56 protein-coding genes and 1 pseudogene (2 of these 57 only partly in view) are annotated in these 54,643 nt (G+C 63.5%); 25 read left to right on the top strand and 32 right to left on the bottom strand.

What is annotated here, in order from left to right; translation table 11 throughout:
• The 6 genes from ACP16H_RS01860 to ACP16H_RS01835 all read left to right on the top strand — a co-directional run.
• Window positions 1–92, top strand: partial view of a TrgA family protein gene (locus ACP16H_RS01860; protein WP_425070531.1) — the end only. 349 nt of this gene lie to the left of the window's left edge; the window shows 92 of its 441 coding nt (coding positions 350–441); its start codon lies beyond the left edge, outside the window; it ends in the stop codon at window positions 90–92.
• Between the two features lie 4 nt (window positions 93–96).
• Entirely contained in the window at window positions 97–1,209 is a 1,113-nt protein-coding gene (locus ACP16H_RS01855) for a gamma-glutamylcyclotransferase (RefSeq protein ID WP_425070530.1), read from the top strand.
• Window positions 1,210–1,284: 75 nt separating this feature from the next.
• Window positions 1,285–2,313: a cysteine synthase A gene (locus ACP16H_RS01850; RefSeq protein WP_425070529.1), complete on the top strand. Its 1,029-nt coding sequence runs from the start codon at window positions 1,285–1,287 to the stop codon at window positions 2,311–2,313.
• Window positions 2,310–4,757 carry a DUF3772 domain-containing protein gene (locus tag ACP16H_RS01845; protein ID WP_425070528.1) on the top strand — a complete coding sequence of 816 codons (2,448 nt, stop codon included), beginning with the start codon at window positions 2,310–2,312 and terminating at the stop codon, window positions 4,755–4,757. The genes ACP16H_RS01850 and ACP16H_RS01845 overlap by 4 nt, the downstream gene beginning before the upstream one ends.
• Before the next feature lie 12 nt (window positions 4,758–4,769).
• Window positions 4,770–5,489 (top strand): alanyl-tRNA editing protein, encoded by a 720-nt coding sequence (locus ACP16H_RS01840; RefSeq protein ID WP_425070527.1) that lies wholly within the window; start codon window positions 4,770–4,772, stop codon window positions 5,487–5,489.
• An 81-nt stretch (window positions 5,490–5,570) separates the two neighbouring features.
• Window positions 5,571–6,491: a DMT family transporter gene (locus ACP16H_RS01835; RefSeq protein WP_425070784.1), complete on the top strand. Its 921-nt coding sequence runs from the start codon at window positions 5,571–5,573 to the stop codon at window positions 6,489–6,491.
• Between the two features lie 6 nt (window positions 6,492–6,497).
• On the opposite strand, the gene ACP16H_RS01830 is transcribed toward ACP16H_RS01835, so the two are convergent.
• From ACP16H_RS01830 to ACP16H_RS01815, 4 genes are all read right to left on the bottom strand, one after another.
• Window positions 6,498–7,916 carry a protein adenylyltransferase SelO gene (locus ACP16H_RS01830; RefSeq protein WP_425070526.1) on the bottom strand — a complete coding sequence of 473 codons (1,419 nt, stop codon included), beginning with the start codon at window positions 7,914–7,916 and terminating at the stop codon, window positions 6,498–6,500.
• A gap of 90 nt (window positions 7,917–8,006) precedes the next feature.
• Complete coding sequence (locus ACP16H_RS01825; RefSeq protein WP_425070525.1) at window positions 8,007–8,453, bottom strand: GNAT family N-acetyltransferase; 447 nt, start codon at window positions 8,451–8,453, stop codon at window positions 8,007–8,009.
• Window positions 8,450–9,394 (bottom strand): nucleoside hydrolase, encoded by a 945-nt coding sequence (locus ACP16H_RS01820; RefSeq protein ID WP_425070524.1) that lies wholly within the window; start codon window positions 9,392–9,394, stop codon window positions 8,450–8,452. Before ACP16H_RS01820 ends, ACP16H_RS01825 begins: the two co-directional genes overlap by 4 nt.
• Window positions 9,395–9,568: 174 nt before the next feature.
• The gene (locus ACP16H_RS01815; RefSeq protein WP_425070523.1) at window positions 9,569–10,510 is read right to left on the bottom strand and encodes a radical SAM protein; all 942 of its coding nucleotides are present in this window, start codon (window positions 10,508–10,510) and stop codon (window positions 9,569–9,571) included.
• 214 nt (window positions 10,511–10,724) lie between these two features.
• Between ACP16H_RS01815 and zwf the strand changes: the two genes are divergently transcribed.
• The 4 genes from zwf to ACP16H_RS01795 all read left to right on the top strand — a co-directional run bounded on the left by zwf (window position 10,725) and on the right by ACP16H_RS01795 (window position 15,365).
• On the top strand, window positions 10,725–12,179 hold the full coding sequence (zwf, locus tag ACP16H_RS01810) for a glucose-6-phosphate dehydrogenase (protein ID WP_425070522.1): 1,455 nt from the start codon (window positions 10,725–10,727) through the stop codon (window positions 12,177–12,179).
• A 20-nt stretch (window positions 12,180–12,199) separates the two neighbouring features.
• Window positions 12,200–12,877, top strand: coding sequence for a 6-phosphogluconolactonase (gene pgl / locus ACP16H_RS01805; protein ID WP_425070521.1), 678 nt, complete (start codon window positions 12,200–12,202; stop codon window positions 12,875–12,877).
• 55 nt (window positions 12,878–12,932) lie between these two features.
• Window positions 12,933–14,510 (top strand): glucose-6-phosphate isomerase, encoded by a 1,578-nt coding sequence (gene pgi, locus ACP16H_RS01800; protein ID WP_425070520.1) that lies wholly within the window; start codon window positions 12,933–12,935, stop codon window positions 14,508–14,510.
• Window positions 14,511–14,663: 153 nt separating this feature from the next.
• Complete coding sequence (locus ACP16H_RS01795) at window positions 14,664–15,365, top strand: hypothetical protein (RefSeq protein WP_425070519.1); 702 nt, start codon at window positions 14,664–14,666, stop codon at window positions 15,363–15,365.
• A 57-nt stretch (window positions 15,366–15,422) separates the two neighbouring features.
• On the opposite strand, the gene ACP16H_RS01790 is transcribed toward ACP16H_RS01795, so the two are convergent.
• Both ACP16H_RS01790 and ACP16H_RS01785 read right to left on the bottom strand, forming a co-directional pair.
• Entirely contained in the window at window positions 15,423–15,926 is a 504-nt protein-coding gene (locus tag ACP16H_RS01790) for a DUF1097 domain-containing protein (protein ID WP_425070518.1), read from the bottom strand.
• A gap of 174 nt (window positions 15,927–16,100) precedes the next feature.
• Window positions 16,101–16,541 (bottom strand): cupin domain-containing protein, encoded by a 441-nt coding sequence (locus ACP16H_RS01785; protein ID WP_425070517.1) that lies wholly within the window; start codon window positions 16,539–16,541, stop codon window positions 16,101–16,103.
• Between the two features lie 91 nt (window positions 16,542–16,632).
• Here ACP16H_RS01785 and ACP16H_RS01780 point away from each other — a divergent pair, with 91 nt between their 5' ends.
• From ACP16H_RS01780 to ACP16H_RS01760, 5 genes are all read left to right on the top strand, one after another.
• Complete coding sequence (locus ACP16H_RS01780; RefSeq protein WP_425070516.1) at window positions 16,633–17,253, top strand: holin-associated N-acetylmuramidase; 621 nt, start codon at window positions 16,633–16,635, stop codon at window positions 17,251–17,253.
• Window positions 17,244–17,807 (top strand): holin family protein, encoded by a 564-nt coding sequence (locus tag ACP16H_RS01775; RefSeq protein ID WP_425070515.1) that lies wholly within the window; start codon window positions 17,244–17,246, stop codon window positions 17,805–17,807. Before ACP16H_RS01780 ends, ACP16H_RS01775 begins: the two co-directional genes overlap by 10 nt.
• 127 nt (window positions 17,808–17,934) lie before the next feature.
• Complete coding sequence (locus ACP16H_RS01770; RefSeq protein ID WP_425070514.1) at window positions 17,935–19,911, top strand: heme lyase CcmF/NrfE family subunit; 1,977 nt, start codon at window positions 17,935–17,937, stop codon at window positions 19,909–19,911.
• On the top strand, window positions 19,908–20,372 hold the full coding sequence (locus tag ACP16H_RS01765) for a cytochrome c-type biogenesis protein (protein WP_425070513.1): 465 nt from the start codon (window positions 19,908–19,910) through the stop codon (window positions 20,370–20,372). Before ACP16H_RS01770 ends, ACP16H_RS01765 begins: the two co-directional genes overlap by 4 nt.
• Window positions 20,373–20,658: 286 nt before the next feature.
• On the top strand, window positions 20,659–21,435 hold the full coding sequence (locus ACP16H_RS01760) for an enoyl-CoA hydratase-related protein (protein ID WP_425070512.1): 777 nt from the start codon (window positions 20,659–20,661) through the stop codon (window positions 21,433–21,435).
• 68 nt (window positions 21,436–21,503) lie between these two features.
• Here the strand turns inward: ACP16H_RS01760 and ACP16H_RS01755 are convergent, their stop codons facing one another.
• The 3 genes from ACP16H_RS01755 to gltX form a co-directional block, all read right to left on the bottom strand.
• Window positions 21,504–22,190, bottom strand: a complete 687-nt coding sequence (locus ACP16H_RS01755; protein ID WP_425070511.1) for a hypothetical protein — start codon at window positions 22,188–22,190, stop codon at window positions 21,504–21,506.
• Window positions 22,191–22,482: 292 nt separating this feature from the next.
• Complete coding sequence (gene gltA, locus ACP16H_RS01750; protein WP_425070510.1) at window positions 22,483–23,778, bottom strand: citrate synthase; 1,296 nt, start codon at window positions 23,776–23,778, stop codon at window positions 22,483–22,485.
• A gap of 83 nt (window positions 23,779–23,861) precedes the next feature.
• Window positions 23,862–25,268 carry a glutamate--tRNA ligase gene (gene gltX / locus ACP16H_RS01745; RefSeq protein ID WP_425070509.1) on the bottom strand — a complete coding sequence of 469 codons (1,407 nt, stop codon included), beginning with the start codon at window positions 25,266–25,268 and terminating at the stop codon, window positions 23,862–23,864.
• A 94-nt stretch (window positions 25,269–25,362) separates the two neighbouring features.
• Here gltX and ACP16H_RS01740 point away from each other — a divergent pair, with 94 nt between their 5' ends.
• Window positions 25,363–27,393, top strand: coding sequence for a ComEC/Rec2 family competence protein (locus ACP16H_RS01740; protein ID WP_425070508.1), 2,031 nt, complete (start codon window positions 25,363–25,365; stop codon window positions 27,391–27,393).
• 69 nt (window positions 27,394–27,462) lie between these two features.
• Here ACP16H_RS01740 and lexA read toward each other — a convergent pair whose 3' ends face one another.
• From lexA to ACP16H_RS01705, 7 genes are all read right to left on the bottom strand, one after another.
• Window positions 27,463–28,158 (bottom strand): transcriptional repressor LexA, encoded by a 696-nt coding sequence (gene lexA / locus ACP16H_RS01735; protein WP_425070507.1) that lies wholly within the window; start codon window positions 28,156–28,158, stop codon window positions 27,463–27,465.
• Between the two features lie 99 nt (window positions 28,159–28,257).
• Window positions 28,258–29,424 (bottom strand): gephyrin-like molybdotransferase Glp, encoded by a 1,167-nt coding sequence (gene glp / locus ACP16H_RS01730; RefSeq protein WP_425070506.1) that lies wholly within the window; start codon window positions 29,422–29,424, stop codon window positions 28,258–28,260.
• The gene (moaC, locus tag ACP16H_RS01725; protein WP_425070505.1) at window positions 29,421–29,897 is read right to left on the bottom strand and encodes a cyclic pyranopterin monophosphate synthase MoaC; all 477 of its coding nucleotides are present in this window, start codon (window positions 29,895–29,897) and stop codon (window positions 29,421–29,423) included. The genes glp and moaC overlap by 4 nt, the downstream gene beginning before the upstream one ends.
• Window positions 29,894–30,697: an indole-3-glycerol phosphate synthase TrpC gene (gene trpC / locus ACP16H_RS01720; RefSeq protein WP_425070504.1), complete on the bottom strand. Its 804-nt coding sequence runs from the start codon at window positions 30,695–30,697 to the stop codon at window positions 29,894–29,896. The genes moaC and trpC overlap by 4 nt, the downstream gene beginning before the upstream one ends.
• Window positions 30,694–31,341, bottom strand: coding sequence for a uracil-DNA glycosylase (locus ACP16H_RS01715; RefSeq protein WP_425070503.1), 648 nt, complete (start codon window positions 31,339–31,341; stop codon window positions 30,694–30,696). The genes trpC and ACP16H_RS01715 overlap by 4 nt, the downstream gene beginning before the upstream one ends.
• Window positions 31,338–32,357 (bottom strand): anthranilate phosphoribosyltransferase, encoded by a 1,020-nt coding sequence (gene trpD, locus ACP16H_RS01710; RefSeq protein ID WP_425070502.1) that lies wholly within the window; start codon window positions 32,355–32,357, stop codon window positions 31,338–31,340. Before trpD ends, ACP16H_RS01715 begins: the two co-directional genes overlap by 4 nt.
• A complete protein-coding gene (locus tag ACP16H_RS01705; protein WP_425070501.1) occupies window positions 32,354–32,947 on the bottom strand; it encodes an anthranilate synthase component II in 594 nt (197 codons plus the stop codon). The genes trpD and ACP16H_RS01705 overlap by 4 nt, the downstream gene beginning before the upstream one ends.
• A gap of 180 nt (window positions 32,948–33,127) precedes the next feature.
• Between ACP16H_RS01705 and ACP16H_RS01700 the strand changes: the two genes are divergently transcribed.
• On the top strand, window positions 33,128–34,510 hold the full coding sequence (locus ACP16H_RS01700; RefSeq protein ID WP_425070500.1) for a divergent polysaccharide deacetylase family protein: 1,383 nt from the start codon (window positions 33,128–33,130) through the stop codon (window positions 34,508–34,510).
• 12 nt (window positions 34,511–34,522) lie between these two features.
• Here the strand turns inward: ACP16H_RS01700 and ACP16H_RS01695 are convergent, their stop codons facing one another.
• From ACP16H_RS01695 to ACP16H_RS01685, 3 genes are all read right to left on the bottom strand, one after another.
• On the bottom strand, window positions 34,523–35,173 hold the full coding sequence (locus ACP16H_RS01695) for a DUF1638 domain-containing protein (RefSeq protein WP_425070499.1): 651 nt from the start codon (window positions 35,171–35,173) through the stop codon (window positions 34,523–34,525).
• The gene (locus ACP16H_RS01690; RefSeq protein WP_425070498.1) at window positions 35,154–35,327 is read right to left on the bottom strand and encodes a hypothetical protein; all 174 of its coding nucleotides are present in this window, start codon (window positions 35,325–35,327) and stop codon (window positions 35,154–35,156) included. Before ACP16H_RS01690 ends, ACP16H_RS01695 begins: the two co-directional genes overlap by 20 nt.
• A 129-nt stretch (window positions 35,328–35,456) precedes the next feature.
• Complete coding sequence (locus ACP16H_RS01685; RefSeq protein WP_425070497.1) at window positions 35,457–36,161, bottom strand: corrinoid protein; 705 nt, start codon at window positions 36,159–36,161, stop codon at window positions 35,457–35,459.
• A gap of 203 nt (window positions 36,162–36,364) precedes the next feature.
• On the opposite strand from ACP16H_RS01685, the gene ACP16H_RS01680 reads away from it, so the two are divergent.
• A complete protein-coding gene (locus tag ACP16H_RS01680) occupies window positions 36,365–37,429 on the top strand; it encodes a PA0069 family radical SAM protein (RefSeq protein ID WP_425070496.1) in 1,065 nt (354 codons plus the stop codon).
• Window positions 37,430–37,473: 44 nt separating this feature from the next.
• Here the strand turns inward: ACP16H_RS01680 and bmt are convergent, their stop codons facing one another.
• The 7 genes from bmt to ACP16H_RS01645 all read right to left on the bottom strand — a co-directional run bounded on the left by bmt (window position 37,474) and on the right by ACP16H_RS01645 (window position 44,078).
• Complete coding sequence (gene bmt / locus ACP16H_RS01675) at window positions 37,474–38,487, bottom strand: betaine--homocysteine S-methyltransferase (RefSeq protein WP_425070495.1); 1,014 nt, start codon at window positions 38,485–38,487, stop codon at window positions 37,474–37,476.
• A gap of 124 nt (window positions 38,488–38,611) precedes the next feature.
• Window positions 38,612–39,262, bottom strand: a complete 651-nt coding sequence (locus ACP16H_RS01670; RefSeq protein WP_425070494.1) for a YdcF family protein — start codon at window positions 39,260–39,262, stop codon at window positions 38,612–38,614.
• 9 nt (window positions 39,263–39,271) lie between these two features.
• Complete coding sequence (locus ACP16H_RS01665) at window positions 39,272–39,697, bottom strand: hypothetical protein (RefSeq protein WP_425070493.1); 426 nt, start codon at window positions 39,695–39,697, stop codon at window positions 39,272–39,274.
• Between the two features lie 104 nt (window positions 39,698–39,801).
• The gene (gene guaA / locus ACP16H_RS01660) at window positions 39,802–41,367 is read right to left on the bottom strand and encodes a glutamine-hydrolyzing GMP synthase (RefSeq protein WP_425070492.1); all 1,566 of its coding nucleotides are present in this window, start codon (window positions 41,365–41,367) and stop codon (window positions 39,802–39,804) included.
• A 71-nt stretch (window positions 41,368–41,438) separates the two neighbouring features.
• On the bottom strand, window positions 41,439–42,698 hold the full coding sequence (locus tag ACP16H_RS01655) for an OmpP1/FadL family transporter (RefSeq protein WP_425070491.1): 1,260 nt from the start codon (window positions 42,696–42,698) through the stop codon (window positions 41,439–41,441).
• Between the two features lie 213 nt (window positions 42,699–42,911).
• Window positions 42,912–43,700 (bottom strand): delta-class carbonic anhydrase, encoded by a 789-nt coding sequence (locus ACP16H_RS01650; protein WP_425070490.1) that lies wholly within the window; start codon window positions 43,698–43,700, stop codon window positions 42,912–42,914.
• 156 nt (window positions 43,701–43,856) lie between these two features.
• Window positions 43,857–44,078 carry a hypothetical protein gene (locus ACP16H_RS01645; protein ID WP_425070489.1) on the bottom strand — a complete coding sequence of 74 codons (222 nt, stop codon included), beginning with the start codon at window positions 44,076–44,078 and terminating at the stop codon, window positions 43,857–43,859.
• Between the two features lie 181 nt (window positions 44,079–44,259).
• Between ACP16H_RS01645 and ACP16H_RS01640 the strand changes: the two genes are divergently transcribed.
• On the top strand, window positions 44,260–45,804 hold the full coding sequence (locus tag ACP16H_RS01640) for a trimethylamine methyltransferase family protein (protein WP_425070488.1): 1,545 nt from the start codon (window positions 44,260–44,262) through the stop codon (window positions 45,802–45,804).
• Window positions 45,805–45,885: 81 nt separating this feature from the next.
• Here the strand turns inward: ACP16H_RS01640 and ACP16H_RS01635 are convergent, their stop codons facing one another.
• Entirely contained in the window at window positions 45,886–46,173 is a 288-nt protein-coding gene (locus tag ACP16H_RS01635; protein ID WP_425070487.1) for a DUF6477 family protein, read from the bottom strand.
• A gap of 256 nt (window positions 46,174–46,429) precedes the next feature.
• On the opposite strand from ACP16H_RS01635, the gene ACP16H_RS01630 reads away from it, so the two are divergent.
• Window positions 46,430–47,539, top strand: coding sequence for a DUF6456 domain-containing protein (locus tag ACP16H_RS01630; RefSeq protein WP_425070783.1), 1,110 nt, complete (start codon window positions 46,430–46,432; stop codon window positions 47,537–47,539).
• Here ACP16H_RS01630 and ACP16H_RS01625 read toward each other — a convergent pair whose 3' ends face one another.
• Complete coding sequence (locus tag ACP16H_RS01625; protein ID WP_425070486.1) at window positions 47,540–47,695, bottom strand: hypothetical protein; 156 nt, start codon at window positions 47,693–47,695, stop codon at window positions 47,540–47,542. It abuts the gene before it with no gap.
• A gap of 115 nt (window positions 47,696–47,810) precedes the next feature.
• A complete protein-coding gene (locus tag ACP16H_RS01620; protein WP_425070485.1) occupies window positions 47,811–49,325 on the bottom strand; it encodes a catalase in 1,515 nt (504 codons plus the stop codon).
• A gap of 330 nt (window positions 49,326–49,655) precedes the next feature.
• On the opposite strand from ACP16H_RS01620, the gene lipA reads away from it, so the two are divergent.
• The gene (gene lipA, locus ACP16H_RS01615) at window positions 49,656–50,606 is read left to right on the top strand and encodes a lipoyl synthase (protein WP_425070484.1); all 951 of its coding nucleotides are present in this window, start codon (window positions 49,656–49,658) and stop codon (window positions 50,604–50,606) included.
• A gap of 319 nt (window positions 50,607–50,925) precedes the next feature.
• A pseudogene (locus ACP16H_RS01610) lies at window positions 50,926–51,255 on the top strand (YbhB/YbcL family Raf kinase inhibitor-like protein); the annotation flags it as partial.
• A gap of 45 nt (window positions 51,256–51,300) precedes the next feature.
• Here ACP16H_RS01610 and ACP16H_RS01605 read toward each other — a convergent pair.
• From ACP16H_RS01605 to hpt, 3 genes are all read right to left on the bottom strand, one after another.
• Window positions 51,301–52,167 carry a c-type cytochrome gene (locus ACP16H_RS01605; protein ID WP_425070483.1) on the bottom strand — a complete coding sequence of 289 codons (867 nt, stop codon included), beginning with the start codon at window positions 52,165–52,167 and terminating at the stop codon, window positions 51,301–51,303.
• Window positions 52,168–52,617 (bottom strand): c-type cytochrome, encoded by a 450-nt coding sequence (locus ACP16H_RS01600; RefSeq protein WP_425070482.1) that lies wholly within the window; start codon window positions 52,615–52,617, stop codon window positions 52,168–52,170.
• A 131-nt stretch (window positions 52,618–52,748) separates the two neighbouring features.
• Entirely contained in the window at window positions 52,749–53,309 is a 561-nt protein-coding gene (hpt, locus tag ACP16H_RS01595) for a hypoxanthine phosphoribosyltransferase (protein ID WP_425070481.1), read from the bottom strand.
• Window positions 53,310–53,375: 66 nt separating this feature from the next.
• Here hpt and ACP16H_RS01590 point away from each other — a divergent pair, with 66 nt between their 5' ends.
• The 3 genes from ACP16H_RS01590 to ACP16H_RS01580 all read left to right on the top strand — a co-directional run.
• Window positions 53,376–53,819 carry a type II toxin-antitoxin system RatA family toxin gene (locus tag ACP16H_RS01590; RefSeq protein WP_425070480.1) on the top strand — a complete coding sequence of 148 codons (444 nt, stop codon included), beginning with the start codon at window positions 53,376–53,378 and terminating at the stop codon, window positions 53,817–53,819.
• Window positions 53,820–53,955: 136 nt separating this feature from the next.
• On the top strand, window positions 53,956–54,309 hold the full coding sequence (locus ACP16H_RS01585) for a hypothetical protein (protein WP_425070479.1): 354 nt from the start codon (window positions 53,956–53,958) through the stop codon (window positions 54,307–54,309).
• A 141-nt stretch (window positions 54,310–54,450) separates the two neighbouring features.
• Window positions 54,451–54,643, top strand: partial view of a hypothetical protein gene (locus ACP16H_RS01580; protein ID WP_425070478.1) — the start only. 353 nt of this gene lie beyond the right edge of the window; only the first 193 of its 546 coding nucleotides appear in the window; it begins with the start codon at window positions 54,451–54,453; the stop codon falls past the right edge of the window.

Raw genomic sequence — 54,643 nt, 5'->3', positions numbered from 1 at the left:
AGATGCTGGACGGCCCGATCATCATTACGTTGATCACTGGTGCCGTGCTCGCCGGGATCGTGACCGAGATCGCCGGTCAGCGCTGGAAGTAAGATATTGGCGGACTTGTTCTTTTACGGAACTTTGCGCGACGATGGTCTGCGCGAGGTTGTTCTGGGGCGCCCATTGACCGGGCAGGCGGCGGTTTTGCCCGGGTACGAGGTCTGTGCGGCGCCGGGTGCTGCGTTCCCGTTGATCCGGGAGGGGGAGGGGCAGGCGCTTGGTGTGCTGATGCGCGATCTGACCGACGCTGACCTTGCCCGGCTCGATTTTTACGAGGGCGGATTTGGATATACTCTGCGAGATGTTGTCGTTCAGGTCGACGGCGTGGACTGCCCGGCAAAGGTCTACTTTCCCGACGAGCCGGGCGAGGGGGAGCCTTGGGTTCTGGCGGAATGGCAAGTGCCTTGGGGCAAGGTCAGCCGCTTGGCCGCACAAGAGGTCATGGACCGGTTCCAAGGTGAAGGCGCAGAGCCGGTCGGCCGGTTGATGCCCTTCCTGCGCGGGCGGGCTTGGGCGCAGGTCATCGCGCGGGACGCCGCACCGCAGACCGTGCGCACCACGATGGACATTTCGGATGTCGAGGTGCAGGGATTTGCCAAAGGCTACGACGGGTTCTTTCGGATGCGCCCCTTTGCGCTGCGGTATCGTCGGTTTGACGGGTCCTGGGGCGATGTGCTCGAGCGCGAGTGCTTTGTTTCCTATGACGTGGCCTTGGTCCTGCCCTACGATCCCGTGACCGACAAGGTGCTGCTGGTGGAGCAGCTGCGGTTTGGTCCAATCCTGCGGGGCGATCCCGCGCCCTGGGTGCTGGAACCTGTCGCGGGGTTGGTGGACGCCTGCGAAACTCCGGAACAGGCGGCGCGCCGCGAGGCGGAGGAAGAGGCGGGGCTGGCGTTGAAACGGCTGATCCCATTATCCAAGGGCTATGCTTCGCCGGGTTACAGCACTGAATTTTATCACAACTTCATCGGTCTGTGCGATTTGGCCCAGCGGGAGGCGCAGTCGCTGAATGGGCTGGATGTCGAACACGAGGACATCCGCAACCACGTCATGTCCTTCTCTGATGCCCTGGCTCTGGTCGACAGCGGTGAAATCAACGCGGTGCCTTTGCAGATGCTGCTCTACGGTCTGGCGGCCAAGCGCGAAGCGTTGCGGGCCGGAGTCTGACGCCTTCCGGCCCTTGAGTTCCCCCGGTCGCGGTCCTACACCTTCTGGTCAAGAAGGATGCGAAAGGACCGTGAGATGCGTATCGCTGCCGACCTGGCCCAGGCCGTTGGGAACACGCCGCTGATCAAGCTGAAGAAAGCCTCGGAGATGACCGGGTGCGAAATTCTGGGCAAGGCGGAATTCATGAACCCCGGTCAGTCGGTGAAGGACCGCGCGGCGCTGTACATCATCAAGGACGCGATCGAGAAGGGCGAACTGAAGCCCGGTGGCACCATCGTCGAAGGCACGGCGGGCAACACCGGCATCGGTCTGGCCCTGGTGGGCGCGTCCATGGGCTTCAAGACGGTGATCGTCATGCCCGAGACGCAGAGCCAGGAAAAGAAGGACATGCTGCGGCTGGCAGGCGCGGAACTGGTGCTGGTTCCTGCGGCGCCTTATTCCAATCCGAACAACTACGTGCGCTATTCGGGCCGTCTGGCCGAAGAACTGGCGCGCACCACGAACGAGGGCGTGATCTGGGCGAACCAGTTCGACAACGTGGCCAACCGCGAGGCGCATATCGCCACCACTGGCCCGGAAATCTGGGAACAGACCGGCGGCAAGGTGGATGGTTTCGTCTGCGCCGTTGGGTCGGGCGGGACGCTGGCGGGTGTGGGCATGGCGCTTCAGCCGAAGGGTGTGAAGATCGGCCTTGCCGACCCCGAGGGCGCGGGCCTTCTGAAGCTCTACACCGGCGAGGAGAACCCCGGCAACTCGATCACCGAAGGCATCGGGCAGGGCCGCATCACCGCGAACCTTGAGGGATTCACCCCGGATTTCTGCTGGCGGGTGGCCGATGACGAGGCGCTGCCGGTGGTGTTCGACCTGTTGCAGGAAGAAGGGTTGTGCCTTGGCGGGTCGTCCGGCGTGAACGTGGCGGGCGCGATCCGCATGGCCAAGGAAATGGGACCGGGCCATACCATCGTGACCGTGCTTTGTGATTACGGCACACGCTACCAGTCGAAATTGTTCAACCCCGAGTTCCTGCGTGAAAAGGGCCTGCCGACGCCGTCGTGGCTGACGCGGTCGCCGGCCAGCATCCCGGGCGTGTTCGAAGACGCATGACCCGTATCGGCACAGCCCTCAGGGCGCTGCTGCTGGCGGTCGCCCTGATCGCCGGTGGCGCAATTGTGCCCGTTTGGGCGCAGGACATCGCGCAACCCGACTACACTGCATGGGAGCTGCGGGCCCGCGCCGACGAGGTGAAGCTGGACCTTGGCACCGCCTCGGTTGCCGAACTTGAGGCGATCCGCGAACGGATGGTGGACTGGCGTGCGCAGTTTCTTGCGGCCCAGGACACCAACGAAACCCGCATCAACACGGTGCGGGCGCAGATCGACTCTCTGGGACCGGCCCCCGCCGAGGGTGAAGAGGAACCCGAGGACATCGCGGCCCGCCGCGCCGACCTGACCAACCAGCTGACCGAACTGCGTTCGCCGGTGCTGCGTGCGGAAGAAGCCTACACCCGCGCCGATGGTATCATCGGCGAGATTGACACGATCATCCGGGACCGACAGGCCAGCGAGTTGCTGGAACTGGGGCCATCGCCGGTGAACCCGGCGAATTGGCCCGCGGCGCTGAGTGCGCTGATGACCTCGGCGAGACTGAGCGCGCAGGAGATCATCGACAATGTGACCTCGCCTGCCTACCAGTCCGAGGCGCGCCGCAACCTGCCGCTCATCTTGCTGCTGGTCGGCATCGGTGTCGTGCTGATCACGCGCGGCAAGCACTGGGCTCAGCTGGGCGTCCACAAGCTGCGTGGCAATGCGCGGCGTGGCACGGCGGTGTTCCGGTTTCTGGTTTCGATGGGCGAAGTGTTGCTGCCCTATCTCGGGATCTATGCCCTGATCGAGGCGCTCTCGGCCACCGGATTTACCGGGATGCGCTGGGACTTCCTGCTCAACCAGCTTCAGCTTTGGGCCGCGCTGCTGCTGGGTACGCATTGGTTGGCAAACCAGACGTTTCACGAACTTGAAGACCGGTCGACCGTTCAACTGAACGACGCTGCGCGTTCCGAGGGGCGGCGGCTGGCGAATGCGCTGGCGTGGCTGTACGTCGCGCGCGACGTGATCGAGGCCCTGGGCGAGCTGGACGGCTATTCCGAGGCGACGACAGCCGTGGTGGAATTTCCGCTGCTGGTGCTGACCGCCTTGGGACTGTTCCGCCTTGGCCGCGTCATCAGTAACGATGAAAACGCCGAGGTGCCGGAGGACGAAGAGCCAAGCATCTTCCGCGCCCGTCTCATGCGCCTGCTGGGACGGGTCGGGATGCTGACGGCTGTCATCGGTACGGTCATGGCGGCGGTCGGCTACCTGCGGTTCGGCGAATTCTCGGTCTATCCGTTCGTGGCGACGCTGGGGCTGGCGGCCATGGTGATGGTCCTGCAACGCTTCATCTTCGATCTCAACGACCTGATAACCGACAGGCTGCGGACCGAAGGGGACGGGCTGATCCCGGTTCTTGCAGCCTTTGTCCTGAGCGCTGCTGCCCTGCCGTTCCTGGCGCTGATCTGGGGCGCGCGGACAGCCGACCTGAGCGAGGTCTGGACCCGATTCCGCGAAGGCTTTGTCTTTGGGGACACGCGGATTTCGCCGACCGATTTTCTGGTTGTCATCATCGTCTTCGTCATCGGCTACATGCTGACACGCCTGCTGCAGGGGGCGCTGAAAAGCACCGTCCTGCCCAAGACCAAGATCGACAAGGGCGGGCAGACGGCGATCACGTCGGGGATCGGTTACCTCGGGATATTCCTCGCTGCCATCGTGGCGATCACGGCGGGCGGGCTGGACCTGTCGTCGCTGGCCATCGTCGCCGGTGCGCTGTCGGTCGGTATCGGTTTTGGCCTTCAGACGGTGGTGTCGAACTTCGTCTCGGGGATCATCCTTCTGATCGAACGCCCGATTTCCGAGGGCGACTGGATCGAGGTCAACGGCGTGCATGGCACGGTAAAGGACATCTCGGTGCGGTCCACGCGGATCGAGACCTTCGACAAATACGAGATGATCGTCCCGAACGCCGACCTGATTGCCGGGACGGTATCGAACTACACGCGCGGGAACGTGCTGGGCCGCATCATCGTGCCGGTGGGCGTCGCCTATGGCAGTGATACCCGTAAGGTGCAGAAGATCCTGATGAACATCGTGCGCAACCACGATCAGGTTCTGATGAACCCGCCTCCCGGCGTGGACTTTATCGGGTTTGGCGCGGACAGCCTTGATTTCCAAATAAGGGCTGTCCTGATCGACATCACCAAAGGAATGGATGTCCGCACGGAGATCCGCCACCAGATCGTCGAAGCCTTCACCAAGGACGGGATCGAGATCCCCTTTGCGCAGCGCGACATCTGGGTTCGCAACGCCGAGGCCTTCAAGGGCCCGAGTTTTGGCGCACCCGGCGTCGAGACGCCCAAGGACGTGCCGGAACCCAAATCTATCGAAGGCGGCGGTCTGGACATCGTCGGCAATGACGGCAACGGAAGTGGGGATGGCGATGGCGACAGTTCGCGCTGAGGGAGACAAGGCATGACAGAGCTTCTGTACCGGGATGATCCGTACCGCCGCGAGGCACCGGGCCGGGTCATCGGTCATACGCCCGAGGGCGGTGTCGTCGTCGAGCCGCCGCTGTTCTATCCGAAGGGCGGCGGGCAGCCGGGGGATAGCGGCTGGCTGGAATGGGATGGGATCAAGCTGCCCATAGCAACGGCGGTCAAGGGCGAAGACGGCGTGTCGTCGGTCCTTGTTCCCGCCGAACCGATGGCGCTGCCGCCGAAGGGGGCGCATGTGGTGCAGGTGCTGGATTGGGACCGCCGCCATCGCCACATGCGGGTGCACACCGCCCTGCATTTGCTGAGTGTGGTGATCCCTTTGCCCGTGACCGGCGGTCAGATCGGCGCGGGGTCCGGGCGGCTGGACTTTGCCATGCCCGAGCCGCCTTCGGACCGGGACGCGGTGGAGGCAGCCCTGAACGGTCTGGTGGACCGGGATCTCGAGGTCTCCGAAGGGTGGATCACCGAGGAAGAGCTCGATCAGCGGCCGGAACTGGTCAAGACCATGTCGGTGAAGCCCCCGCGCGGGGCGGGTCGCGTGCGTCTGGTGCGGATCGGTCTGGGCACCGAACAGGTGGACCTGCAACCCTGCGGCGGCACACATGTGGCGCGCACCGGCGAGATCGGTCACGTCACGCTGGGCAAGATCGAGAACAAGGGCAAGCAGAACCGCCGCGTGAACATCTCGCTGGCCTGATGCGCGTCGCGCCGTTGAGAATGTTTGACCATCCGGTCAAAAGAGATTGACGGCGCAGCGCGGGCGGTGTCCTTGGACGACATGGAACGCAAGGACTCGATGGATCTTCAAGGCGCGGCGGGCATGGTGGCTTTCGCCGTCGCGCTGGCATTCAATCAGGTCGTCATCAAGCTGACGAACGGCGGGTTCGGCCCGGTCTTTGGTGCCGGACTGCGCTCGGCGCTGGCACTTTGCGTCTTGGGGCTGTGGCTGCTGGTGATGCGCCGCACTTTGGGGCCGCTCAGGATGAGCCTCAAATCGGGCCTGCTGATGGGCACGCTGTTCGGGGTCGAGTTCATCTTTTTGTTCAAGGCGCTGGACCTGACGTCCGTGTCACGCGCCTCCATCGTGTTTTATTCCATGCCCGTCTGGCTGGCGCTGCTGGCGCATTTCACCCTGCCGGGGGAACGGCTGTCGGCGCGTCGTGCGTTGGGTTTGGCGCTGGCCATGGCCGGGGTCGGCTGGGCGCTGGCCAACCCGGATAGCCGGGCGGGGGGTAATCTGACGGGGGACTTCATGGCGCTTCTGGCGTGCTGGTGCTGGGCAGGCATTGCCTTGACCGTCCGCTTGGGCAGAGTGTCCCGAATGCCCGCTGAGGGGCAGCTGTTCTGGCAACTCTCCGTATCCTCGGTGATCCTGCTGGGGGCTGCGCCCCTGATGGGACCGCTGTTGCGCGCACCAGATGCGATCAGCTGGGCCGCCATGGGCTATGGCGTGCTGGTCGCAAGCCTCGGATTCCTGTTCTGGCTGCGCCTGATGGCGATCTATCCCGCCTCGGACATTGCGTCTTTCAGTTTCCTGTCGCCGGTACTGGCAGTGGTTTTTGGCTGGCTGGTGTTCGGCGAACCAGTGGGGGCGCAATTCGTCCTGGCGCTGGGGCTGGTGGCCGTGGGGATCGTGCTTATCAACAAGCGCAAGAGGGCGGGCAAGCTGCCGCCCTCGACGGAAGGCCAAGGGGCCTGATCTGGGTCACGTCCCGCAGAACGTCGCGGTGACAACCTCGTGCTGCGCGGGCGGGTGCTTCAGCCAGTCGTTGTCACCATCACTCGAGTATGGATCGGCCAAGGCCGCATGCAGCCGGTGGAACGGCGCATCATCGCCCGCGGTCGCGGCTTGAATCATCGCCTCGATCTGGTGGTTGCGTGGAATTACGCGCGGGTTTGCCGCGACCATGGTGGACCGGGGATCGGTCTCGGCCTCCAGCCGTGACTGCAAGCGCGTGTGCCAGTCGGCATAGGCATCGCGGTCGGCCACCTCGTCGCGGGCGGACCCATCGGTCAGGGCGGCAAAAGTATTGGTAAAATCCGACCCGCCCTTGTGCATCAGGTCCAGGATACCGCCGACCAGGGCAGCGTCCTCAGGGCGTGGCTCTGCGATGCCCAGCTTGGCCGCGAAGCGCTTTAGCCAGGCGGAGCGAAGCATATCGGGCATGGTTTCGATCTCGGACTGGAAGGCATCGACGGCGGCTTCCTCGTCCGTTTCGAGCGGGATCAGAGCCGAGGCCAGTTGCGCCATGTTCCAGACGATGATGTCTGCCTGTGCGGCATAGGCATAGCGTCCAAAGCGGTCGATGGAGGAATAGACTCGGCGGGGGTCGTAGTCGTCCATGAAGGCACAGGGACCGTAGTCGATCGTCTCGCCCGACAGCGTGCAGTTGTCGGTGTTCATCACGCCATGGATGAAGCCTACGGAGAGCCAGCGCGCCACGAGGTCCACCTGTTTCTTCATGGTGGCCCGCAGCAGGTCGAGCGGGGTGTCGGCCTCTGGCGCATGACGAGCGCGGCTGTGTTCGAACAGGGTGCGCAGGCTGTCAGTATCGCCTTGGGCAGCGAAGTACTGGAAATGCCCGACACGGATGTGGCTGGATGCGACGCGCGTCAGGATGGCGCCGGGCAGAGGGCGTTCCCGGATGATTTCTTCACCGGTGCGCACGGCAGCAAGGGCCCGCGTCGTCGGAATGCCGAGCGCGTGCATCGCCTCTGACACGATGTATTCGCGCAGTACGGGGCCCAGCCACGCCCGTCCATCGCCACGGCGGGAGAAGGGCGTCGGCCCGGAGCCCTTCAGTTGGATGTCGAACCGCCTGCCATCCGGTGCAACGACCTCTCCCAGCAGATGCGCGCGCCCGTCGCCCAGTTGCGGCGAGAAGCCGCCAAACTGGTGCCCTGCGTAAACCTGCGCGATGGGAGTGGCTCCGGCAGGCAGGCGATTGCCCGAGAAGTAAGCGGCCAGATCAGGGTCATCTTCGCCCGATATGCCCAGACGCTCTGCCAAGGGCGCATTGAAGGCAATGAGGGACGGTGCCTCTACAGGAACCGGGTTCAGGCGGGCGAACAGCGGTCCCTCAAGGCGGGCATAGCTGTTGTCGAAGGGGATCGAGAGGGTCATTGCCCCTATATAGTCCTCAACTCCCCGACCCGACAGGGGGCATGGCCGGGGCTGTCTGTCCGCGGGGCGTCGAAAGAGAGCCGGTCGCGTCTACAGCACGCGGGACATGAACATGTATCGGTCGCGCGCCTTGAAGCGGACGCGCGAATAGAAGGTTTGAGCGCGTTCGTCACTGCTGTCCACTTCGAGGTGCAGGGCCCGCACCCCGGCATCCTTCAGCGCCTTTGCAATATCGTCCAGCGCGTCATGCCCCATGCCACGACCGCGCACGGCGGGCCGGATGTAGATCTCGTCGACGATGGCATCGAGACCACCGTATTCGACCGACCAGCCAAAGGTGATGGCGAGATAGCCAACCGGAGATCGGCGGGGACCGATCAGCCAGATGGCACCGTGAGGCGAGCCTTCGAGCAGCGGTGTGATCGCGGCGTGCTGGTGTTCCGAGGTGGTGTCGTAGCCCATTTCAGAATGGAAGCCCGCCACCATCGGCAGCAGTTTCGGAAGGTCGTCGAGGGTCGCGAGGTGCAGGGACTTCATAGGCGGCCCAGACGCTCGGTGAGCAGGTTGAAAAAGTGCTCGGCGTCGATGTCACCCATGAAGGTCGCGTTGGGTGCGCGGTCGGTGACGCCCCACCAATCGGCGACGGTCATGCCGAGAGTGAGTTCCGACTGTGTCTCGATACAGACGTTGACATGGCGGCCCGAAAAAAGGTGTGGCGCCAGAAGGTAGCCGATGACGCAAGGGTCATGCAGGGGAGCGCCTTCGGAACCGTACTTGGCAATGTCGAAGCGTTCGAAGAAATCGGTCATCTGTGCCACGGCGGTTCCGACGCGCGTGTTCAACGCGCGGAACGCATCGTTGCGGGCCTTGGTGACGAGCGCCTTGTGCGTGACGTCCAGCGGCATGACGGTGATCGGTACGCCGGATCTGAACACGATATCGGCGGCATGGGGATCGACGTAGATGTTGAACTCGGCGGCCGGGGTGACATTGCCCACCTCGAAATACGCGCCACCCATCAGCACGATTTCCTGGATGCGGGCGGCGATGTCCGGTGCTTTCTCCAATGCCGTGGCGACGTTCGTGAGCGGACCGAGCGGGCAGAGCGTGACAGTCCGTTCCGGCTGGGCGCGCAGCGTGTCGATGATGTAGTCGACGGCGTGCTGGTCCTGCACCGGCATGGTGGGATCGGGCAGGGTCGGGCCGTCGAGGCCGGTCTTGCCGTGCACGTATTCCGCCGTGACCAGCGTCCGGTTCATCGGCCGATCGCAGCCGGCGAAGATGCGCGTCTCGTGCTTGCCGGCCAGTTCGCAGATCATCCGGGCATTACGGGTGGTCAGGTCCAGCGGCACGTTTCCCGCGACCGTGGTGATCCCGAGAAGGTCGATCTCCTCCGGAGAGGCCAGCGCCAGCAAGATGGCGACGGCGTCGTCCTGACCGGGATCGGTGTCGATGATGATCTTGCGGGGATATGTCATGCGCGGCTCTCCTGTCGCGACGGTGGTGACACGCGGCGCGCGGGGGCGCAAGCGCCTGTCATGTCATACGCGGTGTGGTGCCGGATGTGGCGCGGGACGCGAAGGCTTTTCGACGAAAAGCCTTCGTCACGCCAAGACCCTTCGGACGAAGGGTCTTGGGCCATCGCGGGGGTGTCAGGCGGAGCAGCTGGCGCCGCCGAGGACGCAGAATTTCGCGCAGTGCGGGTGATTGAGGGCGACGTCGGCCTCGGCTTCGGCGAGCGTCGTGCCCATTTCAAATTGCGGATCGTAGGGCAGGAGGGTGCAGGCCAGAACGGCGGGCGTCGCAGCCCCCTTGCGTTTGACCACCATGCGCGACGAGGCGCACATCACCGAAGTCGGGGCCTTGTTCAGGATACCCCAGCAGGCGGTGGTGATCTCGGGCACTTCGACGGTCTCGTCCATCTCCGGGAACAGGACCGTCATGCCGGGATTCGTAGCGTCGATGTCGAAACCTTCGGCGGCAAATAGCCGGGCGTACCCGTCACGGGCCTGCGTATCGGTTTCGTGCCACAGCGTCCGACCTGCGACAGCCATTCGGATGCCGGTGTCACGCAGCCATCGCATCCCTTCGAGCGTCTTCTCGAAGCTGCCTGAACCGCGTTCCGCGTCGTGATTGGCCGCCAAGTGATGATCCAGAGAAACCCTCAGTGTCAGACGGTTGCCGAATTCGGCCTTCAGCGCACAAAGGCCTTCCTGCAAGCGGGGCCGCATCATCGGGCGCATGGCATTGGTCAGCACCAGAACCTCGTATCCGCGCGCGAGGCTGGCGCGCAGCATGGCAATGATCTCGGGATTCATGAAGGGTTCGCCGCCGGTGAAGGCGATCTCGCGCACGCCCCAGTTCCGCGCCTCAAGTTGATCGAGATACGCCTCGACCTCGGCGGCGGTGATATAGACCAGCGCGTCATTCTCGGGCGAGCTTTCGATATAGCAGTTCGCACAAGTTATGTTGCACAGCGTTCCGGTGTTGAACCAAAGCGTCTGCGGATCGCTGAGCGCCACCGTGGCGCGCGCTTCGCCTTTCGCTGTGATCTGCGGGTCCTGGAACTTGCCGATGTTGGCCGTGTCTTTCATCCTGCCCTCCGTGCTGCCAAATATTGCTAAGCACTAATGTCGCGGGGGGCTACCCCGAAGAAAATTCCCCACGCCATTGTGAAGCGCCACATCGCTGTTAGACTTCCTTGCAAACATGCGGTAGAGCGGCTTCGAAAATGCCGCGTTACCGCTAACATTCTCGGTGGGGACAGGATCAATGCGCGGCTCGGGAAACGAGAAAGGACCGACAGTCATGGTGTCACGCGTCATTCCGGTGGACCCTTTCGATCTGGTGATTTTCGGGGCAACTGGCGATCTTGCCCGGCGCAAGATCCTGCCCGGGCTGTTCCGGCGCTTCTGTTCCGGGCAGATGCCCGAGGAGGCGCGAATCATCGGCGCCGCACGCTCCGAGATGGACGACGATGCGTTCCGGCAGATGGTGGCGGATGCCGTGCGCGAGTTCGGCGGCGGGCAGGCCTGCGAGGACGGAACGCTCGACTCTTTCCTTCAACATGTCGGCTACGAACATGTCGACGCCATGGGGGACGATGGCTGGAAGGGCTTGAGGGCGCGTCTGCGTCCGGGGTTGGTACGGGCCTTCTATTTTTCCGTGGCACCGTCGCTGTTCGGTGCCCTGGCCGAAAGGCTGCGCAGCTTCAAGCTGGCGGATGATGACAGCCGGGTGGTTGTCGAAAAGCCGTTTGGCCACGACCTCGCCAGCGCCAAGGCGCTGAATGCGACGTTGGCGCAGCATTTTCACGAAACGCAGATTTACCGCATCGACCATTACCTCGGAAAGGAAACGGTTCAGAACCTCATGGCGGTCCGCTTCGGCAACATGCTGTTCGAACCGCTGTGGAACGCCCAGTACGTCGATCATATCCAGATCACTGTAGCCGAGACAGTCGATGTCTCTGGACGGGGATCCTACTACGACAAATCCGGTGCCATGCGGGACATGGTGCAAAACCACCTGATGCAGCTCTTGTGCCTGATCGCCATGGAGCCGCCTGCACGGTTCGAGCCGGATTCCGTGCGCGATGAAAAGCTGAAGGTGATCCGCGCCCTCGACCCCGTCGATTATCACCACATCGTGCGTGGGCAATACGGCGCGGACGCCAGCCAGCCGGGATACCGGGTGCATGTGGAGGATGAACGCTCCACCACCGAGAGTTTCGTCGCGCTGAAGTGCCACATCTCCAACTGGCGGTGGGCCGGCACACCCTTCTACCTGCGGACCGGCAAGAAGCTGAAGGCGCGGGCCTCCGAGATCGCCGTGGTCTTCAAGGACGCGCCGCACTCGATCTTTGGCCCGGATGCTGGGACGCATCGCAACGTGCTGGCGATCCGGTTGCAGCCGAACGAGGGCATGACGCTGGATGTCACCATCAAGGAGCCGGGGCCGGGTGGCATGCGTTTGAAAGACGTGGCGCTGGACATGTCCTTTGCCGAGGCGCTTGGCGCGGATGCAGAGGATGTGCCGGATGCCTACGAGCGGCTCATCATGGACGTGATCCGCGGCAACCAGACGCTGTTCATGCGTGGCGACGAGGTGGAAGCGGCCTGGAACTGGACCGATCCGATCATCGCAGGATGGAACCGTCGGGGCGAAGTGCCAAAGCCCTACGAACCGGGGTCGAGCGGGCCGGAGGACGCCTTGATGCTGATGCATCGCGATGGACGTCGCTGGCGCGATATCCGGGCCTGAAACTGGGGGGAGATCGAAGCATGACCTACGATTTTCAGGAATATCCCGACCGCGAAATGCTGACCATCGAACTGGCGCAGCGGCTGGCCGGTGATCTGCGCGCAGCATTGCAACATGAGGACCGCGTCGCGCTGGTGGTGCCGGGCGGGACCTCGCCGGGGCCGATCTTTGACGACCTTTGTGCCGCCGACCTCGACTGGAGCCGGGTGGACGTGCTGCTGGGGGACGAAAGGTGGGTGCCGGAGGATAGCCCGCGGTCCAATACCGCGCTGGTCAAATCCCGTTTGCTGGTGAACCGCGCGGCCGCAGCCCGTTTCCTGCCGCTTTATGCCCCGATGGACAGGCCGGAAGATGCCTTGGAGGCCCTGGGCCACCCGATCGAGGACGTGCTGCCGCTGGCGGTTGTTCTTCTGGGCATGGGCGCGGATATGCACACGGCCTCGCTGTTTCCCGGTGCGGACCGGCTGGAAGAAGCGCTTGCCCCCGACGCACCGATCCTGATGGCATTGCGCGCACCCGGCGCGCCGGAGCCGCGCATCACGTTGACGGCGCGGGTTCTGGATGGGGCCATGTCGAAGCATGTCTTGATCTTCGGCGACGAGAAACGCGCCGCGCTCGAAGGCGCCAAAGGGCTGCCCGCCATGGAGGCTCCGATCAACGCAGTGATCGACGAGGCAAAGGTACACTGGGCGGCCTGACCGCCAGTGCAAGTGACAATCGGCCGGTCAAGGCCGTTCAGACAGGGGACGTGGGATGTTTGGCAAGGTAAAGGCGCAGGCACAGCGCGTCGAAGGACGGCGTATCGAGGATCTCTTCGCGGACACGGGCCGTGCTTCGGATTTTAGCGTCTCGGCGCTGGGGATGCTGTTCGACTATTCCAAGACGCAAATCGACTCCGAAGTCCGGGCCGACCTGCTGGCGCTTCTGGATGCGCGTGGCGTAGCCGCGCGGCGCGAGGCGATGTTCTCGGGCGAGAAGATTAACGAGACCGAGGGGCGCGCCGTCCTGCACACGGCTCTGCGCAACCTCGACGGGACACCGGTCATCATTGATGGAAAAGACGTGATGCCAGAGGTGTTGCACACCCTGTCGTGTATGGAAAAGCTGGCAGCCGAATTGCGCGCCTCGGATGTCACTGACGTGGTGAACATCGGTATCGGCGGGTCGGACCTTGGCCCGGTGATGGCGACACTGGCCATGGCCCCGTACCACGATGGCCCCCGCTGCCATTTCGTGTCGAACGTGGATGGCGCCGACGTTGCGGATACCCTCAAGGGCTTGAACCCGGCGACGACGGTTTTCATCGTCGCCTCCAAGACCTTCACCACTATCGAGACCATGACCAACGCGCAGTCGGCGAAGGACTGGCTGGCGGGGCAGGGTGTCTCGGCAGAGGGCAAGTTCATCGCGCTGTCCTCGAACAAGGAGAAGGCCGGGGCTTTCGGCATCCCGGAGGACCGCGTGTTCGGCTTCGAGGATTGGGTTGGCGGGCGCTATTCCATGTGGGGGCCGATTGGCCTGTCGGTGATGATCGCCGTAGGACCCGAGGATTTTAGGGCGTTCCTGTCGGGAGCGCAGGCGATGGACCGGCACTTCCGCGAGGCACCGTGGCAGGAGAACCTGCCCGCCATGCTGGCGCTCGTCGGGATCTGGCACAATCAGGGGCAGGGACATGCCACGCGCGCGGTGTTGCCCTATGACAATCGGCTCATGCGGCTTCCCGCGTATCTGCAGCAGCTGGAAATGGAGAGCAACGGCAAGGGCGTCAGCATGGACGGCTCTGACCTCGCCTACGACAGCGGTCCGGTGGTCTGGGGCGAGCCGGGCACCAATGGTCAACATGCGTTTTACCAGCTGATCCACCAGGGCACGCGGGTGATCCCTTGCGAGTTCATGGTGGCGGCGCAGGGGCATGAACCAGACTTGCGGCACCATCACGAGTTGCTTGTGGCGAACTGCCTCGCACAGTCCGAGGCGCTGATGCGCGGCCGCTCGCTGGACGAGGCACGCGCCAAGGTCGCGGGCAAGTTCGAAGGCGACGAGCTGGAACGGCAGGCGCGGCACCGGGTCTTTCCTGGCAATCGTCCGTCGACAACACTGATATATGACAAGCTCGACCCCGAAACGCTGGGCAAGATCGTGGCGCTCTACGAGCATCGCGTCTTTGTCGAAGGGGTCATCCTCGACATCAACTCCTACGATCAGTGGGGCGTGGAGCTGGGCAAGGAACTGGCCACGGCCCTTGGACCGCTGGTCAGCGGAGAAGCGCCTATCGAAGGCAAGGACGGGTCGACCGAGCAATTGCTGCGTTTCGTGCGGGATCGCGCCTGAATTCCTGGCAAGCTGACAGTATCTAACCGCGGGCGGGCGCGCAAACGCCCGTCCGGCAGCATTGTTCCGGCCAAGGCGAAAAATATACTGGGGAACATCCCCCGGGAGAGGGCGTTCAAATCTCATCCAAATGGGAACAAGGAGGACCCTGAGATGAAACGCTTTCTGATGACCACCGCACTTGTCGCCATGATGCCCGCAGCCGTGCTGGCCGAGTCGCACGCAGCAGCTGACGCAGATGCCACGGTGAAGATGCAGCAGACCGACCAGACCGCTGGCGCTGATGCGACGATGTCCGAAGATGGCACCAATTCCATGATGGCTTCCGAAGGTGAGGGCGCCGCGCTGAAGTCGGACGAACAGACCGCTGAAGGCTCTGATACCGTGATGCCGGAAGCAGATGCTGAGACCGACACCAGCATCGCCGATGCGGCTGACGACGTGAACGGCGCAGCCATGACCGGCGAGCAGAACATGCAGACCGCCGACATGATGGGCGAAGACCTTGGCATCACGGGCGAAGCGTCGGCCAACTCGATCATCGGTGCCCGCGTGTACGTGATCCGTGGTGACGATGCGGGCGAATGGGATGCGACCGCTACGTATGACGCCGTGGGCGACAACTGGGAACGCGCCGGTTCGATCCAGGACATCGTGATCGGCTCGGATGGCGCGATTGATGGCCTCGTTGCCGAGGTCGGCGGCTTCCTCGGGATCGGCGACAAGTTCGTCCTGCTGGAACTGGGCGAAGCAAAGCTGGTTCCGCTTGAAGGCGGCGGTTTTGACGTCGTGACCCACTATTCGAACGAGCAGCTGACTGACATGCAGGCCTACGACACGGCTTCGCTTCAGTAACTGAAGTTTCAGAACAGAACGGCCCGGGCACTGCGCCCGGGCCGCTTTCGTTTGCACTCAGGCGTTGGCGGACTTTGCCGTCATGGCTCCCGCGACTTTCTCGGACAGGAGGCCAAAGATGTTGCCGAGGATCATAGAGACCACGACCATGGCCGCTGCCTTTCCGGTTGTGGCGATGTCTCCGATCGCGACCCCGGTCAGCAGGCAGAAGGCTGCCGTAGAGGCATAGCCGTAGACCGCCGCAGGGATGGTCGCGAGCATGGGCAGATGTGCACCCAAAACGAGGACGACGACCGATGCGCCGACAATGGCCGAGGTCACGATGACCGACCCGCCAACCGTGCCGACGATGAACAGGGCGATGGTCGCGACGATGGCGCCCCAGACATGGTTCACGGCGGATTTCGTCAGGCCGTCAGTTCCGCCACCGCTGTGATAGAAACTGCCCCAGCCGATGAACAGCGCCCAGACTTGCAGGCCCGCGCTGTTGCCGAGGCAGACCCAGGTGGCCACCGCCGCAAGAACGCCGATCGAAAGTGCCAATGCGTTAATCAGATTCATGTTGCTCCTCCCAAAGCATCCGGCCTGACGACATGAACAGGTCCGGCGGAGGAAACGCTAGTTAACCAAGGTTAACCCGAGAATGAGACCTTGGTTTATTCGACTTCGACTGGCTTGACACGAGTTTGTTGACGCTAGGGAATGTTGCTAAATTATTGATCGAAAAGTGTTTCATCAAGGAATGTCAAAGCCTGGCTGGGCCAGTTCGAAGCCTTCGAACCGGAACGCGGGCGATACGGTGCATCCGACCAAAGTCCAGTCCCCCAGTGTCGCGGCAGCCTGCCAAGCACTCTTTGGAACGATGATTTGCGGGCGTTCTCCTCGAACAAGATCCGGTCCCAGCAGCGAATCGCGGCGCGGCCCGGTTTCGGTATCGGCCACGGACAACCGCAACGCTGCGCCGGCGTAAAAGTGCCAGATCTCCGCTGCATCGACACGGTGCCAATGGCTGCGTTCGCCGCGCGCCAGCAGGAAATAGATGCAGGTTCCTGTCGGGCGTTCCTCGCCTTCTGCTTCTGCGATCCACGTCTGCCGGTAGTGTCCCCCTTCGGGATGAGGCGACAGCTCCAGCAGGTCGATGATCTGCGCGGAGGTCATGTCGTTCAGGCATGTCATGGGGCTGCGTACGCTCCGGTCAAAGTTGGTTAACCATCGCAGCGCAGCCTGTGGACATCGAGCAGAGCTCTGAGGAGCAGGAGGCAAGGCGATGGCGACAGCGCATCAAGTACGGCGCATGGCCGAGGAAATCGTCGCCCGCGAGGGTGGCTATGTCAATGATCCGGACGATCCGGGCGGCGCAACCAACTATGGCGTCACCATACACACGATGCGGCGGCTTGGGCTGGACCTGACCGGCGACGGCAAGGTCGATGCCGATGATGTCCGGCGCATCACCCGCGCGCAGGCGGTGGACATTTACCTGCAACATTATTTCCTGCGCCCGCGCATCGCGGAATTGCCCGAGGCGCTGCAGGCCTCTGTCTTTGACATGTATGTCAACGCAGGGTCCAACGCGATCAAGATCCTGCAACGGTTGCTCAACCAGATGGGAGAACGGTGCTCGGTCGATGGCGGGATCGGGCCTGAAACCATCGGCGCCTGCGCGCGTGCCTATGCCAAGGCGCCCAACCACATGGGAGATGCCTACGGGATTGCGCGCCGTAATTACTACTTCCGGCTGGCCGATCAGCGTCCGGCATCGCGCAAATACGCCCGGACTCGTTCTGGCGGCAAGGGAGGGTGGATCAGACGGGCGGAGGAGTTCATCTCGCCGCGTTACCACATGACGGATTCCGAATTTCAGGCACGGGTGGCGGCATGGGGCTGATCCAGACTTTGCTCAGCACGGTTTTCGGCAGCGGGCGCAATGTCGTGGCAGAGACGGCGGAGGTGTTCCGGGTGAACGCCGAGGCCGAAGCCGCCCGTGGTGCGACGGCTCAGGCGGCGGCGCTGGCTCAATTCGGCGGTGAGTTCCGCGTCACCGGCAGGTCGGGCTTTGACCGGCTGATGGATGCGCTCAACCGGATACCACGCCCGGCGATGGCCTTGGGGACCATGGCCCTGTTCGTCGCGGCCATGGTGGACCCGGTGTGGTTCGCTGCCCGGATGGCCGGGATCGCGCTGGTGCCGGAACCGTTGTGGTGGTTGCTGGCGGCCATCGTCAGCTTCTACTTCGGGGCGCGCCACCAGTCGAAGGGCCAGGACTTTCAACGCGAGATCGCGGCCACGATGGTTGCCGTGCCGCAGGTCGTGCGCACAGTTCAGGACGTGAATGCCCTTCGCGACGTCACGCCCGACGTAGAGTCCGAAGTTATCGAACCCGAAAGTTTTGCAGAGCCGGGCGAAAATCCGGCGCTGGCGGACTGGCGAAACACACGATGACGGAAAGGGGCGGGGGGAACCCCGCCTTTCTTTTGTGCGGTTTGCAAGTGAAGATTGCGACAATGTGATCGGCGCAGTCGGGCGATTTCGATTGGCCGAACAAATTGGCCTATCTATAAGTCAGCATATGATAGCAGAACTCGGTCACTTCGCCCTCATCCTCGCCTTCATCGTCTCGCTTGTGCAGACGGTGGTCCCTCTGATCGGTGCGCACAAGCGCTGGCCCGGGTGGATGGCCGTGGCTGAACCCGCTGCTACGGCGCAATTCATGTTGGTCGCCGCATCCTTTGCCGCGCTGACCTACGCATTTGTCGTGTCAGACTTTTCCCTGCGTCTGGTGGTGCTGAACTCGCACTCTGCCAAGCCGATGCTTTACAAGATCAGCGGCGTCTGGGGGAATCACGAAGGGTCGATGCTTCTCTGGGTGCTCATCCTGTCGTTGTTCGGAGCCATGGCAGCCTGGTTCGGCGGTAACCTTCCGCCGACATTGCGGGCGCGGGTTCTGGCGGTGCAGGCATCCATTTCGGTTGCGTTTTTCGCATTCATCCTATTCACCTCGAACCCGTTTCTGCGCATGGTGGTTCCGCCGATGGACGGGCAGGATCTGAACCCGCTTTTGCAGGACCCCGGTCTCGCGTTTCACCCGCCGTTCCTGTACCTCGGCTACGTTGGTCTGAGCATCTGTTTCAGCTTTGCCGTTGCCGCCCTGATCGAAGGGCGCGTTGATGCCGCCTGGGGCCGTTGGGTCCGTCCGTGGACCTTGGCCGCATGGGTGTTCCTGACCATCGGCATCGCGCTGGGATCATGGTGGGCCTACTACGAACTTGGCTGGGGCGGCTTCTGGTTCTGGGACCCCGTGGAAAACGCGTCCTTTATGCCCTGGTTGTTCGCTGCAGCGCTGCTGCATTCGGCCATCGTCGTGGAAAAGCGCGAGGCCTTGAAAAGCTGGACCGTCCTGCTGGCAATCCTCGCTTTCGGCTTCTCGTTGATTGGGACGTTCATCGTGCGCTCGGGCGTGCTGACCTCGGTGCATGCCTTTGCCAATGACCCCGAACGCGGGGTGTTCATCCTCGGCATTCTTGTCTTCTTCACCGGCGGCGCATTGACGCTTTTTGCGGCGCGCGCCAGCGCGATGGAAGCCAAAGGCGTGTTTGGCGTGGTCAGCCGCGAATCCGCTTTGGTGGCAAACAACATTCTCCTCGCGGTGTCTTCTTTCGTGGTCTTCGTCGGCACGCTCTGGCCGCTGATGGCCGAGATGGCATTTGGCCGCAAACTCTCCGTCGGGGCCCCATTCTTCGAAGCGGCCTTCACGCCCTTCATGGTGCTGCTTGGCCTGTTGTTGCCTGTCGGGTCGATGCTTGCTTGGAAGCGCGGATCGCTGAGCCGCGTCATCCAGCAACTTGTCCCGGCGTTCGTGCTGGCCGTGGCTTTGGCCGGGCTTGTCTGGTCGATGCAGACAGGGCGCACGTTGCTGGGTCCGGTGGGCGTGTTTCTTGGCGCTTGGCTGATCGCTGGCGCGCTGACCGACCTGTGGTCGCGCACGGGTCGCAACCGCGACCTGTCGCGCCTGCTGCGCCTGCCGCGCGCCGACTGGGGCAAGGCCGTGGCACATGGTGGCCTTGGCATCACGATGCTGGGCATCTCTGGCCTGATGGCGTGGCAGCAGGAAGACATTCGCACTGTCCACATCGGCGAGCCCTGGACCTTGGGCAAATTCGAATTCACCCTGCAAGACGTCACGCGTGAACAAGGGCCTAACTACTTCGCCACGCGTGGCGAGGTGTCGGTCACACCGGCCAACCACGACGGCGGTGAAATCGCGCATCTTTACCCGGAAAAGCGCACCTACCCGGTGCAGGCGATGCCCACGACCGAAGCGGCCATCGACTATCGTTTCCTGCGGGACATCTACGTCGTGATCGGTGATCCGCAAGACGACGGCGGCTGGGTCATGCGTGTCTACATCAAACCGCTGGCAAACTGGATCTGGGGCGGCTGCATCCTGATGGCTCTTGGTGGGTTGCTGAGCCTCTCGGACCGGCGCTACCGTGTCGCTGCAGGCGCGCGCAAAACGGCTCCCATGGGTGGAGTACCGGCAGAATGACGCAGGTCCTCAAACTGGCGCCCGCCCTTGTATTGGCGGTGATTGCCAATATCGCCTTGGCCGTACAACCGGACGAGATGCTGGATGATCCGGCCATGGAGGCGCGCGCCCGCGAAATCTCGGCGGGACTGCGGTGCCTCGTTTGCCAGAACGAGAACATTGACGACTCCAACGCATCACTGGCCCGGGACCTGCGTCTGCTGGTACGCGAGCGGCTGGTGGCAGGCGACAGCAATGACGAAGCGGTGGACTACATTGTCAACCGTTACGGCGAATTTGTCCTGCTGAAACCCCGGACAGGCGGCTGGAACTGGTTGCTCTGGGCTGCTGGCCCGATCATGTTTCTGCTCGCTGCCGCCGTGGGCGTTTTCTACGTTCGCAAGCGCGCGGAGACACCGGTCACGGACGACCACCTCAGCGCAGCGGAACAGAAACGCCTGGACGAATTGCTCAAGGGCTGAGGCGATCGTGGGTGGGCGGCTGTGCCTTCAGGGTTTCGGCGCAGTGGCGACGGTCTATGGTCGAACACAGACTGCCGAGCCGTAACGTCGACTGCTGGGAATACCTGCGACTGGAATATCGCCCACAGCCCGAAGCGCGGCCTCATTGTGCGACAGCCTCCGGCCATGGACTGTCTTGGGACGTCGCGTCGGTCGCGCAGGCGGTAGGGGCTTTCGCATTGCCCCTTTTGCCTCTGCGGTGTTTGATGCGCCGCAAACGCCCCGCGCGGCACGAGAGGAGACGCCCATGATCTACGATACCATCACCTACGCGGTGGAGAACGATATTGCCACCGTGACGCTGAACCGGGCCGACGTGATGAACGCGCTGAACACGCAGATGCGTGCCGAAATCACCGATGCTGTCAGCCGGGGTGGCCGAGAGGCGCGGGTGGTGGTGCTGACGGGCGAGGGGCGGGCGTTTTGCTCGGGGCAGGACCTGGGCGACCGCGAGACGGCGGCCACGCTTGACCTCGAGCGCGTCCTGCGTGACGAATATGTCCCCATGCTGCACGCCATTTATGACTGCCCCGTGCCGGTGATTTGCGCTGTCAACGGCGCCGCGGCGGGGGCAGGGGCCAACCTCGCTTTGGCGGCGGACGTGGTGATTGCTTGCGAAAGCGCCTTCTTCATGCAGGCCTTCACGCGGATCGGCCTGATCCCCGACGCAGGCGGGACATGGTTCCTGCCGCGTCAGATCGGCATGGCCAAGGCCATGGGGGCGGCGCTCTTTGCGGACCGCATCAGCGCGCAGCAGGCATCTGACTGGGGTATGATCTGGGAGGCGGTGCCGGACACTGAGTTCCGCGACCATGTTGCAAAGCGCGCCGCCCACCTCGCGAGCGGACCCACGGCCGCCTTCCAGCGCGTGAAACAGGCCATGTCCGCCTCGCAAGGTAATACGCTAGAGGAGCAACTGGCCGTCGAGGCGCGCCTTCAGGGGGAATGCGGCAAAACCCGCGACTTCAAGGAAGGCGTCGTCGCGTTCATGGAAAAACGCCCCCCGGTGTACGAGGGGCGCTGACCTGCGCGGGCAGAGGGTGTTGACCAGACCTCCTCTGCCTCCGTCGCAGGAGCCAGACTGAACCAGTTTCAGAACATGTCGTCGGGCATGTCGGACCAGTCCACCTGATCCTCTGCCACGTCCGACGCTTCCTCGGGCAGGTCGATCATCGGCAGACCAGCGATGGTGTCTTCGTCGTCGCCGTCCTCATCGGCAAAGGGATCGGCTGCGGCTTGTTCGGGCATGTCGGCCGGCAGTTCGCAGACGGGCAGGTCGATGATTTCCAGATCACCGGTATCTGCCTCGGGCTGGTCCACGGCCATGTCGTCTTCGCTGACGTCGTTGGCGGGCTGCTCGTCTTCTTCACACACATCTGCGGCGGGCGCGTCGGTGATCTCTGCGCCACAGCCTGCGTTGGACTGGTCATCATCGTGGCCGTGGTGCCATTGCTCGCGCGCTTCGTCGCCCTTGTCGCCGCAGCCCTTGCCGAAGAAATCAAAGTCCTTGTGATCCTCGTGGGCCTCGTCGCGGTCGTCATGATGGCGCTCGTCGTCCCGATCACGTCCGCAAGACTTGCCGGCCCAAGACGATTTCACCGAACCATGCGTTCCGTGACCGCTGAAGGAAAACTTGCCCAGCGAGGCAAAGAAGTCGTGGCCACCATGGTGGCCATCGTGACCTTCGTCACGGCTGCCGCAATCGCGTGCATCGTCATGCTTGGAGAACTTGGAAACGTCGAACTTCAGCTTCGGGCCGAAAAAGGAAAAGGAGCGCATTGTGGTCATTCCGTGTCTGGCGCCCCCACCTGACATGCTGCCTTTTCACCCCGGAATGTGGCGGGAATGTGGCAAAGAAGGCCAATTGCGGCGGTAATGCCGGAAACGCATTGTTTCGTGCCCGCCCGTGCCCCAATTCTGGCGGCCCTTGTCCCACTTCCTGGTTAATTCGGGCGAACCTTACGGCAAATGTGGCAGAGCGAGGCGATCCGCCCAACAAGCCCATTAACTTGCCAAGAAAAAAGCCCCCGGAGGATCGCTCCGGGGGCCCTTGTGTCCAAACCTGCCAAGATCAGCGGGTTTCGATGTCCGTGTAGTCACGCGCAGTCTCGCCCATGTACAGCTGGCGCGGACGACCGATCTTCATCTGCGGGTCTGCCAGCTGTTCTTTCCACTGCGACACCCAGCCCACGGTGCGCGACAGCGCAAAGATCGGGGTGAACATGGAGGTCGGGAAGCCCATCGCCTCGAGGATGACGCCGGAGTAGAAGTCGACGTTCGGGAATAGCTTCTTCTCGGCGAAATACGGATCCGCCAGCGCCTGCTTTTCCAGTTCCTTGGCGACCTGAAGGATCGGGTTGTCCTCGATGCCCAGCAGATCCAGCACCTCGTCGGCGGACTGCTTCATCACCTTGGCGCGCGGGTCGAAGTTCTTGTAGACGCGGTGGCCAAAGCCCATCAGGCGGAACGGGTCGTTCTTGTCCTTGGCGCGGGCGATGAATTCCGGGATGCGATCCACGGAACCGATTTCCTTCAGCATCTCGAGGCAGGCCTGGTTCGCACCACCATGCGCCGGACCCCAGAGGCAGGCGATACCGGCCGCGATGCAGGCAAAGGGGTTGGCGCCCGAGGACGATGCAAGACGCACGGTCGACGTCGAGGCGTTCTGTTCGTGATCGGCGTGCAGGGTAAAGATACGGTCCATGGCGCGGGCCAGGATCGGGTTCACGTGATATTCCTCGGCAGGAACCGAGAAGCACATGTGCAGGAAGTTCGCCGCGTAATCCAGATCGTTGCGCGGATACACGAAGGGCTGGCCGATCGAGTACTTGTAGGCCCAGGCCGCGATGGTCGGCATCTTGGCGATCAGGCGGTGCGAGGCGATCTCGCGCTGGCGCTCGTCAGAGATGTCGGTCGAATCGTGGTAGAAAGCGGCCATTGCACCAACCACGCCCACCATGGTCGCCATCGGGTGTGCATCGCGACGGAAGCCACGGAAGAAGTACACCATCTGCTCGTGGATCATGGTGTGGCGGGTGATCGTGCTTTCGAACTTCTCCAGCTCCTCTGCCTTGGGCAGATACCCGTACAGCAGCAGGAAGCAGACTTCGAGGTAATGCGACTTTTCCGCCAGCTGGTCGATCGGGTAGCCCCGGTGCAGCAGCTCGCCCTTGTCACCGTCGATGAAAGTGATGGTGCTGTCGCAGGACGCGGTGGAAGTGAAGCCCGGGTCGTAGGTAAAGACACCAGCCTGACCGTAAAGCTTGCGGATGTCGATGACGTCCGGGCCGGCGGTCGGCGAGTGGATGGGCAGATCGTAGCTCTGGCCGTCGATGGTCAGTGTTGCGGTCTTCGTGTTCTCAGCCATGCTTCTCATCCTTCGTGAATGGTGGGCGGGGCCGCGGCGCTCGCGGCCCAACCGGGAAATTCTACATGGCCGAGACCCGCCGCTCAGGCACTGGACTCGGCCGCCTGGGACAGGCGCGCAACCGTCTCGTCGCGCCCCAGAACCAGCATCATGTCGAAGACCGAAGGAGTCACCGCCCGGCCTGCCAGCGCCGCCCGCAAAGGCGCGGCGAGCTTGCCGAATTTGGTCCCCTGTTCTTCGCAGAAGCGGTTCGTTGCCGCCTCAAGATCATCTCGCGTCCAGCTAGCATTTTGCAACTGCGGCGTCAACGCGGACAGTATACCACGGGATACAGCGTCCAGTGCCTTGGCCGTTTTCTCATCTGGCTCAATCGGGCGGCTGGTCAAGACAAACTCCGCTTTTTCAAGCAGTTCGGGGAAGGTCTTGGCCCGTTCCTTGAGGCAATACATCGCACGGAACAGACCGTCACGCTGCGTCTCGGACAAGGGAGCACTGCCTGTGGCTGCAAGATATGCCTCGATTTCTTGCAGCAACGCGGCATCGTCGGCAATGGCGATGTGCTGGCCGCAAAGGTTTTCCAGTTTCTTGAAATCGAAACGTGCCGGAGAGCGCCCGATTCCATCCAGGTCGAACCACTCCTTTGCCTGATCATCGGTAAAGAATTCGTCATCGCCGTGGCTCCAGCCGAGGCGGGCGAGGTAGTTGCGCACGCCGGCCGCCGGGTAGCCCAGCTTCTGGTATTCATCCGCGCCCAGGGCGCCGTGGCGCTTGGACAGCTTCTTGCCGTCCTCGCCGTGGATCAGCGGGATGTGGGCGTAAACCGGCAGGGGCCAACCCATGGCCGTGTAGATCCCCATCTGGCGCGCGGCATTGTTCAGGTGATCGTCGCCCCGGATCACGTGGGTGACGCCCATATCGTAGTCATCCACCACCACGGCCAGCATGTAGACCGGTGTGCCGTCCGAACGTAACAGGATCATGTCGTCCAACTGGTCGTTGCGGATCGTCACGGTGCCCTGAACCTCGTCCGTGATGACCGTCTCGCCGTCCTGCGGTGTTTTCAGGCGGATGACATAGGGCGCATCGGGATGAGACGCCGGGTCCGCGTCGCGCCACGGACTTTGGAACAGGGTCGAGCGGCCCTCGGCGCGAGCGGCCTCGCGGAAGGCCTCGATTTCCTCCTGCGTCGAGAAACACTTGTACGCCTTGCCATCCGCCAGCAACTGACGCGCCACCTCCGCGTGGCGGTCGGCGCGGTCGAACTGGCTGATGACGTCGCCGTCGTGATCCAGTCCCAGCCAGTCGAGCCCTTTCAGGATCGCGTCGGTCGCCTCGGGGGTCGAACGCGCGCGGTCCGTGTCCTCGATCCGCAGCAGGAACTTGCCGCCGCGCCCACGGGCGTACAGCCAGTTGAACAGCGCGGTTCGCGCGCCGCCGATGTGCAGGTAGCCGGTAGGAGAGGGCGCGAAGCGGGTCACGACTTGGGTCATCTTGGTTAACCTTATTCTAACGGTGGCGGGCTTAGCCTTTGCAGGTTCCTTACCCAGCCCCGCGCACCGGGGCAAGCCGGGGGCCTGTCTGGCGATGCGCCATGTCCATGACCTGCTAGACCGCCTGCTGGCCGGCCAGCGCGGGCACCTCTTCGCGTGGGTGCCGGTCATGTTGGGCTGTGGGATCGGGCTTTACTTCGCGCTCCGGTGGGAACCGCCGGTGGCGCTGCTCTGGAGTGCGTTGTCGCTTGGTGCGCTGGCTGCATGGCAGGGGCGCAGAGCCTCCGCGACCGGACCCTTGGTGGCGGCCTTCGGTCTGATGGCGATGGGGTTTGGCCTCGCAGGCCTGCGTGCACATCAGGTGGCCGGGCCTGTGCTGGATTTTCGGTATTATGGTCCAATCGAAGGACGTGTGGTTGATATCGACCGCTCCGCTTCGGATGCGCTGCGGCTGACGCTGGACCGGGTTGTGTTGCAGGACATGGACCATCGGCGCACGCCGGATCGGGCGCGCGTCTCCTTGCACGGCGATTTGAATGTCGAGCCTTTGCCCGGCATGACGGTCATTCTGACCGGGCATCTCGGTCAACCCGGTGGCGCGGTCGAACCCGGCGGCTTCGATTTTCGCCGCCACGCCTGGTTCCAGCGCCTTGGGGCCGTGGGATATACGCGCACTCCGGTGCTGATGCTGGAACCGCCCGGGCGAGGGCAGACGGTGTTCAAGGCCCGGATGGCGCTGTCTGCGCGCGTGCAGGCGGCTTTGCCCGGCGAAACCGGTGCCTTTGCCGCGGCGGTCATGACCGGAGACCGATCCGGCATGGAGCAAGGTCCGCTACAAGCCCTCCGCGCAACCAACCTCGCGCATTTGCTGGCCATTTCCGGGTTGCACATGGGCCTGCTGGCAGGCTTCGTCTTCGGGGCGCTGAGGCTGGGTCTGCTCCTGATTCCGCACGTCCGCCACCACTGGCCGGTCAAGAAGCTGGCAGCCTTGGGCGCGTTGATGGCGGCCGCTGCCTATCTGGCACTTTCCGGCGGCAATGTCGCGACAGAGCGCGCCTTTGTCATGGTCGGGACCGCTCTCATCGCGCTGCTGCTGGACCGACGCGCGCTGTCGCTCCGCTCTGTCGCGATTGCCGCGCTGGTCGTCCTGATCCTGCGACCCGAGGCGTTGCTTGGTCCCGGCTTCCAGATGAGCTTTGCTGCGACGGTCGCCCTCGTGGCGGTTTTCGAGCAAGTCACACATCTGCAAGCCGGTCAGCGGCTGCCACGCTGGGCCATGCCCGTCCTGTCGCTGGTCCTGTCTTCGGCAGTGGCTGGGGCCGCGACCGCTCCGGTCGGTATGGCGCACTTCAATCAGGCGTCGGTGTACGGCTTGCTGGCAAACCTTGTTTCTGTTCCTGTGATGGGGATCCTCGTCATGCCGCTTGCGGTCGTCGCGGCCCTGTTGATGCCGCTGGGGTTCGAGGCCGCGCCCCTGTGGATCATGGCCCTCGGTCTCGACTGGATTCTCGGCGTTGCACACACCATCGCCGACTGGGGAGGAGCCACCCGCCCGGTCGTTGCCCCAGGACCTTGGGTGCTGCCGCTGATTGCTCTGGGGGGATTGTTCCTGTGCCTCTGGCGGGGTTTGGGCCGTCTGGCGGGGCTGCTCCCTCTAACCCTGGCCTTGACGTTATGGTTTCAGGCCGAGCGCCCGCCGATCCTGATCTCCGACGAAGGCGCGCTGGTCGGGATCATGACGCCCGCCGGACGGGCCTTGTCGAAACCTCAGGGGGCCGGATTCATCGCCGGGAACTGGCTGGAAAACGATGGCGACGCGGTCACGCAGGAGGTCGCCGCGACCCGCTGGCCGGGTCCGATGGCCGGGCGTGTGGCGCGGGCATCAGCCGCCGGGGTGGACCTTGTTCATATTCAGGGCAAGAAAGCTGCGGCCAATGTCACAGAGTGCCTTGCCGGGCAGATCGTCGTATCCAGTGTCGATCTGACCCTGTCCGGAGACTGCGACATCTTCGATCCGAAGCGCCTGGCACAGACGGGTTCGGTCGCGATATGGGCGGCGGAAAACGGGTATGAAGCCGTCACGGCCGCGGATGTTTCCGGCCGCCGTTTGTGGCGCGGGCCTTGATAACGGGCCTTGAGAATGGACCGTTGAGAACGGGGCGCCAAAGTTCCGGCGCCTCGTCCAATACGCCCATCAGTAGGTGCGGATCAGGCCGACGAGGCGTCCCTGCACGCTTACGGCACCGCGCGGCAGCACGCGTGGCTCATAGGCCGGGTTGGCGGCTTCCAGCACGATCATGTCACCCTTCCGGCGAAAACGCTTCAGCGTCGCCTCATAGCCCTCGATCTGCGCGACGACGATATCCCCGTCCGCAGCGTCAGAGACTTCGCGGATCACGACGACATCGCCATCGTTGATCCCGGCCTCGATCATGGAATCGCCCCGAACCTCAAGCGCGTAATGCCGACCGCTTCCCTGCAACATGCTGCCGGGAACAGAGATGCCCGGCGGCTGATCGTTGATGGATTCGATCGGTACACCGGCGGCGATACGCCCCATGAGGGGCAGTTGCGCAACGCCGCCTGAATTGATTTCCGTGGCGGTGCCGGGAATACGGTCCGGACGGTCGCCGTCGATCACCTGCGGCGTAAAGCCAGCGGGCTGGCCACCGAGGCTTTCGGGCAGTTTCACGATCTCGATGGCGCGGGCGCGGTGGGCAAGGCGCCGGATAAAACCACGTTCTTCCAGAGCGGTAATCAGCCGATGAATGCCTGACTTTGACCGAAGATCCAGCGCGTCCTTCATCTCGTCGAACGAGGGAGGCACGCCATCGCGCTGCATCCGCTTGTTGATGAACTCCAGCAGGTCCAGTTGCTTCTTGGTCAGCATCGCTCTCTTGCCCCGTCTTTTGTCATGCTTAGCGCGCAAATCGTTAACATTTGTTCTACGCATGTTCTTGTTTTGTGTCAACGGTTTTGACGCAAGAGCCTACAACGGCAGGTAGTCCACCATCTCACCGGCCTGACGCGCGGGATCGCCCACTGGCCGGATCAGCAGCGCGTTGGCGGCGCCCAGAACACTCAAAAGGCTCGAATCCTGACGCTCTGCAGCGGTCAGCCCCTCGGGCCCAAGCATCGCCCGCATGTAGTGTTCACGCGGGCCATTCGACGAAATCGCGCGGGCGAGAGGTGCCCGCAGCCGCGTTGCCGGGACCGCCGCCTGTCCCAGCATGGCGCGGATCACGGGCAGCACGAAAACATGGCCGCAGACCATGGCCGACACCGGGTTGCCCGGCAGGCCGATCATCATGGCACCATTCAGACGCCCGGACATCAGCGGTTTGCCCGGTCGCATGGCGACCTTGTGAAAGGCGCGCTCCATCCCCAAGGCCTTGGCCACGGATGCCACGAGGTCGTGATCCCCGACAGACGCTCCGCCGATGGTGATGACAAGATCCGCGTCGGCGATCAGGCTAAAGGCGTGCTCCAGCGAGGCGCGTGAATCCCGGGCAATGGGCAACAGGCGCGGTTCAGCACCATGTGCCGACAGCAATGCGTGCAAACCAAAGGTGTTCGACGCGATGATCTGGTCCGGCCCCGGCGTTTCCCCCGGCATGACCAGCTCGTCGCCGGTCGAGATCAGCGCAACGCGTGGTTTGCGCGCCACCGGTACGCGCGCGATATTCATCGAGGCCAGCAGCGCAACGTCATTCGGACCGAGGACCCTTGGTGCATCAATAACGGCACCTTCTGCAAAGTCGGTCCCAGCCGCACGGATATTATCACCGGAATCAAGGTTTTCCTGCACGGTGATGGTGTCACCATCGCGGTACACGTCCTCCTGAATCACGACTCGGGCGGCACCTTCGGGAACCGGCGCTCCTGTAAAGATCCGGACCGCCTGTCCCGGACCCACGACGCCGTCGTACCGATGACCTGCCGCGCTTTCTCCGATGACGGTGAAGCGCTCTCCGGGGGCAGCCGCGACCACCGCATAGCCATCCATGGCCGACGAGGGAAACGGTGGCTGCGTACGCCGGGCCATAACTGGGTGCGCCAAGGTCCGTCCCGCCGCTTGCAGCAGCGGCACATCCTCGACGCGCAGAGGGGCCGCGAGGGCAAACAGGCGGTCCAGAGCCTCGGTTACCGTAATCATTCCGCTTCGTAACGCCCCGATTTTCCACCATCTTTCAACGTGACATGGATGCCGCCAATTTCCATGCCCTTATCTGCAGCTTTGACCATATCGTAGACTGTCAAGGCGGCGGTGCTGACGGCGGTCAAGGCTTCCATCTCGACCCCGGTTTGGCCGGTGGTCTTGACGGTCGCCTCGATCCGGAGGCCGGGCAGGGCGGCATCCGGGACCAGATCGACCGACACTTTGGTCACCGGCAGGGGGTGACACAGCGGGATCAGGTCAGGCGTCTTCTTTGCCCCCATGATCCCGGCAAGGCGGGCCACGCCGATCACGTCGCCCTTCTTGGCAGTGCCAGAGGTGATGAGATCGAAGGTTTCCTGGCCCATCCTGACCCAGCCCGCAGCTGTAGCGATGCGCGAGGTGACAGCCTTTTCAGACACGTCGACCATGTGCGCCGCGCCCTCAGAGTCGAAATGCGTCAACTCGCTCATGCCGGCACCGGGTTTTTCAGCAAGGTTTCCGTCGCTTCCTGCACGTTCGCCTGACGCATGAGGCTTTCCCCGATAAGGAACGCGCGCGCGCCATGGGCCGCCATGTCCGCGAGGTCAGCGGGCGTATTCAAACCGGACTCAGAGATCAGAAAACGCCCTTCCGGGATCCGCCGGGACAAATCCCGCGTGGTGTCGAGCGTCGTTTCAAAGGTCTTCAGGTTGCGGTTGTTCACCCCGATCAGCGGTGATTTTAACGTCAGCGCACGATCGAGTTCCTCGCCGTCGTGCACTTCGATCAAAGCGTCCATGCCCCATTCGAAAGCTGCCGCTTCCAATTCGGCGGCCTGTGCATCGGACACCGAGGCCATGATGATGAGAATGCAGTCAGCGCCAAGCGCCCGCGCTTCGGCGACTTGGTAGGTGTCGTACATGAAATCCTTGCGCAGTGCAGGCAGGGACGTTGCCGCCCGAGCCTCGACAAGGAAGTCCTTTGCCCCCTGGAATGAGGGTGTGTCCGTCAGCACGGAAAGGCAGGTTGCGCCGCCCGCCTCATAAGCCTGCGCCAGTTGCGCCGGATGGAAATCGGAGCGGATCAACCCCTTGGACGGGCTGGCTTTCTTGACTTCCGCGATCAGTCCATAGCCGGTGGCGGCGGCTTGCGTCAACGCCGCTGCAAAGGGACGGACCGGCGAGGCGGCACGCGCCTCTGCCTCTACCTCCGCCAAAGATTTCGCGGCCTTGTCGGCGGCGACCTCTTCCAGCTTGTAGGCCTTGATCTTGTCGAGGATCGTTTGGGTCATGGGGCCTCTCCGGTCCAGTCGATGGGTGTTTGGCCCTGTTGTGTAAGCCACTCGTTGATGCGGGAAAAGGGGCGCGAGCCGAAAAAGCCACGCCGGGCTGACAGTGGCGATGGATGGGCCGTCTCGATCACGAGGTGTCCCGCACCGGTGATCAAAGGACGGAACCCCTGCGCATGTTTGCCCCAAAGCAGGAAGGCGCGCGGTCGATCCGACAGGGACGGCAGGACCTGCTCTGTCAGCCGGGACCACCCGAGCCGCGCATGCGCACCTGCATTGCCCGCCGGAACCGTCAGCGCCGTGTTCAAAAGCAGCACGCCCTGATGCGCCCAACCGTGCAAATCACCGGTGGCAGGGTGTCCGCCGAGGTCCTCGTCCATCTCCTTGAAGATATTTTTCAAAGAGCGCGGCAAAGGGTACACGTCCGCCTCGACCGAGAACGCAAGCCCATGTGCATGGCCGGGCGTAGGGTAGGGGTCCTGGCCCAGGATCACGACCCGAACCGCGTCGGGTGGGCAAGCCTCCAGCGCAGCAAAGCGTTGGTGTGCTGGGGGCAGAATGTCGGCTTGATCCGCAAGAACAGCCTCGATCCGGGGCAGATCCTGCGCGAAAAACGGCAGGTGCTGCCACGCGTGCGGGGGGATCATGCGGTCTGTGTTGCCTTGGCCAGACCCTGAACCTTGGCCCAGGCCGCCCCGTTGTCGATGGCCTCTGCCGCCAAGGCCACCCCTTCGCGCAGGTCAACGGCTTTGCCGGCAATGGTCAAGGCCGCAGCGGAATTGAGCAGCACAGCGTCGCGATAGGCGCTCTTTTCACCGTCGAACAGGGCACGCATGGCGCGGCCGTTTTCCTCTGGCGTTCCGCCGACGATGGCCTCGAAGGGATGCACCGGCAGACCCGCATCCTCGGGGTGCAGTTCCACCTCGCGGATGCTCCCGTCCTCTTCCAGCGAGGCGACCCAGGACACGCCCGTGATGGTCAACTCGTCGGTGCCATCCGAGCCATGTACCAGCCACGCATGTTCGGACCCGAGTTTGCCCAGAACCTCCGCCATCGGGCGGATCAACGAGCGGGTGAAGGCCCCGGTCAACTGGCGTTTCACGCCTGCCGGGTTGGTCAGCGGCCCGAGGATATTGAAGATCGTGCGTGTGGCAAGTTCCGCGCGCACGGGCCCCACGTGCGCCATGGCCGGATGGTGCATCGGCGCCATCATGAAACATATTCCGACGTCGTTCAGCGCTTTTTCGACCTTGTTGGCAGGGATCATCACGTTGATCCCCATCTGGCTCAACGCATCGGCAGACCCGGATTTCGACGACAGGTTGCGGTTGCCGTGCTTGGCGACCGTAACACCGGCCCCCGCCACGACAAATGCCGTCGCTGTCGAGATGTTCAACGTCCCCTTGCCGTCACCGCCGGTGCCAACGATGTCCATGGCGCCCTCGGGCGCCATGACCTTGTTGCACTTCGACCGCATGACGGCGGCAGCGGCGGCGTATTCGTCCACCGTCTCGCCGCGCGTGCGCATGGCCATCAGCAGGCCACCGATCTGTGCGGGCGTTGCCTCGCCGTTGAACAGGATGGTAAACGCGCGTTCAGCTTCTTCACGGGTCAGGGGGCGGTCGGCGGAGGTGCCGATCAGCGGGCGAAGATCGTCGCTCATGCGGGCACCTTTTGGGTCGCGGGCAGGATGTCGAGGAAGTTTTGCAACATCGCGTGACCATGTTCGGACGCGATACTCTCTGGATGGAATTGCACGCCATGGATCGGCAGAGTCTTGTGCATCAGGCCCATGATCGTTCCGTCCTCAAGTTCGGCAGTTACCTCGAGACAGTCGGGTAGGGTGGCGCGATCCACAACGAGCGAGTGATAGCGTGTCGCCTGCAATGGCGACGGCAGCCCCGTGAAGACCGATTTCCCGGTGTGATGAATCGCACCCATCTTTCCGTGCACGATTTCAGTATGTCTTTGCACGATGCCGCCGAATACCTGGCCAATGGTTTGGTGCCCCAGACAGACACCAAACAGAGGCGTCTCGGTCTCGGCGGCGGCCTCGGTGATCGCGCAGCAGATGCCCGATTGCGATGGCGTGCCCGGTCCCGGAGACAGCACGATCCCCGCCGGTTTCATCGCCATGGCCTGCTGGACGTCGATCGCGTCGTTCCGCCAGACCTGCACATCGGCACCCAGTTCGCCAAGGTAATGCACGAGGTTATAGGTGAAACTGTCGTAGTTATCGATCAGAAGCAGCATCGCAGGCCTTTGAATTGTAGCGGGTACTTGGGGCTGGCAAGCCAACCCCCGGTCGCGGTATACATGCGCAGGCGCTGCTTGCGAGGTCAAGGGGCGGAGGGGCATGGTCAGGCCGGGACGCATGAAGCCGGGCGACATGTCTCTGAAGGACGCGAAAGCGGGCAGTGGGGAGTACGGGCGATGGCACGGGGATTTTTGGCAGGGGTAATCTGGGGCGCGGTTGTCTCCGGCGTGGGCATTGGCGCGTTGTCGGTCGCGACAGGATTGCCGGAACCGGCCCCGGCGCCCGAGGCCGACGTCAGCGCGCCTGCCGTTGCGATCCCAGAGGTGGTCGAGAGTGAGCCGCCTGTTGCCGTGATCGACGATGCCGCACCGGATGTGGTGGCCGTCGTGCCGGAAGTGACCGAACCGGTTCAGGATACGCCAGCTTCGGCGGGGGACCCCATGGACGCGCCTCTGGTCGGGGAATCGCCCCAGGCGCTGGCCGGCAGCGATCCGGTGGATGCGGACGTGGCGGTGTCATTGAGCCCCGAGACGCCGGTGCAACTCAATGAACCGGACGCCACGCCAGAGGCGCCCGATCCCGAACAGGAACCACAGATAGTGGAGGACAGCGCGCCGGAGCCTGTCGAGATGACCGAAGCGATGCCGGAGCCCGCGCCGGAAACTGCACCCGAACCCGAACCTGCGCCCGAAACACCTGCCGTGGCATCCATCATGGAACAGCAGACCGATGAGCGCCGCTTCGGTACGCCCGCCGGGTCCCTCGTGGACCGCAACCCTGCGGTGGAACAAAACCGCCTGCCAACAATTGGCGCGGCTGCGACGCCCGAGACTGTCACCGCTGCGCCAACGGCGACCCTGTCTCCCGACAGCCCGCTCATGCGCTACTCCACCGCCGTTACGCCGCCCGCAGACGTGCCCCGCATGGCTCTGGTGCTGATCGACGACGGCTCTGCCCCCATGGGCCCGGCGGAACTGGAAACGCTTCCCTTTCCGGTGACCTTCGCCATCGCACCCGGCCATCCTTACGCGGCTGGCGTCGCGCAAGGCTACCGCGACCGTGGTTTCGAGGTGCTGGCATTGGCGGACGTTCCCGAAGGTGCGACCGCCTCGGATGTCGAGGTCACCATGGCCGGTCTCCTCTCCGCTGTGCCCGGCGCAGTCGGCGTGCTCGAAGACCCCACAGGCCCCGGCCTGCAAAGCAGCCGCGAGGTGGCGTCTCAGGCCGCCGCCTATCTGGGTGCCTCGGGTCACGGTCTGGTCATGGAACCCAACGGCCTGAACACAGCGCAGAAACTGGCCGCCAAGGAAGGCGTGCCCTCGGTCACGTTGTTCCGCGACATTGACGGCGAAGGTCAGGACGAGAGCCTGATCCGGCGCACCCTCGATCAGGCCGCGTTCCGGGCCCGTCAGGAGGGCAGCGTCGTCATGCTGGGCCGTATTCGTGCCGGCACGATCTCGGCGCTGGTGCTCTGGGGGCTTCAGGATCGGGGCAACACCATCACGCTGGTCCCGATCTCGACCGTCCTGAAGGAAAGCACTGCCCCGGCAACGGAGTGATTGCGCCCTCTGTCAGGCCCACCGTTCCAGGGTTTCGGCCAATTCGCCATAGCCGGTAAAGCGGCGTTCAAAGGCCAGACCCATCCGGGCAGCGCAGTCTTGCGCCTTGGCGGTCAGGGCCGGATCGTCCGTCTGTGCGAGATAGACCAGCTTCTCGTAATGGCCGAAATACATCGCCAGCAACTGGGGATGGCGGTCCAGACCGAGCGGCTTCCAGACAAAGGCATCGAACTGGCGGGCAAGGAAATCCGTCAGGTAGAATGCGGTGATCTCGTCCCGCGCGGCAAAACTGTCCAGACCTTCGAAGAAGGCGTAGCAATGCGGCCCGGCGACCATCTCGACGCCCATGTCGGCGCAGGCCTGCTCCAGCAACCCGCCGGTGCCGCAATCCGCATAAACCACCGCCACGCGGGCATAGTCGCCACGATGCTCGGCCACGGCGGTGCGCACCGCATCCGTGATCTTTTCAGGGTGATTGTGCAGGATGGCCGGAAGGCAGGTCAGGTCCATGTGCGTCCAGCCGTTCATCCGGATCAGCGCGAGGATCTCGCGCGCCAAGGCGCCGCAGGCGATCAGCAACACGCGACCCAGCCCGGAGGGCGCAAGCCCCTCGGTGGTCAGCGTGGCGTCGTCGGGAGAACGGTCAGGTTGCGCTGTCGTCATTGGGAACAGGCGCGGCAGCCCAAAGGCCAAATGCCGCGATCAGGAAGAGACCGGCAAGAACCGTCAGAACGCCCCAGCTGGACATGGCCCAGAGCGCCAGAACCAGCGCGGCAAGGGCCGTGAGAACCAGAAGGGCAACAGACGTGACGGGCATGACCAATCTCCTCTTCAGCTCAAGTATGGTGCAAAGAGATGAAAAGAAAAAGGCCCCTCTGCGGGAAAGGAGCCTTTTGCAGTATTTTTCCGCTGGATACAACCCTAGGGGTTGCATCTCTGGTCGAGTTCAGCGCGCAGCCATCTGGTTGTGCTTGCGATCCATGAAGGTCTTCGCGGTTTCGACCGCAACGGCTGCGTCGCGGCAGTAAGCGTCCGCGCCGATCGCCTTGCCGAATTCCTCGTTCAGCGGCGCGCCACCGACCAGCACGACGTAATCGTCGCGGATGCCCATCTCGACCATCGTGTCGATCACGACCTTCATGTAGGGCATGGTGGTGGTCAGCAGGGCGGACATGCCGAGGATGTCAGGCTGCTCGGTTTCGATCGCCTCGAGGTACTTCTCGACTGCGTTGTTGATGCCGAGATCGACCACTTCAAAACCGGCACCTTCCATCATCATGGCGACGAGGTTCTTGCCGATGTCGTGGATGTCACCCTTCACGGTGCCGATGACCATCTTGCCCATCCGCGGTGCGCCGGTTTCGGCCAGCAGCGGCTTCAGGATGGCCATGCCGCCCTTCATCGCGTTGGCGGCCAGCAGAACCTCGGGGACGAACAGGATGCCGTCGCGGAAATCGACGCCGACGATGGTCATGCCGCCGACCAACGCCTTGGTCAGGATGTCGTAGGGCTCCCAGCCGCGCTCGAGCAGGATGTTGGTGGCCTCTTCGATCTCATCCTTGAGACCGTCGTAGAGGTCGTCGAACATCTGTTGGACAAGTTCCTCGTCGTCGAGTTCGGAGAGGATGATCTCGTCGTCTTCGTCGGACATTTCACGTTTCCTTTCTGCAAGCGCAGGGGCCTGGACAGCCGGGCGGGCCATTACTGCGACTAATCGTCGTTTTCCCCCAAGGTCAATTGGCGGATTGCGACATTGGGCGCAGACATTCCGACCTGATGCACGGAACTTACGCATCCATTGCCAATGTTCGCTTAATGTTCTAGTTTTTCTGAATGGAAAACGAGCGACACATCATGGCGGCTGAACGTCGGCGCGGGCGCGGGGCACTGTCCTCGGAAGTCGGGCGATTCGAACGGTTTAGCCGGGTCGAAGTGACCGATGGCTGGGACATCCCCGAGGAGCGCGGCGTGTTGCGCACCGAAGTGCGCGAGGAACGTGCCCGTTCGGTCATAAATTACGTCAATTCGCCGGACATTCCGTTCGATCGGTCGCTGAACCCCTACCGGGGATGCGAACACGGCTGCATCTACTGCTTCGCGCGGCCTTCTCATGCCTACCTCGGCCTGTCACCGGGGCTGGATTTCGAAACCCGGCTGGTGGCCCGCCCCAATGCGGCCGAGGTTCTCGCCCGCGAATTGTCGTCCCAGCGCTACCGGATCGCGCCCATCGCCATCGGGACCAACACCGACGCCTACCAGCCGTTGGAAAAGGAGCGGGGCGTCATGCGCGCCTGTCTCGAGGTGCTACGCGACTTCCGTCACCCAGTGGCCATCGTGACCAAGGGCACGCTGATCGAGCGCGACCTCGACATTCTCGCGCCCATGGCCGCCGAGGGGCTGGTACGGGTCGGCATTTCGGTCACGACGCTGGACGCCGGGCTGGCGCGAAGGATGGAGCCGCGCTGCCCATCCCCTCAGCGCCGTCTGGCCACCGTGAAACGCCTGTCTGACGCCGGGATTCCCGTCCGCATCATGGCCTCGCCGCTGGTCCCTGCGCTGACCGATCCCGAGTTGGAAAAGATCCTCGGTGCGGGTCGGGACGCCGGAGCCAGTGCCGCCAGCTACATCATGCTGCGCCTGCCGCGCGAGGTCGCGGACCTCTGGCAAAGCTGGTTGCAGGAGCATTACCCGGACCGGGCAAACCGGATCATGGGCCACATCCGCGACATGCACGGGGGCGAGGTGTATTCCGCCAAATGGTTCCGCCGGATGAAAGGCGAGGGGGTCTACGCCGACCTCGTGGGCCAGCGATTTCGCCGCGCGATAAAGGCGCTCGGTCTGGACGTGGCGCATCCCCCGCTGCGCTGCGACCTGTTTCGCGTGCCGCCCCGGAAGGGCGACCAGCTGTCCTTGTTCTGAACGGTGCAAAGGGAGGTCGGGAAACATCCCCGACCCACGCATCCTCAGCCGCGGCGGCGACCACGACGCTCGCGCGTCTTGCCATCGCCTTCGCCGGTGCCATCCGAGGCTGACGAGAACCCGCCCAGCTTCGCGGCAATCTCTTCCAGCGTGGGGCGCGGCCCCTTCGGACGGCTCTCCAGCGCTTCGCGCATGGCCTTCAGGTGGTTCGGCATGGTGCCGCAGCAGCCGCCTATGATCCGCACCCCGGCATCGCGTGCGAGGCATGCGTAATCCGCCATCATCTCTGGCGTGCCGTCGTAGTGGATGTGACCCTCGACATACTTCGGAATGCCCGCGTTGCCCTTGGCGATCAGCGGGCGCTCGGTACCCGTCGCTATGAAGCCCATGACCGTGCGCATCAGGTCCGCCGCGCCAACGCCGCAGTTCGCACCAAAGGCGATGGGCGGGTTGGGCAGGCTTTCGACCATTTCGACCATGGCCGGAGCCGTTACGCCCATCATCGTGCGCCCGGCGGTGTCAAAGGACATGGTCCCGCACCACGGCGCGCCGATGTTTCCGAACGCCTCTGCCGCCGCGCGATATTCCTCGGGCGAGGAAATCGTCTCGACCCACAGAACGTCGCAGCCGCCATCCATCAGGCCCTTGGCGGTCTCTTCGAACATCTCGACGGCGCTCTCGTGTGACAGGGTGCCAGCCGCGCCCATGATCTCGCCGGTCGGCCCGACAGAACCGGCCACGATCACTTCGCGCCCGGCCGCGTCTGCCACTTCCCGGCCCAGTTCTGCCGCCAGTTTCGACAGTTCATACGCGCGATGCCCGGCATCGTGCAGTTTCAGCCGCGATCGGTTGGCGCCGAAGGAGTTCGTCAGGAACAGGTCCGACCCAGCGTCGACGGCTCCGCGATACAGGGCCCGGATCTTGTCCTGCTCGGTCTCGTTCCAGAACTCGGGTGCGTCGCCAGACTGCAGACCCATGTTGAAAAGGTTGGTGCCGGTGGCACCATCGGCCAGCAGCCAGTCGCGCTCACTCAGCGCACGGGTCAGAGCATCAGTCATCTATCCTGCCTCCTTGGGGCCTGATCGGGGGGCTTTACGGGCCGGTGTTCCACACCCTGCCATATGACGCAAACGCATAATCTGCATCATCGTCATGAGCAACGCGCCAAACCGCGCGGCGCAATCAGTGCAGGAAGGTCTTGGGCAGAGCGCCAGCGACGCCGAAAACAGAAGCCAACGACCACACCGCCCCGCGCAGGATGTTGAAGGCCCAGGCCGCCACTTCGCGGACCACCGCCTTGAATAGTCCTCCGTCCGAGCGCGTCTGATCCGGGCTGCCGCAGAAGGATGACGGAAAACCGGCCCAAAGGAAGGACGCCGCGCCGCGCAGCGCGTGGAACGGTTCCGTCACCACGATCAGGCTGCCCTCTCCCGGTGGTGGAAGCATGGGGGCGGAAAACAGCGCGTTCTCCAAGGTCGAACGCGAGGTGCCTTCCCAGCTGATCGCCGCATCCGGGACGCCGGCACGTGCAGCTTCCTTCGCCATTTCCTCGCCGATGGAATGGTCGGCGACATCGCCGCCGCCGGTCATGTGGAGCCGTTGTACCAGGCCGCGCTGGTACAACACGACACCTGCCGAGACACGCGACAGCGTGTCCGTCGACAACCGTTCCGCCCGCGTGCCGCCGCCGAGGACGACGGCCGTATCATAGGCCTCCGTTACTTCTTCGCAGCGCGGACTGGTCAGCACCGAAAGCAAGGCAAGCACCGTGCAGGCCAGCAGGAAATAAGTTGTCAGCCGGACTAGCCAGCGCACGGGACGAAGCAAGCGCATATCTTTGTCTCAGTCGTCCTGTGCGAGCGTCAGAACTTGCAGCCGCCCGGTTTCGGTGTCGTACCAGAGGTGCGCCCGCCTTGGCCGCTGCACGATCAGCCACCACGCGGTCCCGCGCGCAATGGCCTGCTTCCAGCGCACCTGTTCTTCGACATCGATGCACTCCGAAAGCTTGGCGTCAAAAAGCCGCCCCAGTCGGGTCCAGTTTTTCAGCGCGTCGGGCTCGGCTTTGGCGATGAAAGTCGCCCGCTCGCAGTTGACCGCCTTCGCTTCGGCACTGACCTCCTCGGTAATCGTCACGCCTTCAGGCACCAGACGTGCCAGTTGTTCCACGTCCGGTTTGCAGCCTGTCAAAAGGCCGCATGCCAGGCAGAATGACAGGACGCGAAGCGAGGTCATGAGGGCTTTGGTCTCGGGCAACGGGGTTTCGCGCATGATTGGCGGTACATCCCGCAAGGTTCAAGGCGAAAAACCTGTCTGTAAACGCAAGAGACGGGCCCGACAGGCCCGCCTCTGAAGTGCCAATCTTGTCGAGCAGATCACTCCAGCTCGATCGTGCCCGGCGGTTTGGACGTGCAGTCGTAGAACACCCGGTTCACGCCCTTCACCTCGTTTATGATCCGAGTCGAGGTCTCGCCCAGGAATTCATGCGTAAACGGGTAGTAGTCCGCCGTCATCCCGTCGACCGAGGTCACCGCTCGCAGCGCCAGCGCGTAATCATAGGTCCGACCATCGCCCATCACGCCAACTGTCCGCATCGGAAGGATCGCGGCGAAGGCCTGCCAGATTTCGTCGTACAGACCGTGCTTGCGGATCTGGTCGATGTAGATCGCGTCGGCCTTGCGCAGGATCTCCAGCTTGTCGCGGGTGATCTCGCCGGGGCAGCGGATCGCCAGACCCGGCCCGGGGAAGGGGTGGCGCCCGATGAAGGACGCGGGCAGGCCCAGCTCGTGACCCAGCGCGCGCACCTCGTCCTTGAACAGCTCGCGCAGCGGTTCCACAAGCTTCAGGCCCATCTTCTCGGGCAGGCCGCCGACGTTGTGGTGCGACTTGATCGTCACTGAAGGCCCGCCAGAAAATGACACGGATTCAATGACATCCGGGTACAAGGTGCCTTGGGCGAGAAACTCGGCGCCCTCGATCTGGTCGGCGTATTTCTGGAAGACGTCAATGAACAGCTTGCCGATGGTCTTGCGCTTCACCTCCGGGTCGGAAACCCCTTCCAGAGCGCCAAGGAACAGGTCCGACTCGTCGGCGTGGATCAGGTTCAGGTTGTAGTTCTCGCGGAACATCTTCACGACTTGCTCGGCCTCGTTCAGCCGCAACAGCCCGTGGTCCACGAACACGCAGGTCAGCTGGTCGCCGATCGCCTCATGCAGCAAGATACCGGTCACCGAGGAATCCACGCCACCGGACAGCGCGCAGATCACCTGCTTGTCGCCGACCTGCTCGCGGATCTTGGCGATCATTTCTTCGCGGTAAGCGCCCATGGTCCAGTCGCCGGTGAAGCCCGCCAGCCGGACGAAGTTCTCGTACAGGGTCGCGCCATTCGGCGTGTGATGCACTTCCGGATGGAACTGCACGGCGTAGAACCGCTTCGACAAATCGGCGGTCATGGCGAAGGGCGCGCCCGGGGAGGTCCCGTAAACCTCGAAGCCCGGAGCAAGCTCGGCCACGTGATCGCCGTGCGACATCCAGACCTGCTCGCGGCCCGATCCATCCATGAACCAACCGTTGAAGAAATCGGTCGTCTTGTCTGTGGGCGAAACATAGGCGCGGCCAAACTCCGCCGTGTGGCTCTCGCCGGCTTCGACGCGGCCGCCGAGGTCCTGCATCATGACCTGCTGGCCATAGCAGATACCAAGGATCGGCACGCCGAGGTCATAGACGGCTTTGGGGGGGCGTGGCGACCCTTCACGGGTCACCGAATCGGGGCCGCCGGAGAAAATGACGGCCTTGGGGGCGAAATCGGCCAGAAACGCGTCGGTCACGTTCTGATAGGGGTGGATTTCGCAGTAGACGTTCAGTTCCCGCAGGCGGCGCGCGATAAGCTGCGTGACCTGCGACCCGAAGTCGATGATGAGGAGGCGCTGATGCTGGGTCATGGCGCTTCCCTTAGGGCGCGGGTGCGCTTCGCGCAAGAGGGCGGCACCGCACAGCGCCGCCCTCCGGCCTTTTACCAGCGGTAAGTGACGCCCAACGACGTTTCATGCTGCGACATGCGCACCTTTACGGGCTGCGCCATGCCGGTCAGGGCGGGGTTCGTCCCGGACACGGATGCGTCAAAGGCATGGGTGTAGGATCCGGTCAGCCCCCAACGGTCGTTGATCCTGTAGGACGCGCCGACCGAGGCGTGCCATTGCGGCGTTGCCGGGGCGAGCGTGTTGACCACGGCATCCGGGCCGTCGAACGCCGCCGTGGCATGGCTCACACCGCCGCGAAACGTCCATTTCGGGTTGTGTCGCCAGACCGCGCCGACCCGCAGGATGTCCATGTCATTCCATCCGAACCCCAGGCCGTTCGACGCCCCCAGCGGACCAAGTGCCGGGTCATTCGGATTGGCCAGCGCCTTAATATCGCCGTAGAAGATCCGCTGCACCTCGGCGGTCAGCGTCAGTCGCTGTTCGCTCGCCGGGGTATAGGCCACGCCAAGCAAAGCGGTTGCCGGGATGTCGAAATCGCCTTTCTCGGCAAAGAGCCCCGCGTATTTGTCATAGGGCTCCATGTCGATCCGCGTCCGGTACGACGCGCCAAAAGCCAGTTCGCTCGTGGGTTCCCACAGCACGCCGACATTCACGCCCATGCCCGTCGACCAATCGTCTCCCTGATTGGTCACATGCGCCGGATCCATCGACATGCCGCCAAAGGCTTCCAACCCGGTGGCGCTGAACCGCTGGATGGCAAAGACCGGGGCGACCCCGACGGACACCTTGTCCGACAGCCTGTAGCTGAGGTTCAGGTTTATGAACGCCTGCTCGAGGTTGACCCCGGCGGGATCGCTCCCTGCGCCGAAACCGGCAAAGAAATTCGGACTGTATTCCGAGTTCATGCCGCCGTTGCCGGTCATGAAGGCACCAAAAGTTAACCGGTCGTTGATGACCCAGTTGGCCCCGCCGCAGGGAATCAGGAAGTTGTCGTTGTTGCTCGTGTACTCACCGGGGATCAGCGGGCCGCCGGGGCTTATCTCGCTCGACCGGTCGGGGCGGAACCACGTCAGGCAGAACCCCGCCATATTCCCGACCTTGTGGCCCATCGCCGGGTTCTGGGCGAGGCCCAGCACACCCGTCGGCACCGCAACGCCCGCACCGGCCATGCCTTTCGACCCGGCGCCGTATCCGTTTGCAAAGTAACCGTTCGTCGCCTGCGCCGGCAGCGCGGCGAGGCAGCAGGCAACAACCGACCCTGCGCCCAGAAGGCGTTTCTTCAACACTGTCATCTCGGGATATCCTCCTTGGTCCCGTTCGTCGCCAGAGAGTGGTCTGGCGTCTATGAGCCTGGTCCCCTCGTTCGCGCGCGAGAGGTATTCCAGAATCATTATATTAGTATTTGGGAATGTTACGTGTCATCTATTTTAGACGCTGCACTGCGGCACGTAGTGCAGCGTCGTGTCGCTCGCGCAAGAATAACTCGCAGAGCCGATGTCAGAGCGTCAGTTGATCGGAGCCAGCAATTCGGGTGCGGTCACGATCTGCCGCACCCCGTGGCTGTGATCCTCCTCGAAGATGTTGCCCTGCTGCGCCCACTCATTGATTGACCTTATGTCCAGTCGCGCGCAGTTCGGGCGGACAGACCACGTCACCTGCAACGGTGAGCAGACTTCCTGCGTGTACTTCGGTCCGGTGGTCGAGCCGTGGAACACGATGGGACGGCCTGTGCCGGTCGGGATGGCCTTGGCCTGATGCTTGCCATTGATCTCGCCGCCATAGACGAAATCCATGAAATTCAGTGCAGTCGGATCGTTCACGACCAAAAAGACCTGAGTTTCCACCCGAAGTTGCGGATTGGCGCAGGCGTCAGACAGGCAAGATCCAAGGCCCGGTCCAGGACCGACGTCACAGGATGTATGCACCCAATGCACCTCGATCGTATCACCGGGTTTGACCCCGTGATAGGCGCCGTGGCCATGATAAGGGTCTTCCAGCTCTTCATGCGTCAGATTGGGTGTTTCATTGCATTTCCATCCGCCATGCTCGCCGGGGCCGCCGGAAATGGTAAAACCGGGTCCACGGTGTTCGGCATTTGTGTGGGTGTGGATGTTGCAAAGGTTCATCTGCGTCGGCGGCGGGGCAAAGTTGAACACGCGGGGGTTTATCCCGATCACGCTGTTTAGATCCCGGGGCGTCTGCGGGCCGTAGTGCTCGCAAATATTCTCTGCCGAAGCGGGCAGGGCGGAAACGACGGCGGCGAGCAGGGCCGACAAGGAGAGCGACTTGAGCATTGCGGGGGTCCTGTTGACTGTCACGTTGATCTGCGCCAGCCGCGAAGCAGGACGCCCCCGTGTCCATGTCGCAGCGCACGGCGCCCGATAACCAAGCTATCCCCTCATGTCCTAACGATCCCTGAACCGATCCGGTGGGGCCGTTGGCACATTCGCTCAATTCTCCGGATTTGTCTGAGGACCTGGCCCGGAATGCGCGTCAGAACTGGGGTATTTCCACCGGTTCACCATCAACGCGCCCACGATCCAGATCAGGAAGCACACCCCCAGCGACAGGCCGAACAACAGCACGCCGCTCACGAAACCAGCCACCGCGACCGCCGCGCCAAGCGCCAGCACAGCGCCCATCTTCCATGTCTTCGGAGGAACATATGACACGATTCACCTCATTTCTTCGATGCTTTCGCAGACCAAACCCGCTAAGCGCCACGGGTGTTCCATGTCGTTTTCACGATCCATCCGCCGGAATCGTCACAGGGCGACGGGGACCCAGCGGTTAAAACCTGTCTATCCATGGGGCGCGATTGGCGCGTCCACCAGCCATGAGGGCACGACAAAGATGTCAGAAGCAGCAGCACGCAAGCGCGGCAGGGGTGGCGGTGGCGCGGCCCGCCGGGCCGAACGGACCTCGACCGCAGTCGACGTGGCGAAGTTCATCGAACGCAACATCCCCAACTTCGAAGTGCTGAATGACGAGGCGCTCGAGATCATCGAGCACAACGCCGAGACCGTGCTGGAAGAGATCGGCGTCAACTTCGTGAACAACCCCGGTGCCCTCGCGCTGTGGAAGGAAGCCGGTGCCGATGTGCAGGGCGAACGCGTCCGCATCCCGCGCGGCCTGGCCCGCCAGCTGTGCGCGACTGCGCCCTCGCAGTTCACCCAGCACGCCCGCAACCCCGAGCGCAATGTCGTGATCGGCGGCAAGAACCTCGTGCTGGCCCCGGTCTACGGCCCGCCCTTCGTGCGGGACATCGACGGTGGCCGCCGCTATGCCACGATCGAGGACTTCCGCACCTTCGTGAAGCTCGGCCAGCAGTCCAAATGGCTGCACCATTCCGGCGGCACGGTTTGCGAACCGACAGACGTCGCGGTGAACAAGCGTCACCTCGACATGCTGATGGCGCATATGACCCTCTCGGACAAACCCTTCATGGGCTCGGTCACCGAACCGTCCCGCGCGAAGGATTCCGTCGAAATGTGCGAGATCCTGTTCGGGAAACAGTTTGTTTCCGATAACACGGTGATGACCTCGCTGGTCAATATCAACTCGCCTCTAACGTTTGACGACGTCATGATGGGCGCCCTCGAAGTTTACGCCGCATCGAACCAGGCCTGCATCATTTCCCCCTTCATCGTGGGCGGTGCCATGGCGCCGGTTTCGGTCGCCGGGACCCTGACCCAGGTGCTGGCAGAGGTGCTCGCCGGGGTGGCTTACAGCCAGCTCATCCGCAAGGGCGCGCCAGTCATTTTCGGGGCCTTCGTGACCTCCATCGACATGAACTCCGGCGCCCCGACCTTCGGCACGCCCGAGGCCTCGCACATCACCTACGGCGCCGGTCAGCTGGCCCGTCGCCTGAACCTGCCGTACCGTTCAGCCGGGTCGTTCTGCGGCTCGAAACTGCCCGACGCACAGGCGGCCTACGAGACCGCGAACTCGCTCAACATGGGCCTGCTGGCGGGCGTGAACTTCATGCTGCACGCCTGTGGCTGGCTCGAGGGTGGCCTCGTCGCCAGCTTCGAGAAATTCGTCATGGATGCCGACCAGCTGGGAGCCCTGCACGGGTTGGCCAAAGGTATCGCCTACGACGACAACGCGCAGGCGATGGACGCCATTCGCGAGGTTGGCCCGGGCGGTCACTACCTTGGTTGCGCCCACACTCAGGCGAACTTCAAGACCGCGTTCTGGCGCTCGGAAGTGCTTGATTATAAACCATTCGAGACCTGGAGCGAGGAAGGCGCGCGGGACACCGTGGCCCTCGCGCGGGCTCGTATGGACAAGATGCTCGCCAGCTATCAGGAACCGGCCATGGATCCCGCGATCCGCGAGGCGCTGAATGCCTATGTGGCCGAGAAAAAGGCCTCTATGCCGGACGCTTTCAGCTGACGGGATGGGCCCCTCACAAGGGGCGCAGACAATGTCAGGGGCAGGGCCGCAACGGTCCGACCCCAAACGACAGAGGCGGCCTCAGCGGGCCGCCTCTTGCATGTTGCGGGCCTCGCCCATCATGGCGGTCAGCACCTCGACGTGACGGCTGACCGAGTAACTTGCGCTGTCTGTACGGCGCCGGTCATCCAGCGCGCCCTCGATCTCCATCAGTTGCATCAGCGCGGCTCCCGGACGCGGCAGGGACGCTTGTCCCAGCAACCGTTTCAGGTGCAATTCGCGACGGTACTCCTGCACGCCGATCCGGGCGGCCCGGATCAGCAGACGCGGGCGACGGAGATCGTTCAACTGTCCCAGGATATCCTTCATGCTCTGTCTCCTCTACAGGGGCCGGACAAACCTCCGGCTGTGGATAAAAGAGCACATCCATAGGGGGTGTTGCGTACCCGAAGGGGCACCGCACGAAGCCTTCATGTTTGGTTATCCATTGTTATGAAAGATCATCCTCGGTGTGTTTTGTTAACCAAAGAGTAACCAGCACACCCATAGGTTGCGATTTAGTAAATGGGGATAAGTCTGTGCAAAAAACCTTGATAACTTGGCCCCGGAACGGAACCCGCGGATGATGGCTGTGACGCCAGGACATAGGATCGAATACTTGCCCGACTGGGTGCCCGAAGAGGTGCGCGTGTACATCGCGCATACCGAAACGGGGGTGTCGATCCGTGAACTGGCGCGCGTCGCGGGCTGTCATGCCTCCACCGTTCTGAGACAGGTACGCAAGGTCGAAACGCGCAGGGACGACCCGTTAGTCGATGCAGCTCTTTGCAACTTGGGGGCTGTCGGGTGTGGGGACCCGGCACCTGCGACCAGAAAGGACGATGAGCCAATGACTGCTGCCGTGAACATGCCGGCACCACCGGATGAGACCACTCTCTCGCGCGAGGCGCGACGGATCCTGCGGCGCCTGTGCGAACCGGGTGCCGTGCTGGCTGTGGCCGCCGAGATGGAAAAGGCCGTGGTGGTCCGCGACACCGGAGATGGCGGGAACACCCGTACCGCCGTGGTGGACGTGGCCATAGCACAGGCCATGGCGCTGAAGGAGTGGATCACCTGCACCGCTCCCGCACGCATTTCGAAATACCGCATCACTGCCGCCGGACGCGCTGCGCTGAACCGGCTGATGGCGGAACAGGAAAACCGTGTGCGCGGCTTTGCCGAGGCGCAGGCGGGGTTTGACACCGGACGCGAAGCAGAAGCGGCGCTGGAAGAGGTCGAACGTGACCCGCGAATCCGCAAGGGCCGCTATGCGCTCGCGGAAAGCCCGTTGACCGCGCTCGGGCGCCGTCGCGACAAGGATGGAGAGGCCTTCCTGAACGAAGAGCTCATCGCGGCGGGGGAACGCCTGCGCGAGGATTTCGAGCTTGCGCAGATGGGCCCACGCACCACCCAGAACTGGGATCAGTTCCTGACGGCTGGTGTTTCGACGCATCCCGGGGCAGGGGGTGGATCGACCGCCGCTCAGGAGCGCCTGCAAGCGGCGCTGAAGGATCTGGGTGCCGGTCTCGGCGACGTCGCCTTGCGCTGCTGCTGTTATCTCGAAGGGCTGGAAACCGCCGAGAAGCAGCTCGGCTGGTCGGCCCGGTCCGGCAAGATCGTCCTGCGCATCGCGCTTCAGCGTCTGCGCCGACATTACGAGGAACGTGGCCGCGCCGGTGGCGACCTCTTGGGCTGATTACAGCCCGAGCACCTGTGTCTCGACAGTGCTGGGCGCGTCCAGAGCGCGCGCTTCGTCGGCGCTGTCCAGACGCGCATGAACGCTGGCCGCGAGCGTCACGCCAAGCCCGATCAGGGCAAAGGTCAGGATGGGAAGGTGAGTGCGTCGTTTCATATTGTCTTTCCCGTGTTGGCAGGACTGATACGCAATGCGGCGGTGCTCCCGTCGCCGCGAAGGCGGCCGGTCACTCCGGACCGACCGCTTCGTGGGCATCACGGTGCCCGTTGGATCACTCCGCCGCCTTGATCGGCGTATCGGGGGTGACGGGCAGGGCGGGCGCGCTCTCGCAGGCCTCGCGCACACCCTTGGCGTAATCCGGGTGGACCCGCTCCAGCACCGCGTACCAGCGTTCCTTCACCGCATCCGAACAGGGCGACATGGCCCCGGCCATGTTCTGGTGCAGACGCTCCCGCTCGGCATCGTTCAGCACGTCCTTGTACAGCGCGCGCGGCTGGACAAAGTCCACCTCCTCGACCTCCTGCGGATAGCGATAGGCCTCCGGGTCGATCTTCAGCGGCGGCTCCATCACCGAAGGGTCGGCGACGGGGGCGTCCTTGTACTGGTTGGGCTCATAGTAGGCATTGGAATTGCCGCTGTCGTTCTGGAAGAACCGCATCGCGCCGTCCTTGTGGTAGTGTCGCACGCCCGATTGCGGCGCGTTCGCGGGCAGGGCCTCGTAATGCGTCCCAAGACGGTAGCGATGCGCATCCGCATAAGACCAGACCCGTGCCTGCAACATCTTGTCAGGCGAGAATCCGATACCCGGCACGACGTTGGACGGCGAGTAGGCGGCATTCTCGACGAACTGAAAATAGTTCTCCGGCACGGTGTGCATTTCCAGTTCGCCCACCTCGATCAGCGGGTAGTCACCATGCGGCCAGACCTTCGTCAGGTCGAACGGGTTGAACGCGCAGTTCGCCGCGTCCTCTTCCTCCATGACCTGAATGTACATGGTCCACTTCGGGTGCTTGCCTTCGTGGATCATGTTCCAGAGATCCTCGGTATAGCTTTCCCGCGTCTCTCCGATCAGCTTCTTCGCTTCCTCGTTGGTGTAGGTCTCGTGGCCCTGCTGGGTCTTGAAGTGGAACTTCACCCAGACCCGCTCGCCCGCGTGGTTCCACATGGAATAGGTGTGCGAGCCATAGCCGTTCATATGCGCCGGGTTCTTCGGAATCCCCCGGTCCGACATCAGGATCGTCACCTGATGCACCGATTCCGGCTGTCCGGCCCAGAAGTCGAACATGGCCTCGGGCGAGCGCAGGTTGGTCTTTGGGTGGCGCTTTTGCGTGTGGATGAAATCCGGGAACTTGTAGGCGTCGCGGACAAAGAACACGGGCGTGTTGTTGCCCACCATGTCCCAGTTGCCTTCCTCGGTGTAGAACTTCAGCGAGAAACCCCGCACGTCGCGCTCTGCATCGGCGGCACCGGCCTCGCCAGCGACCGTAGACCAGCGGGACAGCACGTCACAGGTGTTGCCGACCGCCGAGAATAGCTTGGCCCGGGTGTATTTGGTGATGTCATGGGTGACGGTAAAAGTGCCCTGAAGACCCCAGCCCTTGGCGTGGACCGTGCGCTCGGGGATGCGCTCGCGGTTCTGGTGGGCAAGTTTCTCGATAAGCTGGTAGTCCTCCAGCAGCACCGGACCGCGGGCGCCCGCGGTCTTGGACGTCTCGTTGGTGGGCACGGGCGCGCCGGCCGAGGTGGTCTGAACGGGGCGGCTGCTCATCTGCGGTTTGTCGGACATGCTGGCTTTCCTTTCGGGTGTGGTTGTCCGACCAACGGGGCGGGCGTCGATCCGTTCCATGAAACTTTGCGGAAGCCGCGATAGGCTGGGGTTATCGGTTTCGCCGTGCCTGCGGCCCGGCGACCGGCGCGCCCCCTGGCGGGGGCGCGCATGGGGGGAAGCGCTGCTTCCCCCCAACCCCCATCGCGGTATTTTCATCAAGATGAAGCAGGTCGCCGGTGGCTTCATCATGCGTGGGACGCAAGGCCGAACTGTGTGATGCGCGGGGTGGATTTGTTGCGCCGACAGGCGTAGGAGGGGGCAATCTGCTTTTGCGAGAGGCTCCGAGCCATGCGTGACCTGAAGATCCCCGGCGAACGTCACCCCGAAAAGGCGCATCGCCCCGACAATGCCCAGCCGAAGAAACCGGACTGGATCCGGGTCAAGGCGCCCGGCGGCGAGGGCTATGCCCAGACGCGGCGGATCATGCGCGAGCACAACCTCGTGACGGTCTGCGAAGAGGCGGGCTGTCCCAACGCCGGTGAATGCTGGAACCAGGGTCACGCCACCATGATGATCATGGGCGAGGTCTGTACCCGGGGCTGTACCTTCTGCAACGTCGCCACCGGGCGGCCCGATGCGCTGGACGTATTCGAGCCGGGGCGCGTGGCCGATGCGGTGCAAAAGCTGGGGCTGAACCACGTGGTCATCACCTCTGTGGATCGTGATGATCTGGAGGACGGCGGGGCCGAGCATTTTGCCCAGACCATCCGCGCCATCCGTCACCGCGCCCCCGGCACCACGATCGAGATCCTGACCCCGGATTTCCTGAAATGCACCCCCGAGGTGCTGGAGATTGTCGTCGCGGCCAAACCGGATGTCTTCAACCACAACCTCGAGACCGTGCCGGGCCTTTACCCGACGGTGCGGCCCGGGGCGCGGTATTTCCACTCGCTGCGCCTGCTGCAGCGGGTGAAGGAACTGGACCCGTCGATCTTTACCAAGTCCGGCATCATGGTGGGCCTTGGCGAGGATGCGCAGTCCGTGCGGCAGGTCATGGACGACATGCGCGCCGCCGACGTGGATTTCCTGACCATCGGCCAGTATCTGCAGCCGACGCCAAAACACCACCGCGTCGACCGCTTTGTCACGCCCGAGGAATTCGCGGCCTATGAAAAGGCGGCCATGGGCAAGGGCTTCCTCATGGTTTCGGCAACACCGCTGACGCGGTCTTCGTACCATGCGGGCGACGACTTTGCCCGCCTGCGCGCGGCGCGCGAGGCCAAGCTGGCGCAGAACTAGTCGCTTCTGGCGCAAACAGATCGGGCCAACGTGACTGGCCCGTTATTTCGTCTCTCCGACAGTGAAGTGTCATGAAGCGCGGGGCACCCTTTCCCCGTATTCAACCACTTTTATTTTGGAGAAAACAGCACGTTACGAACATCATTGATTGCACTCGCCCTGCTGGCGGGCACCACGGCGCAGGCTTTTGATCTGACCAGCCCGGATTTTGCCGAGGGCGGTGATATTGCCATGAAACACGTGGCCGACGTGTTCGGCTGCACGGGGAAACGTCTCTCCCGCCCTAGAATGGTCCGGTGCGCCCGAGGGCACCGGGGCCTTTGCGCTGATGGTGCATGACCCCGACGCGCCGACCGGTGGCGCGGGCTTCTGGCACTGGATCGTGGTCAACATCCCCGGCGATGCCACGTCACTGGCGCAGGGGGACATGCCCGAAGGCGCCACCGTTCTGGCCAATGACTACGGGGCCGAAGCCTGGGGTGGCCCGTGCCCGCCCGAGAGCGATGATCCGAATCGCTACAACTTTACGCTCTATGCGCTGCCCGGGCCCATGGATGTCTCTGGCGCACAGTCGAAGGCAGTTGTCGGCTTCATGGTGAACGCCACTGCCACGGCCAAGGCGACCCTGACCGGCAAGTTCGGACGCTGATTGCAAAGGGCGCGCCTGTGCGGGGGCGCGCCCTTTGCGACGGGATCACTCCGCTGCCGGCAGCGCCTTTACATAGGCCGCGACGGCCTGCCGGTCCTCGGCGCTCAGCTTCGAGAAGTTGTCCACCACCTCGGCCATATGCCCGCCGACGCTGTCGTAATCGGGGGTGAACCCGGTTTCGAGGTAATAGGAGATGTCCTCGGCGGACCAACTCAGCTTGTCCGGGGTCAGCGCGGGGATGGTCCCTTGCCCCGACGGGTTCGGTGCCCCCGCCAGCCAGCGCGATGTGTCCAGACCCCCCAACGCATTGCGCGGCGTATGGCATTCGCCGCAATGGGCGAGCGTTTCCACCAGGTAACGCCCGCGGTCCTCCGCCTCCGGCATCACGTATTGATCGGTGAAGAACAGCAGCTTCCAGCCGCCAAGGCTGCGGCGGATGTTGAACGGAAATCCCACGTCATGCGGTTTTGACGCGACATCCGACGGGGGCAGGGTCTGCATGTAGGCCCAAAGGTCGGCCACATCCTGCGCACGCATCTTGGTGTAAGCGGTGTAGGGGAAGGCGGGGTAGAGGTGCTCTCCCTCTCGGCCCGTGCCTTGCGTCACTGCATCCGCGAATTCCGTCAGCGTCCAGCCGCCCAGACCCTCGCCCGATGGCGAAATGTTCGGCGCGTAGAACGTGCCAAAGTCCGAGGCAAAGGGCTGCCCGCCCGCCAGAATCAGCTTGTCCTCCGCCTCGGGTGCATGGTGGCACGAGGCGCAGCCCGCCGCCGTGAACACCGTCTCGCCGCGCGCAGCATCACCCGTCAGCCCGTCGAACGCCACCTCATCCACATGAGACGGCGCGGTCAGCCACCATGCAACCCCGGCGGCGACCACCGCCACCGGGACCAATACCTTGACGATGCGCATTTATTCCGGCGCGCGGTAGGTGTCGTGGCAGGCCTTGCAGGCGCCGCCCAGCGGACCCATGGCCGGGCCGATGGCTTCCTGCCCACCGGCGGCCGCCGTCTGCAGACCCTTCGCCGCGGTGCCCAGATCCGCCCACTTCGACTCAAAGTCCGCCCAGTTTTCCCAGATGCTCGGCTGCGCGCGGGTTTCGTCGATCGACATGTTGTCCGAGCCCTCGGGGAACAGCGTCGCCTGATGGACCATCGACACGCCGACGATGGAATCCGCCGCCGCCTGCGCCGCCGCGGCGTCATAGGGCACCGATCCCTTCGCCATGCCGCCCAGCACGCCCAGGTTCAGCGCGAGGATGTTGAACTGGCCCTTGCGGCCCTCCAGCGCGCGGTTCTCTTCGGCCAGTGCGCCGGTGGCAAGCGTCGCCAGCACGGCAACAGCGGTAATCACCTTTTTCATGGAAAGTCTCTCCCTGTTATCAATCTCAGCCGGTCCACCATGACCGCCGCATGTAACGATCACATTCCGGTTGTATCCCCAGTGAGGAACAATCCTTCCCCAAAGGCAAGCCGCGAGTGCCTGATCAGACCTCAGTCTGACGCATCCGTGAACCGCACCTTGCCGATGAAGGGCAGGTTCCGGTTCCGTTGGGCAAAGTCGATGCCGTAGCCCACCACGAACTCATCCGGGATGTCGAAACCGATCCAGTCGGCGCGGAAATCCACTTCGCGGCGCGAGGGCTTGTCCAGCAGCGCGATGGATTTCAGCCGCTTCGGGTGGCGGCTCTCCAGCAGGTGAATCACATGGCTCAGCGTGTGGCCGGTGTCGACGATATCCTCGACCACCAGCACGTCGCGCCCTTCGATCCCCGACCGCAGGTCCTTGAGGATACGCACCTCGCGGCTCGATTCCATGCCGTCGCCGTAGCTCGACGCCTCGAGGAAATCGACCTCCACGTCCAGCTTCAACTCGCGCACCAGATCGGCGATGAACACGAAGGACCCGCGCAAGAGGCCGACCACCACCAGCTTGTCCGTATTGTCGAACTCGCGCTTGATCTCGGCGGCCAGCGCCTCGATCCGGGCCGCGATGGCCTTGGCGCTGATCATTTCATCTACGACATATGGACGCTTCTGACCGGATTCTGCCATGACAACCCCTTGATTTCTCGCGCGCAGCATACGACATGCTGGCCCATTGTCACCTGAAGAAGCCCGATGCCCAAGCACTCCGAGACCCGCAAACTGCCCTATACCGCGCAACAGATGTACGATCTGGTGGCGGATGTGGCAAATTATCCGAAGTTCCTGCCTTGGACGGCAGCGGCGCGGATCAGGTCGCGCGAACAGGTGGGCGACCACGAGGTGATGCTTGCGGACCTCGTGATCTCCTTCAAGGTCTTCCGAGAGAAGTTCGGCTCCAAGGTCACGCTCTACCCCGACGACATGCGCATCGACACGGAATACCTCGACGGTCCGTTCCACCATCTGATCTCCAACTGGGGGTTCAAGGACGTGGACGGCGGCTGCGAGGTCTCCTTTGCGGTCGATTTCGAGTTCAAGAACCGCATCCTGCAGGGCGCGGCGGGCATGTTCTTCTTCGAGGCGATGCAGCGAATCGTGCGCGCCTTCGAGCGACGGGCCGAGGAACTCTACGGCTGACACTTATTTCCAAACGGGCGGTTAACCCTGTCGCGGAAATCGCAGGGGTCTGCCCGATTTGAGTCACATTTGAGGATCATTTCCGGTCTCCCGGTCAGATGCTTCGCTCTCCGCGATGCCACAGAAGGAGTCCAAGATGATCGACCCGACCACCACGGCGGTAACGGCTTCGCTCTACGCCGCGCGCGTCGCCCCGCCCGAGCAGAAGCTCGCAGAGGTCAAACCCGATCCCACGCCGCCAAAGCCCATGTCGGCCGCGGGCGATGTGCCAAATCTCGCCGCCATGGGGATTTATTCCAACCCCACCGCAACCAGCGGCGCGCCCGGTCAGGCCGAGGACACCGCGACCGAGAACAACGGCAAGCGCGAGTACAACGACGCCGTCACCCAGATCCGCAAGCTGGCGATGCTCAAGGCGGCCACCTCCTACGCGCAGGCCGGGGCCGTGACCGTGCCTCCGGTACAACCCGTGGTAAACGCAGCGGTGTAAGCAAAACGGGCAGGCGGCCTGAACATTTCGTTAACTAATCAGAACGAATCCTGACACGAATTCCGGCACTTGCCCCCTTTTGGCCCGATTCCGAAGGCATCCCTAACGGACGAGTGACATAGCTTACGAAGGGATGAACAGATGCCTTCACTGTTTTCGATACCGACATACGCGCCGGGGGCATCGCTGCCGCCGCGCTCGGTGCAGGAACTGGATCGCACACCCGCCGCGCAGTCGCGCGAGGCAGCCAGCGGCGCGGCTTTCCGCGATGCGCCTCAGGGGGCTGGGGCTCCGGCAGCCACCGGCGCCACGGCAGAACCCACGGCGGCCCAGC

The organism is Sagittula sp. S175 (genome assembly GCF_049800975.1).
Classification (GTDB): domain Bacteria; phylum Pseudomonadota; class Alphaproteobacteria; order Rhodobacterales; family Rhodobacteraceae; genus Sagittula.
The sequence above is the reverse complement of the archived record's forward strand: the minus strand, read 5'-3'. Positions and strand labels throughout refer to the sequence as shown.

Bases quoted from the DNA above. Each gene is read 5' to 3' on its own strand.
- ACP16H_RS01850 (WP_425070529.1), top strand. From the start codon at position 1,285: ATGCGTATCGCTGCCGACCTGGCCCAGGCCGTTGGGAACACGCCGCTG.
- ACP16H_RS01845 (WP_425070528.1), top strand. From the start codon at position 2,310: ATGACCCGTATCGGCACAGCCCTCAGGGCGCTGCTGCTGGCGGTCGCC.
- ACP16H_RS01840 (WP_425070527.1), top strand. From the start codon at position 4,770: ATGACAGAGCTTCTGTACCGGGATGATCCGTACCGCCGCGAGGCACCG.
- ACP16H_RS01835 (WP_425070784.1), top strand. From the start codon at position 5,571: ATGGAACGCAAGGACTCGATGGATCTTCAAGGCGCGGCGGGCATGGTG.
- ACP16H_RS01830 (WP_425070526.1), bottom strand. From the start codon at position 7,916: ATGACCCTCTCGATCCCCTTCGACAACAGCTATGCCCGCCTTGAGGGA.
- ACP16H_RS01825 (WP_425070525.1), bottom strand. From the start codon at position 8,453: ATGAAGTCCCTGCACCTCGCGACCCTCGACGACCTTCCGAAACTGCTG.
- ACP16H_RS01820 (WP_425070524.1), bottom strand. From the start codon at position 9,394: ATGACATATCCCCGCAAGATCATCATCGACACCGATCCCGGTCAGGAC.
- ACP16H_RS01815 (WP_425070523.1), bottom strand. From the start codon at position 10,510: ATGAAAGACACGGCCAACATCGGCAAGTTCCAGGACCCGCAGATCACA.
- zwf (WP_425070522.1), top strand. From the start codon at position 10,725: ATGGTGTCACGCGTCATTCCGGTGGACCCTTTCGATCTGGTGATTTTC.
- pgl (WP_425070521.1), top strand. From the start codon at position 12,200: ATGACCTACGATTTTCAGGAATATCCCGACCGCGAAATGCTGACCATC.
- pgi (WP_425070520.1), top strand. From the start codon at position 12,933: ATGTTTGGCAAGGTAAAGGCGCAGGCACAGCGCGTCGAAGGACGGCGT.
- ACP16H_RS01795 (WP_425070519.1), top strand. From the start codon at position 14,664: ATGAAACGCTTTCTGATGACCACCGCACTTGTCGCCATGATGCCCGCA.
- ACP16H_RS01790 (WP_425070518.1), bottom strand. From the start codon at position 15,926: ATGAATCTGATTAACGCATTGGCACTTTCGATCGGCGTTCTTGCGGCG.
- ACP16H_RS01785 (WP_425070517.1), bottom strand. From the start codon at position 16,541: ATGACATGCCTGAACGACATGACCTCCGCGCAGATCATCGACCTGCTG.
- ACP16H_RS01780 (WP_425070516.1), top strand. From the start codon at position 16,633: ATGGCGACAGCGCATCAAGTACGGCGCATGGCCGAGGAAATCGTCGCC.
- ACP16H_RS01775 (WP_425070515.1), top strand. From the start codon at position 17,244: ATGGGGCTGATCCAGACTTTGCTCAGCACGGTTTTCGGCAGCGGGCGC.
- ACP16H_RS01770 (WP_425070514.1), top strand. From the start codon at position 17,935: ATGATAGCAGAACTCGGTCACTTCGCCCTCATCCTCGCCTTCATCGTC.
- ACP16H_RS01765 (WP_425070513.1), top strand. From the start codon at position 19,908: ATGACGCAGGTCCTCAAACTGGCGCCCGCCCTTGTATTGGCGGTGATT.
- ACP16H_RS01760 (WP_425070512.1), top strand. From the start codon at position 20,659: ATGATCTACGATACCATCACCTACGCGGTGGAGAACGATATTGCCACC.
- ACP16H_RS01755 (WP_425070511.1), bottom strand. From the start codon at position 22,190: ATGCGCTCCTTTTCCTTTTTCGGCCCGAAGCTGAAGTTCGACGTTTCC.
- gltA (WP_425070510.1), bottom strand. From the start codon at position 23,778: ATGGCTGAGAACACGAAGACCGCAACACTGACCATCGACGGCCAGAGC.
- gltX (WP_425070509.1), bottom strand. From the start codon at position 25,268: ATGACCCAAGTCGTGACCCGCTTCGCGCCCTCTCCTACCGGCTACCTG.
- ACP16H_RS01740 (WP_425070508.1), top strand. From the start codon at position 25,363: ATGCGCCATGTCCATGACCTGCTAGACCGCCTGCTGGCCGGCCAGCGC.
- lexA (WP_425070507.1), bottom strand. From the start codon at position 28,158: ATGCTGACCAAGAAGCAACTGGACCTGCTGGAGTTCATCAACAAGCGG.
- glp (WP_425070506.1), bottom strand. From the start codon at position 29,424: ATGATTACGGTAACCGAGGCTCTGGACCGCCTGTTTGCCCTCGCGGCC.
- moaC (WP_425070505.1), bottom strand. From the start codon at position 29,897: ATGAGCGAGTTGACGCATTTCGACTCTGAGGGCGCGGCGCACATGGTC.
- trpC (WP_425070504.1), bottom strand. From the start codon at position 30,697: ATGACCCAAACGATCCTCGACAAGATCAAGGCCTACAAGCTGGAAGAG.
- ACP16H_RS01715 (WP_425070503.1), bottom strand. From the start codon at position 31,341: ATGATCCCCCCGCACGCGTGGCAGCACCTGCCGTTTTTCGCGCAGGAT.
- trpD (WP_425070502.1), bottom strand. From the start codon at position 32,357: ATGAGCGACGATCTTCGCCCGCTGATCGGCACCTCCGCCGACCGCCCC.
- ACP16H_RS01705 (WP_425070501.1), bottom strand. From the start codon at position 32,947: ATGCTGCTTCTGATCGATAACTACGACAGTTTCACCTATAACCTCGTG.
- ACP16H_RS01700 (WP_425070500.1), top strand. From the start codon at position 33,128: ATGGCACGGGGATTTTTGGCAGGGGTAATCTGGGGCGCGGTTGTCTCC.
- ACP16H_RS01695 (WP_425070499.1), bottom strand. From the start codon at position 35,173: ATGACGACAGCGCAACCTGACCGTTCTCCCGACGACGCCACGCTGACC.
- ACP16H_RS01690 (WP_425070498.1), bottom strand. From the start codon at position 35,327: ATGCCCGTCACGTCTGTTGCCCTTCTGGTTCTCACGGCCCTTGCCGCG.
- ACP16H_RS01685 (WP_425070497.1), bottom strand. From the start codon at position 36,161: ATGTCCGACGAAGACGACGAGATCATCCTCTCCGAACTCGACGACGAG.
- ACP16H_RS01680 (WP_425070496.1), top strand. From the start codon at position 36,365: ATGGCGGCTGAACGTCGGCGCGGGCGCGGGGCACTGTCCTCGGAAGTC.
- bmt (WP_425070495.1), bottom strand. From the start codon at position 38,487: ATGACTGATGCTCTGACCCGTGCGCTGAGTGAGCGCGACTGGCTGCTG.
- ACP16H_RS01670 (WP_425070494.1), bottom strand. From the start codon at position 39,262: ATGCGCTTGCTTCGTCCCGTGCGCTGGCTAGTCCGGCTGACAACTTAT.
- ACP16H_RS01665 (WP_425070493.1), bottom strand. From the start codon at position 39,697: ATGCGCGAAACCCCGTTGCCCGAGACCAAAGCCCTCATGACCTCGCTT.
- guaA (WP_425070492.1), bottom strand. From the start codon at position 41,367: ATGACCCAGCATCAGCGCCTCCTCATCATCGACTTCGGGTCGCAGGTC.
- ACP16H_RS01655 (WP_425070491.1), bottom strand. From the start codon at position 42,698: ATGACAGTGTTGAAGAAACGCCTTCTGGGCGCAGGGTCGGTTGTTGCC.
- ACP16H_RS01650 (WP_425070490.1), bottom strand. From the start codon at position 43,700: ATGCTCAAGTCGCTCTCCTTGTCGGCCCTGCTCGCCGCCGTCGTTTCC.
- ACP16H_RS01640 (WP_425070488.1), top strand. From the start codon at position 44,260: ATGTCAGAAGCAGCAGCACGCAAGCGCGGCAGGGGTGGCGGTGGCGCG.
- ACP16H_RS01635 (WP_425070487.1), bottom strand. From the start codon at position 46,173: ATGAAGGATATCCTGGGACAGTTGAACGATCTCCGTCGCCCGCGTCTG.
- ACP16H_RS01630 (WP_425070783.1), top strand. From the start codon at position 46,430: ATGGCTGTGACGCCAGGACATAGGATCGAATACTTGCCCGACTGGGTG.
- ACP16H_RS01625 (WP_425070486.1), bottom strand. From the start codon at position 47,695: ATGAAACGACGCACTCACCTTCCCATCCTGACCTTTGCCCTGATCGGG.
- ACP16H_RS01620 (WP_425070485.1), bottom strand. From the start codon at position 49,325: ATGTCCGACAAACCGCAGATGAGCAGCCGCCCCGTTCAGACCACCTCG.
- lipA (WP_425070484.1), top strand. From the start codon at position 49,656: ATGCGTGACCTGAAGATCCCCGGCGAACGTCACCCCGAAAAGGCGCAT.
- ACP16H_RS01605 (WP_425070483.1), bottom strand. From the start codon at position 52,167: ATGCGCATCGTCAAGGTATTGGTCCCGGTGGCGGTGGTCGCCGCCGGG.
- ACP16H_RS01600 (WP_425070482.1), bottom strand. From the start codon at position 52,617: ATGAAAAAGGTGATTACCGCTGTTGCCGTGCTGGCGACGCTTGCCACC.
- hpt (WP_425070481.1), bottom strand. From the start codon at position 53,309: ATGGCAGAATCCGGTCAGAAGCGTCCATATGTCGTAGATGAAATGATC.
- ACP16H_RS01590 (WP_425070480.1), top strand. From the start codon at position 53,376: ATGCCCAAGCACTCCGAGACCCGCAAACTGCCCTATACCGCGCAACAG.
- ACP16H_RS01585 (WP_425070479.1), top strand. From the start codon at position 53,956: ATGATCGACCCGACCACCACGGCGGTAACGGCTTCGCTCTACGCCGCG.